We start from the raw sequence: 57,671 nt of genomic DNA on the forward strand, positions 1-57,671 counted from the left end.
TGACAATGGTGGCGACACTGCCATTACCTCTTTGCACTGTCATTATCAAGCTACTGGACTTCCGACAAGCCAGTCGATCAAGATCAAGTTAGCCTATCAACTTATACGCATAGCAAATGCCACAACAATTTCGGTGTCGAAGCGATCGGCGTTATACGTCGAGGCGGATTCCTCAGATATACCGTTATTCTAGCCACCACCCGATAAAGCCATGATCGCAGCCATTGTTATTCTTTACAATCCTGACAGTCAATTACTAGACCGGTTGATCGAAAGCCTTGCGGGCCAGGCTGATGCTATCTACCTGATAGACAATACACCTGACATTTGGGAACGCCCGACATATCAGGAGAACAGACTCCTCAAGTATCATCCCCTCGGCGAGAACGTTGGCATCGCCAAGGCTCAGAATATCGGCATGGAGCTTGCCGCCAAGGACGGTGCCAACTGGTTCCTGCTGCTGGATCAGGATAGCGCTTTGTCCGAGGGCATGGTGCAGGGGCTACAGGCGGCGAGCCTCCAGCTTGAACAGCGTGGCGTCAAGGTAGCGGCCGTTGGACCGCTTTTCCTTGACGAGAAATCGGGCGTGTATGCCGATGCTGTGCGCCATGGCGCTCTGGGCGTAAAGAAGATTCGCCTGAACCCATCCTTAGCCAAAGAAGTGGAGACAGACTACATCATTGCTTCGGGTTCATTGATTCGTGCCGAAGCGCTCGCGGGGATCGGCGGGATGATGGAAGAGCTTTTTATTGATTGGGTGGATATTGAATGGGGGCTTCGCGCCAAGGCGATGGGATATAAGAGCTACATTATCCCGTCAATCGTGATGCGTCATAGCATCGGCGATACATATATCCGAGTGCTTGGACGAGAGATCAATCTGCACAATCAGATCAGAAATTACTATATAGTAAGAAACGCCGCTTATCTTTTAAGAAAGGGATATATGGGCTGGCGCTGGCAGGTGGCAACCTGCTTAAGGTTGCCAAAATACGTCGTGGTTTATTCGTGTTTTTCACCAGCCCGCCTGCATAACTTCTTCAGTTTGCTGCGCGCATGTATTGATGGGCTCACCGGTCGACTGGGCCCAGTCAAGCTTTAAATGCTTCCATACTATTTTCTGTTCGCTACGAGCGTTCTTTTGATCTCGGCATCGGCGATACGGCCGGAGCGCGAGAGGGTGGGCATCGACCCTATACTCTGGCCGATCCTTCTTGTAGCCCTGGCACTATTCGCAGGGCTCAGGGGTGCGGGCATCGATCGAGACTATGACAACTATGCCTCATGGTTTGATAGCCTTAGGAACGGCGCAGATTGGCTTGACTATATTAAGGACCCGGCCTTCGTCCTGCTAGCCAGAGCAACTATAGTCACCGGCCTCCCGCCCAGCGTGTTATTCCTGATATTTGCGGTCTGCGCAGTCGCGTCCAAGTATGTCTTCGCCAAGGCTGCTGCACCGTCTACGACATGGCGGTGGCTATTCCTGCTGATTATTTGCCGCTTCTTTGTTGTCCACGACATGACGCAGATCCGGGCTGCGGTCGCCATCCCCCTAGCTTCCCTGGCCATCATCAAGATCAGGGAGGACCATACAAAGTCCGCAATTCTGCTAGTGATTGTCGCCACTATCTTCCACATCTCGGCTGGCCTCTATGCTCCTCTCCTCCTGCTCGTGAAGTGGAGACGATGGATACTTGGCCCAAGGCGATTATGGGTGATGGTACTATGCGGGCTTCTTGCATTTGCATTGCAGGGCGTAATAATGGGGCTGCTTAGCGTTGTAGCGCCGGAGCGGCTCGCGCCGTACTTCGATGGCTCCTACGGAACGGTTGCCGTTAGTTTTCTAAATATCAATTTTCTTTCCAAACTAGCTGTTTTTCTTTACCTGACAGGATTTGCCTGGCAGCGACTCAGTGAGTGGAATCGTGTCGTGCTGCTCATGGTCACCATTGGCATAACAATTCAGATTACGTTCCTCTGGAACGACGCAATCGCACTGAGAGGCGCGGAGCTATTCGGGTTGTTCGATATGGTGATGTACATGATTCCGATTACATTGCTGGCGCGGTCCGAAAAATATCTCTATGCCATGGCGATAGCCATGATGATGGGTATTTTCTACTTCTCCTCCCTTCGGCTAGTCGGTCCTTATTTCTAGATGAGACGCCAAGAAAAAATAGCCCTTGGAGGAAGGTGTCTGACAAACCTTCCATCCAAGGGCTGTTTTTACAGTCTTACAGGTTGCCAAGCCGCATCGCACTGATGCGACCGGCGGCGCCGGGACCCTGCTATTTCTATTTCTTGACGATCATCCAGCGCGGCGACTGGAAACGGACTATCCGCCAGTACAACCATACGTAAGACACGATAAAGACTGCCACGAAGCACAGCAGAATAATCTTATTGTTCCAGAACAGAGTTGCGGGCAATACGGCTAGCAGGCTAAGCATCCACAAGTAGGGAGATGTCATCGAATTGCGCCGCAAGCGATGGCGCGCGTCCTTGCTTCCTACGGCCCATCGCATGAGGCGCTTGTAGATAAGGGTATGCAGATGGACGCCATCGGGATAGCCCGCAGGCACCCCCTTTAAGACACGCCGCCGGTAGATAGAAAAGAGCGTTTCAAATATCGGATAGATCACCATCAGTACGGGATACCAAGCCGAAACTTGCGGATTTCTCAGTACAAGAAGGATGCCGCACTCCGCGAGCATGAAACCAATGAAATATGCGCCGCCGTCACCAAGGAAGATATGGCCTGCTGGAAAATTCCAAATGAAGAATCCAAGAATTGCCCCAACCATGGCAAACGCTACCGTCAAAATCAGGGTATCGCCGACTTGGAATGAAACATAAGCTAGCGAAACGAACATCATCATGGCGACCATTGAAGCCAGGCCGTTGAAACCATCAATGATATTGACCGCATTGGCCAGCCCTGCGACTGCCAGCGTGGTGATGATGGGGGAAACCAGCGGAATCGCCAGCGCCGCATCCGGCCAAGGTAGATCGATGCGGACGATCTTTGCATTGAGGAGATAAACCGCCAAGAGCGCGGATATCATCGTAGCGATGAGTCGTTCGCGCGGCGTCACACGCTTCGTGAGGTCCTCGACGAAGCCCGCAAGAAATGCTGGCAACGCACAACCCATCAAGATCAGGAACGGATAGCCAACCAGTCTGGGATCGCGAATCGACGCCAACAGCGCACCGCCCCACAGAGCGAGCACAATGCCCATTCCCCCGATCCTGGGCACCGGCCGGGCGTGAAATTTCTGTACCCCCTTCAAATCCCAGTCAGCGGTCAGATGCGAATGCAGGCTCGAATAGTGGATGACCAGCAGTGTGATGACGAACGACAACAAAAAAGCAACCGAAAGTGTGAGCATAGGATAAGACGATTCGTCGCCGTCCTCTATTTGTCGAGGAGATGCATGGTCAATCGTGACACGGTTGCGCGGTTCAAAGCCGCGCGCTCTCTATCGCAGAACCACCCAAAACGATTGAAATATAGAATAGCCGACCGTAGGTGCTCTTTTAGCAATCGGAACGAACGATACGAGCCTTGCCCATGCTCGTGTATCACCTCTGCACGTGGCTCCAATGTCAGGACGCCGACTTTCGCCGCGCGCCGGCAGATATCGACATCTTCCAGGTACATGAAGTAACGGGGATCGAAGCCTTTCAGCGCGAGGAATGTTTCACTTCGAAAGGCCAGGAATGCCCCAGAAAGGCTGTTAACTTCCAGCACCTTGTCATAGGAAAACTTGCGCAGTTCGTAGAGGGCATCGGCCCGGGCATACATGAAAGCAGGGGCAAACCGCCTGGCAAAGAGATTCCACGGAGTCGGCAACAGCTTGCAGGAATGGTAGAGGTCGCCTTCCGGAGAAACGATCCGCGGACCGGCCACGACGACGTCAGGCCGACCAAGGATAAAGCTGGCCAGCGTAGAGACACAGTCAGCTTTGGCGACAATATCGGGATTGACTACGAAATGGACAAGCGATCGGAGCGCTGCGATATGCGGCAGTGCCAAGTTGTGACCTCGCCCGAAACCGATGTTGTCGGGCGCATCAATGATTTGCACACTGTCAGACGCAAATTGCGCGTAACGCCCCTTCACTTCGGAATTATCGATCAGGAAAATTCGCATTGCCGCGTCCCTTTGCAGGGAACTGAGGCAAGCCCGTACCTGTTCGACGGGACTGTTGTACAGGACGATGGATGCGGAAATGGTCTGCATTGAATTCCAAGAATCTCGGATCAAGCCGTGGCTCGCTAAATCGAGCTGAGCGCTATGATGCATGCTCCGGACTCGCATACGAGTAACCGGACTTCGCCGACAAAGAATGCGTCGTACCAGTTGCCCCGTTACTTTACCTTAGCAGCACGTAACGAAAGGACTCTTAAGCACACCGATTTCGTCGGAGCAAGGGCTCTCTCATGACTCAGACCCACGGACGGGCTGACTCGCTCTATCGGGGCATGTAGGCGTCCAGCCTTGCCGCCTATGCCCGTAGCACGTTGAATTCGGTACGCTAGTCAAAGAGTTCCGCATCGGCAAGTTTGTTGGCGGCAGCATCCTTTGCTGCCAAGATAGGGGGGTCCTGAATTGGCCAGGCTATGCCAACATCGGCATCATTCCAGGTCAAGCTGCGCTCATGCGCTGGGTACCAGTAATCTGTCGTCTTGTAGAGAAATTCCGCGTACTCGGACAGGACAACGAATCCATGAGCGAACCCTTCCGGCACCCAGAACTGCCTCTTGTTCTCTGCCGACAGCGTTGCGCCAACCCATTTGCCGAAGGTTGGGGAACTCTTACGTAAATCCACGGCAACGTCGAACACCTCGCCAATCACCACGCGCACCAGCTTTCCCTGCGGATGCTGGATTTGGTAGTGCAGGCCTCGCAAAACATTGCGAGCGGAGCGCGAGTGGTTATCCTGCACGAACGTCCGCTTCACACCTGTCGAAGCCTCAAAGTGCTGAGCGTTGAAACTTTCGAAGAAAAACCCGCGGTCATCACCAAACACCTTGGGTTCGATGATCAACACTTCTGGAATATCTGTTTGAATGACGTTCAAGCTCATTTGATCGCTTCCGAAGTGATCTGCTGCAGGTATTTACCATAACCATTCTTGGACAGCGGCTTCGCCAATTCTGCCACCTGCTCGGCATTGATCCATTTGCTACGATACGCGATCTCTTCCGGGCAGGCCACCATCAGCCCCTGCCGGTTCTGTAGCGTGGCAATAAAGGCGGCTGCCTCGAGCAGCGAGTCATGTGTACCGGTATCAAGCCACGCATAACCACGCCCCATGATCTCCACGTCGAGCTGAGCCATCTCCAGATAGCGTTTGTTGACGTCGGTAATCTCGAGTTCGCCGCGGGCTGACGGCTTGATGTCTGCCGCAATATCGCAGACCTGTCGATCATAAAAATAAAGTCCGGTAACCGCGTAGTTCGAACGCGGCTTCAACGGTTTTTCGTCAAGCGACAGCGCCCGAAAATTTTCATCGAACTCCACCACTCCATAGCGCTCCGGATCCTGCACGTGATACGCGAATACCGTGGCGCCCTCCTGCTGACTCGCGGCGCGGCCTAGCTGTGCGACCAGATCGTGACCATGGAAAATGTTGTCGCCCAGGATCAAAGTGGACGGATCATTGCCGATAAAATCCCGGCCGATAATGAAAGCCTGCGCCAGGCCGTCCGGAGAAGGCTGCACGGCGTACTGCAGATTGATACCCCATTTGCTGCCGTCGCCGAGCATTTCAACGAAGCGCGGTGTATCTTCCGGGGTTGAGATGATCAGGATGTCCCGAATCCCTGCCAGCATCAGCGTCGACAAGGGATAGTAAATCATCGGCTTGTCATAAACCGGCAGCAGTTGCTTCGATACCGATCGGGTGATCGGATAGAGGCGAGTGCCGGAGCCTCCGGCAAGGATGATGCCTTTACGCATAGTGTCTAGCTCAGGAAAAGATCTGGTCCAGCAGGTGATGGATACCTTGCCGCCAGTCCGGCAGGTAAATGCCGAAGGTCTGACGCAGTTTGCTCGTGTCCAGGCGAGAGTTCGCAGGACGCGGCGCAGGCAGCGGGTATGCTGTAGCGGGAATTGCTTCGATGCGGGCCGGGTCCACCTTCAGCTCAATGCCTTTGGTGGCGGCATAGCGCAACACTTCGCTGGCATAGCCATGCCAAGTAGTCTCGCCGGCAGCGGCCAGATGGTAGGTGCCGGCCGCGAAGGCCCGCCGGTCGCCAGATAGCCAGTGCCGCGCAATAACCTGGGCGGTCACATCGGCAATCAATGCTGCCGTGGTCGGCGAACCAAACTGGTCCGCAATCACCCGCAGGCTGTTGCGTTCACGACCGAGCCTCAGCATGGTCTTGGCAAAATTGCCGCCATGCTCACCGGCTACCCAACACGTACGGAAGATAAGGTGCGGCCCGCCGACTGCCGCGATGGCTTGTTCGCCGGCAAGCTTGCTTTTGCCATACACCGATTGGGGGTTCACCGCATCGGTTTCGACATAGGCGACTGCCTTGGTGCCGTCAAAGACATAGTCGGTCGAGTAATGCACCAACAGGCTGCCGAGTGCCTTTGCTTCTTCCGCCAGGATGCGTGCAGCCGTGGCATTGATCGTGTATGCGAGTTCGGTTTCTGTCTCAGCCTTGTCGACCGCCGTATAAGCCGCTGGGTTGACAATGACATCAGGCCGGTACTCGCGCACCACGCGACGGATATCATCCGGGCGCGACAAATCACAGCTCGAACGATCGAGCGCTATGACGTTGCCGAGCGGTGCCAGGCTACGGCGCAACTCGAAGCCGACCTGGCCATTGCTGCCGGTAACGAGGAAGGTAGGAACGCCGGCGTCAGGCTGCATATTGCTTCGCCACCCAGTTCTGATACTCGCCAGACAGGACGTCCTGAACCCACGCCTGATGGTCGAGATACCACTGCACCGTTTTCCTCAATCCGGACTCGAAGGTCTCGGCCGGCTTCCAGCCCAGCTCTCGCTCCAGCTTGCGGGCGTCGATCGCATAGCGGCGGTCGTGGCCGGGGCGGTCCTTGACGAAGGTGATCTGGTCGCGGTACGAGCCGGTGGCCTTGGGGCGCAGTTCGTCCAGCAGGTCGCACAAGGTATGCACGACATCGACATTGGTCTTCTCGTTCCAGCCGCCAACGTTATAGGTCTCGCCGAGACGCCCCCGAGCCAGCACTTCCCGAATCGCCGAGCAGTGATCCCGCACGTACAGCCAGTCACGCACGTTCTGCCCGTCGCCATAGATCGGCAGCGGCTTGCCAGCCAGCGCGTTGGCGATGACCAGCGGAATCAGCTTTTCCGGGAAATGGTACGGACCGTAGTTGTTTGAACAGTTCGTCGTCAGGACCGGCAGGCCGTAGGTATGGTGGTAGGCCCGGACCAGGTGGTCGGAGGCGGCCTTGGATGCAGAGTATGGGCTGTTCGGCGCGTACGGCGTGGTTTCGGAGAATTGCGGATCGGTTTCGCTCAGCGAGCCGAACACTTCGTCCGTGGAAACGTGTAGAAAGCGGAATGCCGATTTGGCGGGCTCTTCCAGGCCACCCCAATACGCGCGGGCCGCTTCCAGCAGCGTGAAGGTGCCTACGATATTCGTCTCGATGAATTCAGCCGGACCGTGGATGGATCGATCCACGTGGCTTTCCGCGGCAAAGTGCACGACGGCGCGCGGTTTGTAGGTGGCGAAGAGCTTGTCCAGGGCGGCACGGTCGCAGATGTCTGTTTGCGAGAACACATGGCGCGGATCGTCTTCCACCGACGCTAGAGTCTTCCGATTGCCCGCATAGGTGAGCTTGTCGACGTTGACGACCCCATCCGCCGATTTATCACCCAGCCATGCCAGAACGAAATTGGCGCCAATGAATCCAGCGCCGCCAGTGACCAAAATATGCGACAAAACTTGCTCCTTGCCTCGATATGTTTCGATGGCCCGGCAAAAGCCGAGCGCCCACCTTGTCCTCTTTCTGGACGGCGGGGCGTTAAGTGCCTGCAGAAGTGGCGGTATTCTATCCGACGGATTGCTCTAGCCCACGTCCCCTCCCCCTCTTTTTGTAGCCTCATGTAACCATGCCACGGTATATCGGTCACAAAACTACAAATAGAAGCGAAATAGTTTTCCTCCGGTTCTGATGCCCAACAATAAAGTTACTTTTTCGACACTCCATGCCGTCGGCGACTTACAAGGTTGCGCGGCCTCGCTGGACACCCTACTGGGCGAATTGCCGGCACAGCCAGCGCTCCGCTTCGTCGGCGACCTGGTCAACCGCGGCCCAGCCTCCCTCCAAACCCTCCGCGGCATTCATGCCATGGGTAGCCGCACTGAAACCGTCCTCGGCAACCACGACATCCACCTCCTCGCAGTAGCCGCCGGCGTCCGCAAGAAGGGCAAATCCGACACCCTGGACGACATCCTCACCGCCCCCGACCGTGAGGACTTGCTAACCTGGCTCCGCCACCGCCCCCTCGCCCTGCTGGAAAACAACTTCCTCCTGGTCCACGCCGGCGTCCTCCCCCAATGGACCGCCACCCAGGTCATCGACCTCGCCCACGAAGTCGAAGACCAACTCCAGGGCCCCAACTGGCAAGCCTTCCTCGCCGACATCTTCGGCAACGCCGCCGACCGCTGGCACGACGGCCTGCGCGGCATCGAACGCCACCGGGTGGTGGTCAATGCCCTCACCCGGCTGCGCTACTGCACTGTCGATGGCGTGATGGACTTCAAGACCAAGGAAGGCCTGGGCCAGGCGCCGGATGGGTTCATGCCGTGGTTCGACGTGCCGGGGCGGCGTACCGAGGATGTGACGGTGGTATGCGGCCATTGGTCGACGCTGGGCCTGGTCATGCGGCCAAACCTGATGGCGCTGGATACGGGCTGCGTCTGGGGTGGCAAGCTGACGGCGGCCCGGATGGCACAGAATCCTGCCGAACGGACCGTCGTTCAGGTTGATTGCCCGCAATATTGTGACCCGCTCGCCTGACTGGCAATCCCGCGTTGGCAGGGACGACAGGATGGCTAGCTGATGGCAGCGGAGGCTGGCTCGGGCACGCCGCCGGGCTCGACGGGGTGATTCAGCCGTCGGGCCGCAGCGGCAGCGTGTTCCGGCGCGCCCTGGCTGAGGTGGGAGACCACCTCCCTGGCGGAGTTTGCCAGCTCGCGGCGGTCACCCGAGGCCGACGCCAGCGCGGGCCCGATCACCAGCCTGGCCTTGATCCGGGGTGCACGCAAGACCGCTTCCAGTGACTGCAGCAATGTGGTCTCGCCGATGTAGGCAGCGGCAAGCGTTGGTTGACCGGTAGCGGCATCGAGGTAGTTCAGCCCCAGGGGCTGCACGGGCAACCCGCCAGAAATCGGCGCCTGCATCAGGTTGGCGTGGAATGGCAGCACCTCGGCGCCGTCGGTCGTGGTGCCTTCCGGGAACACGCCGACCAGATCCCCTTGCAGCATCACATCCGTAATGTCATGCAGCACCCGATGCGCATCCCGCTTGCGCCCGCGCTCGATAAAGATGGTGCCGGTCTTCTCGCACAGCCAGCCGACCAGCGGCCAGCTGCGGATTTCCGATTTGGCGACAAAGCGCACCGGCTGCCAACTGTGGATGACATAAATATCCAGCCACGAGATATGGTTGGACACGACCAGCGCGCCATGGCGGCCGGCGCCGTGCGACGGGGCGCCGGTGGCGTCAACCACGTCCACGTCTACGCCGCAAATGCGCAACAGGCGCCGTGACCAGCGCCGGATATGCCATTCGCGCGTGCGCACGCCCAGCCACGGGAACAGCAAGGCGCAGGTCACCAGCCCGCGCAGCAGGTGCAATACCAGCGCGGTCTTGCGCAGCCAGATCATGCGTGGGCGTGGTTTCCGTACACGACTTGCCCGCCGACCAGGGTCATGCGGACCTTGCCTTCCATCTCGTAGCCGAGCCACGGCGAGTTCTTGCCCTGGCTCTTGATGGAGCGGCGGTCGACCTTCCAGACCTGTTTGGGATCGAACACGCACACGTCGGCGGCGCTGCCGACGGCCAGGTTGCCGGCCTTCAGGCCGATCACGCGGGCGGGCTCGGCGGTGATGCGGGCCAGTGCCTGGGCCAGCGGGACCTTGTGCTCGGCGGCCCAGCGCAGGGTCAGCGGCAGCAGCAGTTCCAGGCCGGTTGCGCCTGGCGATGCCTCGGCGAACGGCAGCAGCTTCTCGTCGTCGTCGACCGGGGTGTGGTCCGAGCACAGGGCGTCGATGGTGCCGTCGGCCAGCGCGGCGACGATGGCATCGCGGTCGCGCGGGCTGCGCAGCGGCGGCGAGAAGCGCATCTGCGAGTTGAAGTAGCCGATATCCATGTCGGTCAGCGAGACATGGTGGATATTGACGTCGCAGGTCACGGCCAGGCCTTCGCGCTTGGCCTGGCGCACCAGTTCCAGGCCGGCGGCGGACGACAGGCGGCACAGGTGCACGCGCGCGCCGGTGCTGCGCATCAGTTCAAAGATGGTGTGCAGGCGTACGGTCTCGGCGATCACGGAGACGCCGGACAGGCCCAGGCGCGAAGCCACGGCGCCGCTGGCGGCGACGCCGCCGCCCAGGAACGGGTCTTCCGGGCGCAGCCAGACGGTGAAGCCGAAGGTCTGTGCGTACTGCAGCGCGCGCAGCAGCACTTGGGTGTTCTGCACCGGAGCCTCGGCCTGGCTGAAGCCGACGCAGCCGGCTTCGGTCAGCTGGTTCATCTCGGTCAGGGTCTCGCCCTTGAGGCCCAGCGTCAGCGCGCCCAGCGGGTACACGTGGGTCTGGTTCAGGGTGCGGGCGCGGAACTTCAGCATTTCCACCAGGCCCGGCTCATCGAGTACCGGATCGGTATCGGGCGGGCACACCAGGCTGGTCACGCCGCCGGCAGTGGCGGCGGCCACTTCGGATTCGAGCGTGGCCTTGTATTCGTAGCCGGGCTCGCGCAGGCGCGCGGAGAGGTCGACCAGGCCGGGGCACACGATCAGGCCGCTGGCATCGATGGTCTTGTTGGCGGTGAAGTCCGCCGGGGCGCTGCCCACGCCGACGATCTTGCCGGCGGCGATGTAGAGGTCCTGCGCGGCGTCGGTGTTGCTGGCCGGGTCGATCAGGCGGCCGCCCTTGATGTGAATCTTCATAGCTTGGCTTGTCGTGTCGCTTGGCTGGTTCGGTGTGTTCTGGCTCGTGTCGCTCGGCCGCGTCATTCGTCGCTGTTCCCGGCCACGATGCCCATCACCGCCATGCGCACGGCGATGCCGAAGGTCACCTGGTTCAGGATCACGGACTGCGGGCCGTCGGCCACGGCGGAGTCGATCTCCACGCCGCGGTTCATGGGGCCCGGGTGCATCACGATGGCGTCGCGATTGGCCAGTGCCAGGCGCTCCGGCGTGAGGCCGTAGGCCTTGAAGTATTCCTGCGCCGACGGCAGCAGCGCGCCGCTCATGCGCTCGTTCTGCAGGCGCAGCATGATGACCACGTCCACGCCCTTCAGGCCCTCTTCCATGTTGTGGAAAACGCGCACGCCCATCTGCTCCAGCCCCGACGGCAGCAGCGTGCGCGGGCCGATGGCGCGCACTTCGGGCACGCCCAGCGTGGTCAGCGCGTGGATATCGGAGCGTGCCACGCGCGAGTGCAGGATGTCGCCGACGATGGCCACCGTCAGGTTGGTGAAGTCCTTCTTGAAGTGCCGGATCGTGTACATGTCCAGCAGGCCTTGCGTCGGGTGCGCATGGCGGCCGTCGCCGGCGTTGATCACGTGCACGTGCGGCGCGACATGTTCGGCGATCAGGTAAGGTGCGCCCGAGCTGGCATGGCGCACCACGAACATGTCGGCGGACATCGCCGACAGGTTGTTGATGGTGTCCAGCAGCGACTCGCCCTTGCTCGTCGACGAGGCGTTGATGTTCAGGTTCAGCACGTCCGCCGACAGCCGCTTGGCGGCGATCTCGAAGGTGGTGCGGGTGCGGGTGGAGTTCTCGAAGAACAGGTTGAACACGCTCTTGCCGCGCAGCAGCGGCACCTTCTTGACATCGCGGTCTGAGTCGGACAGCGATACGAACTGGCTGGCGGTGTCGAGGATGTGCGTGATCATGTCACGCGACAACCCCTCGATCGACAGCAGGTGCTTCAGTTCGCCGTTCTTGGTGAGCTGCGGGTTGCGGAACGTCTTGGTCATGGCTGGTCGGGCGCGGGCAAAAAACGGGGGTGGTCTGGTCTCGGAGCTGGGGGTCAGGCGCGCACGGCGCGCCTGGGGCATTCGGGCTGGTTCAGCCGGTGGCGGAATCGGTAGGTTCGGTCGAAAAGGCGAATTGTGCGCTGGCGCCCTCGCCCTGGCGCGACAGCACCAGCGTGGTGCCGGGCGGCAGCGCCATCTCGGCGGCAGTCAGGTCGGCGGCAATGGGCAGCTGGCGCCCGCCGCGGTCGACCAGCACGCCCAGCGCCACGCGCGCGGGGCGGCCGTAGTCGAACAGCTCGTTGACGGCGGCACGGATGGTGCGGCCCGTGGCCAGCACATCATCGATCAGCAGGATGTTGCGGTCCTCCACCGCAAACGGCAGCGTGGTCGGCTGGGCCTGGCTGTGCAGGCCCTTCTTGGCATAGTCGTCGCGATGGAAGGCAACGTTGATCACGCCATGCTCGGGCAGCTTCAGGTCAGCGGCCAGCCGCGCGGCGATCCACGCGCCGCCGGAATGGATGCCAGCCACCGACCAGAGCGCGCGCTCGGCCTCGGGGATCAACGCCCGGGCCTGGTCCAGCAGCTTGCGGTACAGCGACTCGGCGTCGGGAACGGAAATCTGCGTCATAGCGGGAATTGGTCGAAATACTGTTGCAGGATGATGCGGGCGGCCTCGGCATCGAGCTCGCCGCGGCGGGCGCCGGCCATCGACGCGGCGCGCGAGGTATAGCGCTCGTCCACCCACTCCACCGGCAGGCCGAAGCGGCCATTGAGCTGGTTGCCGAAGCGCCGCGCCAGCTTCATCGAGGGCTGCTCGCCCCCTTCGGGGTTGACCGGCATGCCGACGATCAGCTGCACCGGGTTCCACTCGTGGATGAGCGCCGCCACGGCCTCAAAGCGGCCTTCCACGGTGATATTGGGGAGGATGGTCAGCGCACGCGCCTCGCGCGTGATGAAGTTGCCCAGCGCGACGCCGATCTTTTTTTCGCCGTAGTCGAATGCCAGGACCGTGCCGTCGCGGGGCAGTTCACGCCCCACGGCATCAGGCATGCCCGGCCTCGCCCGACAGCATGGTGAAGTCAATGCCCAGCAGCCGGATGGCGGCGGCAAAGCGCTCGTCGGGCGGCACGCTGAAAATGATCTCGGGGTCGGCCTGGACCGTCAGCCAGCCGTTGCGGCTGAGTTCTTCCTCCAGTTGGCCGGCACCCCAGCCGGAGTAACCCAGCGTCAGCAGGAAGCGGTGCGGGCCGCTGCCGTTGGCCACGGCCTCCAGCACGTCCTTGGAGGTGGTCATCTCCAGCCCGCCCGGCACGGCCAGCGACGAGACATAGACGCCCACCGGGTCGTGCAGCACGAAGCCGCGCTCGGTCTGCACCGGGCCGCCGAAGTAGACCGGCTGGTGCGCGACTGGCTGGATTTCAAGCTTGAGGTCGATCTTGTCGAACAGCGTGGCCATGTCGATGTCGATGGGCCGGTTGATCACCAGCCCGAGCGCGCCACGCTCATTGTGTTCGCAGATATAGACGACGGAACCCGAAAAAGTCGGATCGGCCATGCCAGGCATGGCAATCAGGAACTGATTGGTCAGATTGATGGGTGCTTCGGGCTTCGCCATGCCTTGCATTTTATCAAATCGCCGGGGGTCTTCCGGAAAAGATTGGCGGGCGTTGCAGTGCAGCAATGAGCGCCCGGCCACGCTCTGGAGCTGTCATTTGGCTCAATCCTTGCCGGTCAGCGCGGCCAGCTCTTGCGCCGTCAGCCAGCGCCAATCGCCTTCGGCCAGGGCCGGATCGAGCTGCAGGCCGCCAATGGCGCTGCGATGCAGCGCGCTGACATGGTTGCCGGCAGCCGCCACCATGCGCTTGACCTGATGGTACTTGCCTTGCACCAGGCTCAGCCGCAGGCTGCGTTCGCCGGTGATCTCACAAGCTTCTGCCGCGATCGGTGCCGGTTCGTCGAGCAGCTGCACGCCACTGCACAGCGCTTCGGCCTGCTCCGGCGTGACCGGCTCGGCGGTCGTCACTTCATAGATCTTGGGTACCTTGCGCTTGGGCGAGGTCTGGGCATGGATGAACTGGCCATCGTCGGTCAGCAGCAGCAGCCCGGTGGTGTCGTGGTCCAGCCGCCCCACGGCCTGCACCTCGCGCTGGCGCAGCGGCACCGGCAGCAGGTTGTAGACGCTGGGATGATGGCGCGGGCGCTGCGAGCACTCGTAGCCGGTGGGCTTGTTCAGCATCAGGTAGGCCTTGGTGCAGGCCAGCCATTCCTCGCCGTCGACAGTGAGCTGTAGGCCGTCGACTTCAAACTGCGCGCGCGGGTCTTCGCACAGTTCGCCGTTGACCTCGACCAGCCCGGCGGCGATCAGGTCGCCGCAGTACCGGCGCGTCCCGAAGCCCTGGGATTGGAGGATGCGGTCGAGAGTCATGGATTGGAAAGTACGTAAGGATGGATGGTGGCTTGGGATGCCAGGCCCCACGGGGTTCTGGACAACCGTTTGTGTGCTCCCTCCCCCGCAAGCGGGAGAGGGAGCACACCGCCAGTGTGCGGGCTTTGTCAGCAGAGGATTCGCCAGCGCCTGAAAACCTCACGCCGCCAGCATCGCACTCTCGCGATAGTGCCGCTGCGCGTCGTCGAGGCGCTCGGTTTCCTCAAAGAGCCGCGCCAGCGCCAGGTGCGTGCGCACGCGCAGGCGGCGCTGCTGGTCGGGCTCGGCATATTTCAGCGCGCGCTCGAAGCTGGACTGGGCCTTGCCCCACAGCTTCTCGCCCAGGCACAGCACGCCCAGCGTGTAGTAAAGGTCGGCGTCGGCGGGATGCGCCGCCAGCCATTTCTCGGCCTGCTGGATCTGCGGCAGCGCGTGGCCGGGCACGGCGCAATCGGCATAGCGCAGCACCAGGCGGCTGTCCCAGTTGACCTTGAGCGCGTCTTCGATGATGCGGCGGGCCTCGTTCTGCCGGCCCAACGCCGCGAAGTAACGCGCCGCGGGTTCGGCGATGCGGGTCGCGCGGCGCTCATCGGTGGACAGCGAGCGCCAGAATTCGGTCAGCGCGTCGGCGTCATGGCGGCGTTCCTCCAGCATGGCTTCGACGGCCATCTGCTTGAGCCGCAGCGCCAGCACCGGATGCAGCGCGTTGCGCTTTTCCAGCGAGCGCGCCAGGCGCAGCACCTCGGTCCAGTTCTTCAGGTGCTGGTGCGCGCGCAGCGCGATGCGCTGCACGTGGATCTGGCGCGCACCCTGCGACTGCAGCTGGGCGATGGTTTCCAGCGCGCCGTCGGCGTCGCGGGCATCGACCAGCAACTCGGCCATCGACACCAGCCGCGCCTGCTCGCGCTCGGGGTCCGTGACCTGCGCCATCCAGGCGTCGCGCCGCTCGGTTTCCTGCATCCGGTGCGCGGCGCGGGCGCCGATCAGCGCGGCGGTCTGGGCCTGGTCGTCCCAGGACTGGGCTTCGCGCGCGGCGCGCTCGGCGCGGGCGAAGCGGCCGGCAAACAGGTTTTCGATCGACTCGCGCAGCGCCGCCTGTGCCTTGCTCATGCGGCTGCGCTCACGGTAGGCGGCGGCGCGGCGCGGCATGTCGGCCAGATGGCGGATGGTGGACATCACCGTCCACACCACAAAGAACAGCAACAGCAGCAAGGCCAGCGCCAAGTTCAGCGACAGCTCGACGCGATATGGCGGATAGAACAGCACCACATTGCTGTGGTTGAACTGCGTGAACAGGGCCAGCCCGACGGCGCCGCCAAACAGGACCGCAACCCAGAACAGAAGGCGCATGGGCTTACTCCTTCTTCAGGGCATGCAGCGCGCCCAGGCTCTCGGCCATGGTCGGCAACTGCACCGTGACCGCACCGGCCTGCGCCTGCCGCAGCAGCGTCAGCACCCCCTGCACCCGGCGCGACTTGGTATCGAAATAGCGGCTGATCATCGCCTGCGCGGCGGCCAGGTCATTGCGGAACACGGCTTCGTTGCGCGACAGCAATGCCAGGCGCGCATTGAGCAGGCGCAGCTTGACGTTCTCGCGCAGGAACCAGCCCTGGTCGCCAGACAGCAGCAGCGCCTCGGCATCATCGACCTTGCGGATGCGAACCACCTGCGCCAGTTCCTCGCGCAGGTAGTCCCACAGGCGCGTGAACCAGCCCGGGCCCGCGCCGTTGGCGGCGGCCGGCGCGCTGGCACCATTGCCGGCGGCACCCTTGCGGGCGTCGGCTTCGCTGCGCTCCAGCATGCGCTCGCTGGACAGCAGCGGCAGTGCGTCGACCTGGTTGATGGCCTCGTCCAGCTTGATTGCGGCGCCGGTCAGGTCGGTGTCGGGCACCGCCTTCATGCGCGCGACGTCGCGCGCAATCGCGCGGCGCAGCAGGTTGTATTGGGGCTTGTCGGCGCGCGCCAGGCGGGCGTCGGCGCTTTGCAGCGCGGCCAGCGCCACCTGCACGTTGCCGGTCAGCTGCAACTGCTGGCCGGCACTGGTCAGCAGCTGCTGGATCTCGGCGATTTCCCAGTCGTCGCGATTGCGCATCAGGTCCTGGTAAACCTGTTCCAGCGCCACCTGCTTGTCGCGGGTCTCGCCGACCTGGTTCTCCAGCGCACCGACCTTGGCCTGCAGTTCCTTGACCGTGTCCTGCGCGTTGCGGGTCAGCACGCGCGACTCCTGCACCAGCGCATCGTTGCTTTGCTGGCGGCGCGCCAGCTCGCCGGTCAGGTGGTCAACGCGCTGCTGCAGCCACCAGAAGCCGCCGGCCGTCGCCACCACCAGCACGGCGACAAGCACCCACAACGCAGCGGACCGCCGTGTGGCTGCACCGGGAGCACCGGGAGCACCGGGAGCACCGGGGGTAGCGGGGCCCGGCGCGGGCGCGGCTTGCGCCGATGCTGCGGAGGCCGCCGTGGGCGGCGGCGTAGCGGAGGAGGACGTGGTTTCTTGCGTCACGCGTTCGACCTTCGTTGACGTTGCGGGAACTGCTGCGTCCGGCACGGGGGCCGGCGGCGCTTCGGCTTTGGCGCTGGGCGGGCTGGCTTCGGTTGCCGCGCTGGCCATGCTTGCCGGCGCCGGACCGGCATGGGCATCGGCCCACTGCAGGCACGCCGCCAGCAGGCCGGCATCGCCCGGGGCGGCGCGCAGGACATGGGGAAAGCCCAGCGCCAGCGCCTGTTCGGCGATTCTCGCATGCGGCGCGATGCACTGCACCTGCCGCAGGGTAGCGTCTTCCTCAGGCGACAGATGCCGGCGTGCCAGCGCGTCAAGGTTGCGCACCGCTTCAGAACTGGTTAGGAGCCACGCATGCGGCGCCGCGCCGGGTCGCAGGTTGTCGCGCACGGCCTGCCACTGCATGGTGCTGGGTTCGGGCAGCGTGCGCTGGTAGGCCTCGACGGCCTCGACCTGGGCACCGGCCTCGCGCAGGCGCTCGCCCAGCCAGTCGCGCCCGCCGTTGCCGCGGATGATCAGGACCGGCTTGCCTGCCAGCGCGGCGGGATCGAGCCGGGCCCACAGGGCCTCGGAGTCAAAGCGCAGCGCTTCGGCCTCTGGTGCGGCGTCATCGGGGCACTGCCCGTTCGCGGCAGCGCCCGCGGGCGCGATCACCCGGTACGCGGGCGGCGCGATGCCGCGCTCGGCCAGGGCCGCGACGCTGGCCGGCCCGACCACCGCCACCGGCACCTGCGCCGGCCAATGGGCCACGGCCGCGCCCTGCACGCCGGCCAGCGCGTCGAGCGCGTAGGCAATGGCATTGGGACTGACAAAGACCACCAGCGCAAAAGTGTCCAGCCGCGCCAGCGCGGCGCGCAGCGGCGCGTCGTCGGCGGCCGGGCCGATGGCCAGCAAGGGAAAGCTGAGTACATCCAGGCCCGCGGCCTGCAGCGCCTCGGTCAGTTGCCGGGACTGCCCGGCGGGTCGTGTGACAACGACGGTCGGGCTGGGCATGGGGCAGCCTCAGGCAGGAGCTTGGGAGCCGGCGGGATCGCCAGAATCGGCCAGTGCCGCGAGGATGGCCTCCGCACCCTGTGCCAGCAGGTCGCGCGCGCAGGCCTGGCCTAGTGCTTCGGCGGCGGCCAGGTCAGCAGCCGGTCCGGACGCGGCAGCGCGGATGGCGCGCGTGCCATCGGGCAAGGCGACAAAGGCGTCCAGCTTCAGCTGATCGCCTTCCCAGCGCGCATGGGCGGCCAGCGGCACCTGGCATGAGCCGCCCAGCATGCGCGACACGGCGCGCTCGGCGGTCACGGCCAGCGCCGTCGGCTGGTGGTTCAGGGGCGCCAGCCATGGCGCCAGCTCAGGGCGGTTGGCCGGGATCTCGATGCCGAGGGCGCCCTGGCCCGCGGCCGGCAGCGACACCTCGATCGGGATCAGCGCGCGGATGCGCTCGCCCAGGCCCAGGCGCTTGAGGCCGGCGGCGGCCAGGATGATGGCGCCGTATTCGCCGCGATCGAGCTTGCCCAGCCGCGTGTCCAGGTTGCCGCGCAGCGGCCTGATCACCAGCTGCGGGTAGCGGCTGCGCAGCGCGGCTTCACGGCGCAGGCTGGAGGTGCCGACCACGGTGCCGGCCGGCATCTCGTCCAGCGAGGCATAAGCGGAAGACACCAGTGCGTCGCGCGGATCCTCGCGTTCCATCACCGCGGTCAGGGCGAAGCCTTCGGGCAACTCCATCGGCACATCCTTGAGCGAATGCACCGCCAGGTCCGCCCGGCCTTCGTCCATCGCGAACTCCAGTTCTTTGACAAACAAACCCTTGCCGCCGACTTTGGACAGCGTACGGTCTAGAATCTGGTCTCCGCGCGTTGTCATGCCAAGAATGGACACGTCGCACGCGGGATAGTATTGTTGCAACGCAGCACGCACATGTTCTGCCTGCCACAGGGCCAGACGGCTTTCTCGGGAGGCAATAACGAGCTTTTGCGGAAGATTGCGAGACACGACAGCGGTAGAGGAAGACAGGGTGGCAGACGACATGCATCAATGGTAGCACGCGACCCAATAGCCCCTCCGCATCAATAGATAAGCTTAGAGAAGCAGAACGAGGAGATTGCATGACGCAGCATGCTGCGCGCCCCAACGGCCGGCGGACCGCCCCGGCTGCGAAAGACCAAAGCCCTGCCCTCGGCGCCGGCCAAGGTGACGCAAGCGGCGCATCCGCCACCGAATCGAAACGCCGCGCCACCCGCAGCGGGACCAAACGTTCCGCCAAGCCCAAGCTTTCCATCGTGTCGAGCAACGGAACCACCATCGCCCCCAACGCCCGCCGCACCGCCGACAAGGACGTGCCGCTGCGCGAGGATATCCGCTTCCTGGGCCGCCTGCTGGGCGAATGCCTGCGCGAACAGGAAGGCGACGCCGCCTTCGAGGTGGTCGAGACCATCCGCCAGACCGCGGTACGCTTCCGCCGCGAGAACGACCGCGCCGCCGGCGCGGAGCTGGACCGCCTGCTCAAGCGCCTGTCGCGCGACCAGACCAACCAGGTCGTGCGCGCATTCAGTTATTTCTCGCACCTGGCCAATATCGCTGAGGACCAGCACCACAACCGCCGCCGCCGCGTGCACGCGCTGGCCGGCTCGCCGCCGCAGGCAGGCAGCCTGGCCCACGCACTGGAGGCGATCGATGCCGCCGGCGTGACCGGCAAGCAGTTGCGCAAGTTCCTGGACGAGGCCCTGATCGTGCCGGTGCTGACCGCGCACCCGACCGAAGTCCAGCGCAAGAGTATTCTCGACGCCGAGCGCGAGATCGCCCGTCTGCTGGCCGAGCGCGACCTGCCGATGACCGCGCGCGAGCGCGAGCACAACACCGCGCAGCTGCGCGCCAAGGTCACCACGCTGTGGCAGACCCGCATGCTGCGCGATGCGCGCCTGACGGTGGCCGACGAGATCGAAAATGCCCTGTCGTACTACCGCACCTGCTTCCTGCGCGGCATCCCGCAGTTGATGAGCGAACTGGAAGAAGACATCGCCGCGGTGTTCCCGGCCACGCGCAAGCGCAAGGGCACCCCGGGCGCCGCGGGCACGAAGGCCGCGCCGCTGGCCCCGTTCCTGCAGATGGGCTCCTGGATCGGCGGCGACCGCGACGGCAACCCCAACGTCACCGCCGAGACGCTGCAGCACGCCGCCAGCCAGCAGGGGCAGATGATCATCGACTGGTACCTGGATGAAGTCCATGCGCTGGGCGCGGAGCTGTCGATGTCGACGCTGATGGTCGACGCCAGCGCAGAACTGCTGGCGCTGGCCGAGCGTTCGCCCGACCACTCCGAGCATCGCGCCGACGAACCCTACCGCCGCGCGCTGATCGGCATCTACGCGCGCCTGGCCGCAACCAGCAAGACGCTGACCGGCCACGCCGTGCCGCGCCGCCCGGTGGCGCCGGCCGAGCCCTATGACAGCGCCGAGGCCTTTGCCGCCGACGTGCAGGTGGTGGTCGACTCGCTGCGCGACAACCATGGCCAGGCGCTGGCCAATGGCCGCATCGACGCGCTGGCGCGCGCCATCGGCGTGTTCGGCTTCCACCTGGCATCGGTCGACATGCGCCAGGTCTCGGACGTGCATGAGGCGGTCATCGCCGAGCTGTTCGCCGCCGCCGGCATCGCCCCCGACTATGCCGCCCTGCCCGAGGCGCGCAAGCTGGAACTGCTGCTGGCCGAGCTGCGCCAGCCGCGCCTGCTGACGCTCCCGTGGCATGAGTACTCGGAGCAGACCCGCAAGGAACTGGCGATCTTCGCCGCCGCGCGCGAGCTGCGCGCGCGCTATGGCAAGCGCATCGCGCGCAACTACATCATCTCTCACACCGAGACCCTGTCGGACCTGGTCGAGGTGATGCTGCTGCAGAAGGAATCCGGCATGCTGCAGGGCACGCTGGGCAGCAAGACCGACCCGGCGCGCATGGAGCTGATGGTGATCCCGCTGTTCGAGACCATCGAGGACTTGCGCAACGCCGCCGGCATCATGCAGTCGCTGCTGGACCTGCCGGGCTTCGATTCGGTGATCGCGCACCATGGCGTCGAGCAGGAAGTGATGCTTGGCTACTCGGACTCGAACAAGGACGGCGGCTTCCTGACTTCCACCTGGGAGCTGTACAAGGCCGAGCTGGCGCTGGTGCAGCTGTTTGAGCAGCGCCAGGTCAAGCTGCGCCTGTTCCACGGCCGCGGCGGCACTGTCGGCCGCGGCGGCGGCCCGACCTACCAGGCCATCCTGTCGCAGCCGCCGGGCACCGTGAACGGCCAGATCCGGCTGACCGAGCAGGGCGAGATCATCAACAGCAAGTTCGCCAACGCCGAGATCGGCCGGCGCAACCTGGAGACGGTGGTCGCGGCCACGCTGGAAGCCTCGCTGCTGCCGCAGCAGAATGCGCCCAGGGAGCTGGACACCTTCGAGGCCGTCATGCAGCAGCTGTCGGACCGCGCCTTCACCGCCTACCGCGACCTGGTCTACGAGACCCCGGGCTTCAAGGACTACTTCTTCGCCACCACGCCGATCACCGAGATCGCCGACCTGAACCTGGGTTCGCGCCCGGCCTCGCGCAAGCTGATGGACAAGAAGCACCGCCGCATCGAAGACCTGCGCGCCATCCCGTGGGGCTTCTCGTGGGGCCAGTGCCGGCTGCTGCTGCCGGGCTGGTACGGCTTCGGCAGCGCGGTCAAGTCGCTGCTGGACACTGCGCCGGACGACAAGGCGCGCAAGCTGGCCGTGACCATGCTGCGCCGCATGGTCAAGACCTGGCCGTTCTTCTCGACGCTGCTGTCCAACATGGACATGGTGCTGGCCAAGACCGACCTGGCCGTGGCCTCGCGCTACGCCCAGCTGTGCGACGACGCGGCCCTGCGCCGCACCGTGTTCAACCGCATCAGCAAGGAATGGCACCTGACCTGCGAGATGCTGACACTGGTCACCGGCCACCAGGAACGGCTGGCGGACAACCCGCTGCTGGCGCGCTCGATCAAGAACCGCTTTGCCTACCTCGACCCGCTGAACCACTTGCAGGTCGAGCTGCTCAAGCGTTTCCGCTCGGGCAAGGATGGCGATGATATCCGCGTACGGCGGGGTATCCACCTCACCATCAACGGGGTGGCGGCAGGCCTGCGCAATACGGGCTGATTGGCAATCGGTGCGCGCCTTGCGCACGACGTAGCCAACGCCGCCTGAACGGGGCTCCCCTCTCCCCCGGCCCCTCTCCCGCAGGCGGGAGAGGGGCGCACACAATTGGCAAGCCTCTGCATCCTCACCCCACAAACGCCCCCGGCACCGGATCTTCACCGAGCGCATGCAGCAGCACCGCCCAGTGCATCGCCTCGTCCCCGAGGATGCTGCCGGCGGCGCGGGTCAGCTCGCGGTTGTGGAAGTTCGGCAGCACGCCCAGGTAGGCGGCGGTGGCGCCCTTCTCCAGCCCCGCTGCAAAGCGCAGCACATCGGCCTGGGTCTTCAGCTTGTCAGTCGGGAAGGTGTATTCCGACGCCTTCTTCGCCACCACCGGCGTGCCGCCCAGCTTCGATACTGTCCCGGCCAGCACCTGCGCGTGCGCCTTGTGGTGGTCCTGGAACTTGACCGCGGTGGCAAGCACCGGCTTTTGCAGCAGGCCGCTTTCCGCGCCTACCTGATAGGCGGCGATCGCCTGGTATTCCAGTCCCAGCGCGGTGTTCAGGATATTGATGTCGTCCCTGGTGCTGCCCGACTGGGTCTGCGCCCAGGCTGGCATGGACTCGCCCAGGCTGATGACGGCCAGCGAGCCCAGCGCGAACAGCCCCGGTGCCTTGAGCAGCCCGCGGCGGCGTGCATCGGGCGCGGTCACAATGCGGTCACGGGAATCGGTCGGATCTGCCGTGGCGGCAGTCGTGCGCATGCGTTCCATGAAGTTCTCCTGTGTGGGATCAAAGGCGCCGCAGCCCGGGGCCGCCATCGTGCGCCTGCCATCTGATACGCACGCCGGGGCCAATCGGATGCAAGGTCGTGTGCCTATAATCCGGCAACACCCTTTCGCGAGACGCCCCGGTGCCCCCTTCTCCGGTGTCCCCTTCCGCCGAAACCTACGCCACGCCGCCCGGCGCCGAGCGCCTTGCGGCCCTGCTCCAGGCCGTGGCCATCGGCGACCGGCAGGCGCTGCGCGGCCTCTATGACCTCAGCGCGACGAAACTGTTTGGCCTTGCGCTGCGTATCACTGGCAGGCGCGATTGGGCGGAGGATGTCGTGCAGGAAAGCTTTGTCAGCATCTGGCACCACGCCGGCGACTACCGGCCGCACCTGGCCGCGCCGATGACCTGGATGACCGCGATCGTGCGCAACCGCGCGCTGGACTGCCTGCGCCGGGCGAGCGCGGCACACGTTGGGCAGACTGTCGAGCTTGACGAAGACCTGGGCGAATGGCTGGCCGACGACGCGGCCGGGCCCGCGGAACTGGCCGATGCCAGCCAGCAGGCACGCGCGCTCAACCGCTGCCTGCAGCGCCTGGATCAGCCGCAGCGCCAGGCCATCATGCTGGCCTACCTGCAGGACCTGAGCCACGCCGAGCTGGCCGCCCGGCTGCGCGCGCCGCTGGGGACGGTCAAGTCCTGGATCCGGCGCGGCCTGGAGCGGCTGCGCAGCTGCATGGAGGGCGCGGCATGAACCTGGCCAGCCATCCCGACCTGCTCGACCGCATCGCCGCGCAGTACGCGCTGGGGGTGCTGCACGGCGGCGCACGGCGCCGCCTGGAACAACTCGCACGCGAAGAGCCCGCGGTGCGCGCCGCGATCCACCGCTGGCAGGCGCGGCTGGCGGGCGTGGCCGAGCTGCAGGCGGCCGCCGAGCCGGTCGACAAGGTGTGGTGCGGGATCGAGGATCGCCTCGGCTGGAAGGTGGCCGATCCGGCCAGTCAGCCGGCCCGCCCGGCCCGTGACACCCGCCCCGCGGACGGCTGGTGGCAGCGGCTGTGGTCGGCCCCGGTTTTCTGGCGTGGCGCCGCGGCGGCAATGGCCACGGTGGCGGTGCTTGCCGTCGGCATCGGCATCCAGCTGGCCCGGCAGGATCAGACGGCACCGGCCGAGGTCGTCGCCGTGCTGAACGACGACCGTGCCCAGCCTGCGATGCTGGTGTCGTGGGATGCCGGCGCACGCAGCCTGATCGTGCGCCGCCTGGGTCACCTGGCCCTGAGCGACCAGCAGGTGTTGCAGCTGTGGGCGCTGCCTGCGGGCGGCAAGCCGCAGTCACTGGGCGTGATCGGCCGGGCACCTGAAGCCCGGCTGGCGCTGGCGCAGTTGCCCAAGGCGGTGCCCGCGCTGGCGGTCAGCATCGAGCCGCCGGGCGGCTCGCCCAATGCCGATGGGCCAAGCGGCCCGGTGGTGTTCAAGGGGCCTGTGATCCACAGCCGGCTCTGATGAACGGCGCTGCCGTGCCGGCCAGCGCCGCCAGCGGGCCGGCGGGCGATATAATCGCCGTTTCCCAATTTCTCGCGCCCGCCGCCGTCCACACGCCGGCGCCTGCCACGCGAGCCACTGCAGCTGACGTCCATGTCCACCTCCCAACTTGCCAAGAAAGGCGAAGCCTGGTCCGCCCGCTTCTCCGAACCGATGTCCGACCTGGTGAAGCGCTACACCGCCTCGGTGTTCTTCGACAAGCGCCTGGCCCTGTTCGACATCCAGGGCTCGCTGGCCCACGCAGCCATGCTGGCAAAGCAGGGCATCATCGCCGAGGCCGACCGCGCCGAGATCGAGCGCGGCATGACGCAGATCCTCGGCGAGATCGAGGCCGGCGGCTTTGAGTGGAAGCTGGACCTGGAAGACGTCCACCTGAATATCGAGGCGCGCCTGACCGCGCTGGTGGGCGATGCCGGCAAGCGCCTGCACACCGGCCGCTCGCGCAATGACCAGGTCGCCACTGATATCCGCCTGTGGCTGCGCAGCGAAATCGACAACATCATCACGCTGCTGGGCGCGCTGCGCACCTCGCTGCTGGACCTGGCCGACCAGAACGCCGACACCATCCTGCCGGGCTTCACCCACCTGCAGGTGGCACAGCCGGTGACCTTCGGCCACCACCTGCTGGCCTACAACGAGATGTTCACGCGCGACGCCGAGCGCATGGCCGACTGCCGCAAGCGCGTCAACCGCCTGCCGCTGGGCGCCGCCGCGCTGGCCGGCACCAGCTACCCGATCGACCGCGAGTTCGTGGCGCAGCAGCTGGGCTTCGACGGCGTGTGCCGCAACTCGCTGGACGCCGTGTCGGACCGCGACTTCGCCATTGAATTCTGTGCCGCCGCCGCGCTGGTGATGACGCACGTGTCGCGCTTCTCGGAAGAGCTGGTGCTGTGGATGAGCCCGCGCGTGGGCTTTATCGACATCGCCGACCGCTTCTGCACCGGCAGCTCGATCATGCCGCAGAAGAAGAACCCGGACGTGCCCGAGCTGGCGCGCGGCAAGACCGGCCGCGTCAACGGCCACCTGATCGGCCTGCTGACGCTGATGAAGGGCCAGCCGCTCGCCTACAACAAGGACAACCAGGAAGACAAGGAGCCGCTGTTCGACACGGTCGATACCGTCGTGGACACGCTGCGCATCTTTGCCGACATGGTGCCGGGCATCACCGTCAAGCCCGAAGCCATGCGCGCCGCCGCGCTGCAGGGCTACGCCACCGCCACCGACCTGGCCGACTACCTGGTCAAGAAGGGCCTGCCCTTCCGCGACGCCCATGAGGCCGTGGCCCACGCGGTGCGCGCCTGCGACAGCCGCCAGTGCGACCTGGCCGACCTGAGCGTGGCCGAGCTCCGCGAAGTCTCGGGCCTGGGCGACAAGGCCGCGCTGATCGGCGACGACGTGCACACGGTGCTGACGCTGGAAGGCTCGGTCGCCGCGCGCAACCATATCGGCGGCACCGCGCCGGACCAGGTGCGCGCGGCCATCGCCGCAGCACGCAAGACGCTGAACGTCTGACCCCACCTCAGGGGTAGCCCGGCAGGCCGGCAATGGGAGCGCGAGCTCCCCTTTTTCTTTTTTGTGCGCGGCACACCGGCAAGTGTTGTTTATTCCACGAAGCGGCCACGATCGCGCGGGAAATGCCAACACCAGAAAATATCGAATCTGAGGGAAATTCCACGCGATTAGCGCAGAATTGGTGCAAACTCACTCGAAAATGTGATGCACTGGGGATTCACCCTAAAGATGCAAGGCAAGCGACGCGCGTAGACTAACGCGCCACCCCTGTCTCCCCCAATCCCTAGGACGATCACATGTCTTCCCTTATGAGGATCTCGCGGCTTATCGACGCCGTGAATGCTTTCATCGGGCAGTGGGCGAAATGGCTGGTCCTGCTCGCCGTGCTGGTCTGCGCAGGCAATGCCATCATTCGCTACAGCTTCAGCGTCAGTTCCAACGCCTGGCTTGAACTGCAGTGGTACATGTTCGCCGGCGTGTTCCTGCTCGGCGCGCCCTACACCCTGCGCCGCGACGAGCATGTGCGCATCGACGTCATCGCTGGCCGTTTTTCGGAGCGCACCCAGGTCTGGATCGACATCTTCGGCATCATCTTCTTCCTGCTGCCGATTTCCCTGATCATCCTCTGGCTGTCGATTCCCTACTTCTGGTTGTCGTACGCCGGCCATGAAATGTCCGGCAATGCCGGCGGCCTGATCCGCTGGCCGGCCAAGTTCCTCATCGTGGCGGGCTTCTTCCTGATGATCCTGCAAGGCCTGTCCGAACTGATCAAGCGCTTCGCCTACCTGAAGGGCCTGCTGCCGTTCTCGGAGTTCCGCAAGCACGCGGTCGACCCCGCGCTGGAAATCGCCGCGATCGCCCAGGCCAACCAGTCCGGTCCGTCCGAAAAACAATAAGAGGCGCGCACGATGACGCAATTCCTGATCGCGAACATGGCCCCGGTCATGTTCGCCTCGCTGGTCGTATTCCTGCTGTCGGGCTTCCCGATCGCGTTTGCCCTGGCCGCCAACGGGCTGCTGTTCGCCTTTATCGGCATCGAGCTGGGGATGCTGCCGCCCGAGCTGCTTCAGGCGCTGCCCAGCCGGCTGTTCGGCATCATCGAGAACGACACGCTGCTGGCGATCCCGTTCTTCACCTTCATGGGCCTGATCCTGGAACGCTCGGGCATGGCCGAAGACCTGCTCGACACCATCGGCCAGCTGTTCGGCCCGATCCGCGGCGGCCTGGCCTACGCGGTGATCTTCGTCGGCGCGCTGCTGGCGGCGACCACCGGCGTGGTGGCGGCCTCGGTGATCTCGATGGGGTTGATCTCGCTGCCGCTGATGCTCAAGTACAAGTATGACAAGCGGCTGGCGTCGGGCGTGATCGCCGCGTCGGGCACGCTCGCGCAGATCATTCCGCCGTCGCTGGTGCTGATCGTGCTGGCCGACCAACTCGGCCGCTCGGTCGGCGACATGTACAAGGGCGCGTTCGTGCCTGGCCTGGTGCTGACCGGCATGTACATGGGTTACGTGTTGCTGATCACGCTGATCAAGCCCGCCGCCGCACCGGCCCTGCCGATCGAAGCGCGCACGTTCCGCGAATCCAGCGGCAAGACCGGCGCCACTTCGGTGCTGGTGCTGACCGCGATGGCGATCGCGGTGGGCGTGGCGGTGGACAAGCTGTACAAGCCGGAGGCGCCCCTGGATGAGCGCCTGGTGATCTCGGTGGGCGCGGCGATCCTGTTCGCCTTCGTGCTGGCGGTGATCAACAAGGCGCTGAAGCTTGGCCTGCTGTCACATATGGCGGAGAAGGTCACCTTTGTGCTGATCCCGCCGCTGGCGCTGATCTTCCTGGTGCTCGGCACGATCTTCGTCGGCGTGGCCACGCCGACCGAAGGCGGTGGCATGGGCGCGCTTGGCGCCCTGATCCTGGCAATCGTGAAACGCCGCCTGGACCTCAGTCTGACCCGGCAGGCGATGGAGGCGACGCTCAAGCTGTCGGCCTTCGTGATCTTTATCCTGATCGGCGCACGCGTGTTCTCGCTGACGTTCTATGGCGTGGACGGCCATATCTGGGTCGAGCACCTTCTGACCAACCTGCCCGGCGGCCAGACCGGCTTCCTGGTGGCGGTGAACGTGCTGTTCTTCCTGCTGGCGTTCTTCCTGGACTTCTTCGAGCTGGCCTTTATCCTGGTGCCGCTGGTGGGGCCGGTGGCGGACAAGCTCGGCATCGACCTGATCTGGTTTGGCGTGCTGCTGGCGGTGAACATGCAGACGTCGTTCATGCACCCGCCGTTCGGCTTCTCGCTGTTCTACCTGCGCTCGGTGGCGCCGCGCGCAGTGAAGACCTCGGACATCTACTGGGGTGCGGTGCCGTTCGTGGGCATCCAGCTGCTGATGGTAGCGCTGATCATCGTCTTCCCAGGCCTGGTCAGCACCGGCACGCACAAGGCGCAGGATCGCAGCATCACGCGCGACCTGACCCTCGACCTGGAAGGCAGCAGCCCCAAGCCGGCGGCGCCCGGCCTGTCGGTGCCGGCCCCCGGCTCCGCGCCGGCCGCGCCCGGCTCGCTGGAACTGCCGGCGCAGCCGCCAGCGGAAAGCGAATCGGCCGCGCCGCAGTTCGAGTTCGAAAAGAAGAAGAACTGAGCCTGATGTCAGACCCAGGGCCCCGCAGCAATGCGGGGCTTTTTCTTTGGCGCGAGCCCACCCCGGAGGCGGCTGGCGCCTGACATTGCATCAGGCAATCCGCCGTCGCCCGCACAGCGGGCAACTGCCCGCGCCGTGCCGGCACCGGTCAGCGTGAAGGTGCGCGAACTGCGGTAGAGCGCCCATTGAGCGCAATTGCGAATCGGCTCATCGACCGGCGCCCCGGCGTGGCCCAGACTGGCCCTGCGTTGCGCGAACTAACCCAGGAGAGCCACCATGCCAACCATCACTCCCTTGCACCAGACAGGCGCGGCAAACATGCACCGCCTGCCTTCCATACGTGACCGCCGCATCGATAACAATGCTATCATCCCTTCATCCGATGGTGAGGAGGTCAAGATGGCAACACTACTCGTTCGTGGCATCGATGAATCCCTGGTCCAGCGCCTGCGCGAGCGGGCCGTCGCCAACGGCCGCAGCGCCGAAGCCGAGCACCGCGCCATCCTGGCGCAGGCGCTGGGCGGCACGCGCCGGCGCAGCTTTGCCGAGGTGCTGGCCAGCATCCCGGACGTCGGGCAAGACGCGGACTTCGAGCGGACCCAGGATCCGGGCGAGGCGCCGCGTGTATTTGATTGATACCAACGTCATCAGCGAGACGCGCAAGCGCGAGCGCGCCAACCCCGGCGTGCGCGCGTTCTTCCGGCAGGCAGCGCGGGAAGGTGCCGCGCTCTACCTGTCGGCGCTGACCGTGGGCGAGCTCCAGCGCGGCGTTGCGCTGATCCGCCATCGCGGCGATACGGCGCAGGCCGCGGTGCTGGAGCAATGGCTGGCGACCGTGCTGGAGGACTTTGGCCGGCAGGTGTTGCCGGTCGATGCCGACGTCGCCCAGGTCTGGGGCCAGCTGCGCGCGCCGCGGCCTGAGCATGCACTGGACAAGTTCATTGCCGCCACCGCGCTGATCCACGACCTGACCATTGTCACGCGCAATGTGGAGGATTTTCGCGGCACGGGCGCGATGCTGCTGAATCCGTTCACCTAGCCCCAAAAGAAAGGGCCCCGCATAGCGGGGCCCTGCTCACATCAGCGGGACGCAGACTGGCGCTCAGCCGTCCTGCTTGACGCAGTCGACAAAGTACGCCTTCTTGCCGTCGACCTCGTCCTCGACCAGGCCGTGGATGTCGGTCTCGAAGCCCGGGAACAGCTTGTTGAACTCGCGCGCGAACTTCAGGTACTGCACGATGGTGCGGTTGAAGCGCTCGCCCGGAATCAGCAGCGGAATGCCCGGCGGGTACGGCGTCAGCAGGATGGCGGTGACGCGGCCCTCCAGGTCGTCGACCGGCACGCGCTCGATCTCGCGGTGCGCCATCATGGCCCAGGCGTCCGACGGCTTCATCGCCGGCTCCATGTCCGACAGGTACATCTCCGTCGTCACACGGGCCACGTCGTTGGCCTTGTACACGCTGTGGATCGCATCGCACAGGTCACGCAGTCCCATGCGCTCGTATTGCGGATGCTTGGCGACGAATTCCGGCAGCACGCGCCACAGCGGCTGGTTCTGGTCGTAGTCGTCCTTGAACTGCTGCAGCTCGGTCACAAGCGAGTTCCAGCGGCCCTTGGTGATGCCGATGGTGAACATGATGAAGAACGAATACAGCCCGGTCTTCTCGATGATGATGCCGTGCTCGGCCAGGTACTTGGTGACGATCGCCGCCGGGATGCCGCGTTCGCTGAACTCGCCGTCCACGTCCAGGCCCGGGGTGATGAGGGTGGCCTTGATCGGGTCGAGCAGGTTGAAGCCGTCGGCGAGGTCGCCGAAGCCGTGCCAGCGCTCGTTCGCCTTGAGCATCCACGCTTCGCGGTCGCCGATGCCGTCTTCGATCAGCGCGTCCGGGCCCCACACCTTGAACCACCAGTCGCCGTTGTTGCCGGCGTCGTACTCGCCCTCGACCTTGCGCATGGCACGGCGGAAGTCCATCGCCTCCTGGATGCTTTCTTCCACCAGCGCGGTGCCGCCCGGGGCTTCCATCATCGCCGCGGCCACGTCGCACGAGGCGATGATCGAGTACTGCGGGCTGGTCGAGGTGTGCATCAGGTACGCCTCGTTGAAGCGGTAGCGGTCCAGCTTGCGCGTCTCGGAATCCTGCACCAGGATCTGCGAGGCCTGCGACAGGCCGGCCAGCAGCTTGTGCGTGGACTGCGTGGCGAACACCAGCGCGTCCTTGCTGCGCGGGCGGTCCTTGCCGATCGCGTGCATGTTGCGATAGAAGTCGTGGAAGGCCGCATGCGGCAGCCAGGCTTCATCGAAGTGCAGCGTGTCGATCTCGGCGGCCAGCATTTCCTTGATCTGCTCGGCGTTGTACAGCACGCCGTCGTACGTACCCTGGGTGATGGTCAGGATGCGCGGCTTCTGGTTCTTGGCCTTGCTGGCGAACGGGTGGTTGGCGATCTTCTTCCTGATCGTTTCCGGGTCGAACTCGCTCTTCGGGATCGGGCCGATGATGCCGTAGTGGTTGCGCGTGGGCATCAGGAAGACCGGGATCGCGCCCGTCATCATGATCGCGTGCAGGATTGACTTGTGGCAGTTGCGGTCCACCACCACGATATCGCCCGGCGCCACGTTGGCATGCCACACCATCTTGTTCGAGGTGGAGGTGCCGTTGGTGACGAAGTACATGTGGTCGGAGTTGAAGATGCGCGCGGCATTGCGCTCCGACGCCGCCACCGGGCCGGTGTGGTCCAGCAGCTGGCCCAGCTCGTCGACCGCGTTGCAGACGTCGGCGCGCAGCATGTTCTCGCCGAAGAACTGGTGGAACACCTGGCCCACCGGGCTCTTCAGGAACGCCACGCCGCCCGAGTGGCCCGGGCAGTGCCACGAATACGAGCTGTCCTGCGCGTAGTCGATCAGCGCCTTGAAGAACGGCGGCGCCAGCGTGTCGAGGTAGACCTTGGCTTCACGGATGATGTGGCGCGCCACAAACTCCGGCGTGTCCTCGAACATGTGGATGAAGCCGTGCAGCTCGCGCAGGATATCGTTGGGGATATGGCGCGAAGTGCGGGTCTCGCCGTACAGGAAGATCGGCAGGTCCGAATTGCGGCGCCGCACTTCGGCGACGAAGGCGCGCAGCTTCTCGATCGCGGCGGCCTCCAGCTGGTCTTCGCCGTCGCGCGTGAACTCGTCGTCGTCGATCGACACGATAAAGGTCGATGCCCGGCTGGATTGCTGCGCAAACGACGTCAGGTCGCCGTAGCTGGTCAGCCCCATGACCTCCATGCCCTCTTTCTCGATCGCCTCGGCCAGCGCGCGGATGCCCGAGCCTGAGATGTTCTCGGAGCGGAAGTCTTCGTCAATGATGATGACGGGGAAGCGGAATTTCATGGGGCATCCTTGATGGAATAGCAGGACATAAAGGACTTGAGCCACATGGCCGGCGAGGGTTCCCCGCGACGGCGACATGTGGCTCTCACGTCAGGTTTGGCGGCCTTTCCGGGGGCCAGCCGTTCCGGCAAACGCCGGCATTGTAATGCGCTCAGGTCTTCGGCAGTGTGACACCGTGCTGGCCCTGGTACTTGCCGCCCCGGTCACGGTACGAGGTCTCGCAGACTTCGTCGCTCTCGAAGAACAGCACCTGGGCGCAACCCTCGCCGGCGTAGATCTTGGCGGGCAGCGGCGTGGTGTTGGAGAACTCCAGCGTCACATAGCCTTCCCATTCGGGCTCGAACGGCGTCACGTTGACGATGATGCCGCAGCGGGCATAGGTACTCTTGCCCAGGCAGATGGTCAGCACGCTGCGCGGGATCCGGAAGTATTCCATCGTGCGCGCCAGCGCAAACGAATTGGGCGGGATGATGCAGACATCACCCTTGAAATCCACGAACGACTTCTCGTCGAAATTCTTCGGATCGACGATGGTGCTGTTGATATTGGTGAAGATCTTGAATTCGTCGGCGCAGCGGATGTCGTAGCCGTAGCTCGAGGTGCCGTACGAAACGATCTTGCGCCCGTCCTGCTCCCGGACCTGGCCTGGCGCGAAGGGCTCGATCATGCCGTGCTGCTCCGCCATGCGGCGGATCCACTTGTCGGATTTGATGCTCATAAGGTTGGGAGGGTAAACACACTGGCTCGGAGTGCGCCGCATTGTACAACCAATCGGGGCCCGCCCCTGCAAGCAAACGCAAGCCAGCCAGGTGATGCTTACGCCACCGCATCTTCCGGCAGCCGGTGGCGGAAGCGCTCGCGCCCGGTGTAGAGCAGGAAGTGCTTGCCGGTGCAGCGCGCAAACAGCGTCAGGTTGACGCGCCGCGCCATCTGGTAGCCCATCTGCGTCACGCCCGAGCGCGACAGCAGGAACGGGATGCCCATCTGCGCGCCCTTGATCACCATCTCGGAGGTCAGGCGCCCGGTGGTGTAGAAGATCTTGTCGCCGCCGCCCATGCCCTCCAGCCACATGCGTCCGGCAATGGCGTCGACGGCGTTGTGGCGGCCCACGTCCTCGACGAACATCAGCAACTCTGTGCCCTGGAACAGCGCGCAGCCATGCACGGAGCCTGCCTGCTTGTAGACCGACTGCTGCAGCCGGATGGTGTCGATGATGCCGTACAGGGTGTCCTGGTCCAGCGTGGCGCCCACCGGCAGCCGGATGCTGTCGACCTCATCGAGCAGCGAGCCGAACACGGTGCCTTGCCCGCAGCCAGTGGTCACCACCCGGCGCGCGGTGCGTTCCTCGATGCGGTCCACGCCATTGCGCGTGGTCACGGCGGCCGACTCGGTTTCCCAGTCGACTTGCACCGCGGCGATGTCTTCGATCGATTCCACCAGCCGCTGGTTGCGCAGGTAGCCCAGCACCAGGTGCTCGGGCGCGCCGCCCAGGGTCATCAGCGTGACCAGCTCGCGCTTGTCGAGGTAGACCGTCAGCGGACGCTCGCCCGGCAGGTAGGCCGCGCGCACGCGGCCCTGCTCGTCGACGACTTCAACCTCTTCGATCAGGGGAACGGCTGCCTGGGTAAGCTCGGGACGCAGGGTCATGACGAGGGGCTCGGGACTGCTGGTGAGGGCCCCGCGCCGCGCGCGGCGTGCATGGGGCCGTGGTTACGGCGCCTTTGCAGGGGATTGTACCGCGCCAGCCGCGGCCGGTCTGGCGTCGGCCGCGGTGCTTGCCACGGCTGGCGCCGCGGCGGCAGGCGCAGCGGCGGTCGGCGCCACGAACGGGCCCGGATCGGCGCATGCGGCGGTCTGCGACGGCGCGCGGGCTTCCTGGCCATGGGCCTTGCGCTCGGCGAAGTAACGCGCCGCGGTCTGGTCCTGCGCGCGGCACAACTGGTAGGCGGCGACCTTGTCGGCCCAGGCGGCGCGCGCCTTGGTCTCGGCGGCCTTGGCCTGCTGGGCCTCGGTCGGCGGCGGCAGCTTGGCCAGCGCGCCGGTGGCAAAAGTGGCGCCCGCACACAGGGCAACCAGCGTCAGGGTGCGTGTCATCGTCATCGTGGGTTCCGCATGGTCTGGTTGGCGCCGGCCTCAGGCTTCGCCCGGGGTATGCCGGGTATTGCGCCCCGCGGCCGCTTCCGGGCTGGCCGAACGCTGGGCCGGGATCTTGCCGGACTTGATGTCGTCGTACCAGTGCTCGTGGTGCTCCCTGGCCCAGGCCTCGTCCACCCAGCCATCGCGCATGGCACGGTAGGCGCCCTCCATGCCGACAGTGCCCATGTAGATATGGCCGCACGCCATCGCGATCATCAGTACGGCCGAGATCCCGTGGATCACGTTGGCGATCTGCATGGTCGAGCGGTAGTAGTCCATGCCCGGCACGATCATGTCCAGCACCCAGCCCGACGCCGACAGCACCAGCCCGAACACGAACACGCCGATCCAGAACCACATCTTCTCGCCGGCATTGAAGCGCCCGCTCGGCACATGCTTGCCGGACGCCAGGCCGCCAAGGCTGGTCACCCAGCGCAAGTCGTCGCGGTTGGGCAGATTGTCGCGCACGAACACCACGAAGCCCACGATCACCGACAGCGTAAAGATGGGGCCGATCACGTTGTGCAGGTTCTTCAGCACGTAAGTCAGCCAGCCGAACAGCATGTGGCCCATCAGCGGCAGCAGGAAATGCTTGCCCAGCAGCAGCACGATGCCCGACACCGCCAGCACCACGAACGAGATCGCCATGGTCCAGTGGACAATGCGCTCAAGCGGCGTGAAGCGCTCGATCATGCGGCCGGTGCGCGGCGTGCGCAGCGCGATGGTGCCGCGCCAGAGGAAGAAGCCCAGGATGGCAAGCGGCACCACCAGCAGCAGCCAGCCGCCCCAGACGGTGATGACGCCATTGCGGAACAGGCGCCATTGCTGCCCGGTGCGCTGGATCAGCACGCCCGCTTCCTTGTCGGGCAGGCTGCTGTAGTGGCGCTGGTCGGAATTGACCTCGCGAAAGACCGGCGCATTGTTGCCGGGCTGCGTGACGGTGCGGTCTTTCTGCGATTGCGCCTCGGCGGCGATGTCGCGGCGTGGCACGTTAAAGATATTTTCCGACGCGATGCCGGCCAGAGGCTGGACCGGGTGCGTGGCCGGGTTATTGGTGTCGGCGTTGGCCTGTGCGGCGGCCGGTGCCGGCGGTGCCGAGGCCGGCGCCTGTGCGGCGGCGGTGCCGGCAAAGGCCGCCAGCGCCAGCGCGCCGGCGCTGAGCCAGCGCCGCCAGCCTGCGCGGCATGCATTCTGCGACGGCGTCATGTGCGCTCCTTCGGATCGTCGAGGACCAGCGCCCGGCTGCCGGGGCGGCCCAACTGCAGCGCCTTCATTGCGTGCGGTTGTACTCGTTCTGCAACTGGTTGCGCTGGCGGATCTGGTTGTTCCAGCTGGTCTTGTCGCCCGCGGTCCAGCCCTTGGCCACGAACGGATCGTCCGGGGCGCCCTGGTAGGCCTGGGCGTCAGCCTTGCGGTGCGACGGGCCGATGGTCTGCGGCTTCTCGCCGCACGCCGCCAGCAGCACGCCACACAGCGACAGCAATGCAACAACGCGGATGTGGTTCATGACGCTTGCCCTCCCGAGGCCGCAGGTGCAGCCGGCGCAGCGGGCGCCGGCTGTGCCGGTTGGGCCGGCTGGGCCGCGCCGCCCTTGGCGGTGCCATAGGCCGTACCCCAGCCGAACACGTCGCCGCCGGTGCCGCGCTTGATCACGCGGTTGCGCAGGATGTCGGCGATCACATCGCCGTCGCCACCCAGCAGCGCCTTGGTCGAGCACATCTCGGCGCACAGCGGCAGCTTGCCTTCGGCCAGGCGGTTGCGGCCGTATTTCTCGAACTCCGCTTCCGAGCCGTTCTTTTCCGGACCGCCCGCGCAAAAGGTGCACTTGTCCATCTTGCCGCGCACGCCGAAGGTGCCGGTCGACGGGAACTGCGGCGCGCCGAACGGGCAGGCGTAGGAACAATAGCCGCAGCCGATGCAGACGTCCTTGTCGTGCAGCACCACGCCGTCCTCGGTGCGGTAGAAGCAATCGACCGGGCAGACCGCCATGCAGGGCGCGTCCGAACAGTGCATGCAGGCCACCGAGATCGATTTCTCGGCGCCGACCATGCCGTCGTTGACGGTGACCACGCGGCGCCGGTTCACGCCCCAGGGCACCTCGTGCTCGTTTTTGCAGGCAGTGACGCAGCTGTTGCACTCAATGCAGCGCTCGGCGTCACAGAAAAATTTCATGCGTGCCATGGTGTCCCTCTGCGCTTATGCAAACCGCTCGATCTGGCAAACGGTGGTCTTGGTTTCCTGCATCATCGTGACCGCGTCGTAGCCGTAGGTGGTGGCCGTGTTGACCGCTTCGCCCCGCACCACCGGCATCGCGCCCTCGGGGTAGTAGTCCTTCAGGTCCTTGCCCTGCCACCAGCCCGAGAAGTGGAACGGGATAAACGCGGTATCGGGCCCCACCCGCTCGGTCACCAGTGCGCGCACCTTGATGCGGGCCCCGGTGGGCGTCTTCACCCAGCAGAAGTCACCGTTGCGGATGCCGCGGTCGGACGCCGCGCGCGGGTTGATCTCGACGAAGTTCTCCTGCTGCAGCTCGGCCAGCCACGGGTTGGAGCGGGTTTCCTCGCCGCCGCCCTCGTACTCGACCAGCCGCCCGGAGGTCAGGATGATCGGGAACTTCTCATAGACCTTGTTCTCGATATTGCGCTGCTGCACCGACTTGTATAGCGTGGGCAGCCGCCAGAACGCCATCTTGTCGTCGTGGGTCGGGTACTTGGCGACCATGTCCGGGCGCGTGGAGTACAACGGCTCACGGTGCTGCGGGATCGCGTCGGGGAAGTTCCACACCACGGCGCGCGCCTTGGCATTGCCGAACGGGTGGCAGCCATGGTTCTTCATCACCACGCGCTGGATGCCGCCGGAGAGGTCGGTCTTCCAGTTCTTGCCTTCGGCCTTGGCCTTCTCGGCGTCGGTCAGGTCGTCCCACCAGCCCAGCTTCTTCAGCAGCACATGGTCGAACTCCGGATAACCGGTGGTGATCTCCGCGCCCAGCGAATACGAGCCGTCCTCGGCCAGCAGGTTGACGCCGTCGCGCTCCACGCCGAAGTTGGCGCGGAAGTTGCCGCCGCCATCCATCACGTGCTTGCTGGTGTCATACAGGTTGGGCGAGCCCGGGTGCTTCAGTTCCGGCGTGCCGTAGCACGGCCACGGCAGCCCGAAGTAGTCGCCGGTCAGGTCGTAGCCGGTCACCGGGTCCTTGCCCGCCTTGCAGCGCAGCGTCTTGACGTCGAACATCTGCATATTGCGCATATGCGACTTCAACCGCTCCGGCGACTGGCCGGTGTAGCCGATGGTCCAGTTGCTGGCGTTGATCTCGCGCAGGATCGATTCCGGCTCCGGTTCCATCCAGGTGCGGCCGGCGCGCTTGACCTCGATCAGCTTCATGTTCTTCGACAGCTCCTTGCCAAAGCCAAGCTTGTCGGCGAACGCCTGCATGATGGTCTGGTCGGGCATCGACTCGAACAGCGGCTCGATCACCTTCTCACGCCATTGCAGCGAGCGGTTGGAGGCCGTGCACGTACCCGAGGTCTCGAACTGCGTGGCCGCCGGCAACAGGTACACGGCGCGGTTCGGATTGACCTTGTCGCCCTCGGCCGGCGGCATGTTGGCCATGGCCGCAGTCGCCGACGGGTACGGGTCGATCACCACCAGCAGGTCGAGCTTGTCCAGCGCCTTCTTCATCTCCAGGCCGCGCGTCTGCGAGTTCGGGGCATGGCCCCAGAAGAACACGCCGCGAACGTTGTTGTCCTGGTCGATCAGCTCATTCTTCTCGGTGACGATATCGATCCAGCGCGACACCGTGGTGCCGGACTTCTCCATCATCGCCTGCGAGACGAACTGCTTCTTGATCCATTCGTAGTCGACGCCCCACACCGCGGCGTAGTGCTTCCACGCGCCCGTGGCCAGGCCGTAGTAGCCCGGCAGCGAGTCCGGGTTGGGGCCCACGTCGGTCGCGCCCTGCACGTTGTCGTGGCCGCGGAAGATGTTGGCGCCGCCGCCCGACACGCCGATATTGCCCAGTGCCAGCTGCACGATGCACGAAGCGCGCACAATCGCGTTGCCGATGGTGTGCTGGGTCTGGCCCATGCACCACACCAGCGTGCTGGGACGGTTCTTGGCCATGATCTCGGCCACCATGTAGACCTGCGCCTCGGGCACGCCGCAGACTTCCTCGACCTTGTCGGGGGTCCACTTGGCCAGCACTTCTTCCTTCACCTTGTCCATGCCGTAGACGCGGTCATGGATGAACTTCTGGTCTTCCCAGCCGTTCTTGAAGATGTGGTACAGCATGCCAAACAGGAAGGCGATGTCGGTGCCCGAGCGGATGCGCACGTAGTGCTGGGCCTTGGCCGCGGTGCGCGTATAGCGCGGATCGACCACGATCACCTTGCAGCCGTTCTCCTTGGCGTGCAGCAGGTGCAGCATCGATACCGGGTGTGCCTCGGCGGCGTTGGAGCCGATATACAGAGCTGCCTTCGCGTTCTGCATATCGTTGTACGAGTTGGTCATCGCACCGTAGCCCCAGGTATTGGCCACGCCCGCCACCGTGGTGGAGTGGCAGATGCGCGCCTGGTGGTCGGTGTTGTTGGTGCCGAAGAACGACACCCACTTGCGCAGCAGGTAGGACTGCTCGTTGCTGTGCTTGGACGAGCCGACGAAGAACATCGAGTCCGGACCGGTCTTCTGACGGATCTCCTTCATCCTGGTGGTGATCTCGTCCAGCGCCTGGTCCCAGCCGATGCGCTGGTACTTGCCGTTGACCAGCTTCATCGGGTACTTGAGGCGGTATTCGCCGTGGCCATGCTCGCGCAGCGCGGCGCCTTTGGCGCAGTGCGCACCCATGTTGATGGGCGAATCGAATACCGGCTCCTGGCGGATCCACACGCCGTTCTGCACCACCGCGTCGACGGCGCAGCCGACCGAGCAGTGGCCACAGACAGTGCGCTTGACCACGATGCCGGTCTTGCCGTCGGCTGCCGCTTTCTTGTCGTCCGCGGCATCGGCCTTGCGGATCAGCGACAACTGCGAGGCCGCCAGGCCGGCGCCAACGCCAATGCCTGAACGCTTGAGGAAGCTGCGGCGGTCCATGGTCGGCATCGCGCCGGCCAGGCTGGCCGCGAGCCGGTGCGAGAGTCGGCCGGAGGCTGCGCCGGCATGTTCAGGCCGGTTGGCGAGGCCGTCAGCGAGGCGGGCGGATGCGCCCTGCGCCGCGCGTTTGCGGGTCAAGATCATGTCTCACCTCAGATGCGGACGCTGGTCGCGTCCGGTTGCAGGCGGCGCGGCAGACCACACCGCCCTGGCAGCTATACCAGCGTGGTCCGGTAGTACTTGCGGATGTGGTCAGAGACCCGGTAACCCTTGCTGTCCGACGGAGGATCGGTGGGTTCCAGCAGAGCTGCGGCCTGGCCCGGCATGGCCGGACCGCGCGCGGTCAGCGCTGCCGCACCCGTAGCGGCAGCCACAACTCCAGCGCCCGCGAGAAACGTGCGGCGCGCGACCCTGGTTTGCTTCTCTGTCATGTGGGGCTCCTCGGCTGTCAAAGCCCGATGGTTTTAGCCGTTATGCGTTGTTATGCATATTCTAGAATCAACTGGCAGGAAAGACCATGATATGCACGGGTTTTTCCCTACTTTCCAACCCATTTTCGTGTAAGTGGCTACCTTGGGCCCGCGGCGCTAAAGAAGCCTCGAAGCGCGCCGATGTTCAATGCCACTCGCTCAATGCATCTCGAGCGCCACGGCCTCCACGCCCGCAAACGCGCCCAGCAAGCCGGCCACGCCGCGATAGAAACGCGCCTGCGGGTGCGCCGTCACTGCATCGCACAATCGCTCCACCCAGGGCTGCAGGTGCTGCGCATAGAAGCGCTGCTGCTCGCCCGGGTTGGACACCGACAGGTCGTCGCCCGCCACCAGGAAGCGCATCACCTCGCACAGCGTGGCGATATGGTCCTCGGTTTCGCTGACATCTTCATGGCGCTCCAGGCCGTAGCGGGCCAGGTCTTCGCGCAGCGCCACCAGCGGGCGCTCGTTCAGGAAGCCAGTCATGTAGAAAGAGCCGTACAGGAACACATCCTGGCGGCCCACGCCCACGAACAGCTGCCGGTACTCCTCCTCGGCCTCCGCCGCGGTGGTCTCCGATGCTGCATCGCACAACGCGTTCCATGCCTTGCCGAGCACGGTGTTCGCGTCCTCGCCCACGGCGCGGTTGGCGGCGATGTGGTGCAGCAGCGTGGCGTCGGGCGCGTGGTAGAACAGCGTGGCGAGCAGGCCGTACAGGTCGGCGCGGGCGGTGTCTTCGGCATCGTCGGCGGGCGGGGCGGCGGTAAGCTGGATCGGCTGGAAATCTGTCATGTCGTGATGCTTTGTCCTGGGTGGCGTTGGCCGGCGTCTCAGCGCAGGGTAGCGCCGGTGATGGCGCCCGGATCGTGTTCCATCATGTCGACCACGCGGCAGTCGGGGCACATCTTGAGGCGTTCGGCCGCGGCGCCGGAGAAGGCCGGATGGCCGGCCAGGCGCACCAGCATGGACTCCACCATCTGCGCCGTGCCGAACGGCTTGGCGCAGCGGATGCAATGGAACGGCTGGGTCTCGTTGAGGGTCACCGGGCGGCGCGCCGCGTCGCCGGCCAGCAGGCGCGGCACCAGGCTGATGGCGTCTTCCGGGCAGGTCTTCTCGCACAGCCCGCACTGCACGCAGTTGCGCTCGATAAAGCTGAGCACCGGGCGCTCGGGGTTGTCGCGCAGCGCCTGCGACGGGCACGCGCCGACGCAGGCCATGCACATGGTGCACTTGCCCGTATCCACCGCGATCGCGCCGATCGGTGCGCCGGCCGGCAGCGGCACGCTTTGCGCGGGCACCGGCGCATGCCGCGCCAGATGGTCCAGCACAAAGTCCAGCATCTCGCGCTTGGCCGCGACGGGGCCGAACGGCGCCGGCGGCAGCGCCGGCAGCACGTCAGGGCCCGGGCGCAGCGCCGCCAGGCCGGCATCCAGCGCCGGGGTATCGGCGGCCTCGAGCAGCGACAGCACCTCGCCGTCATAGCCCAGGCCCGCCAGCATGGCGCGCCCGACCGCGATCTGCTCCAGCAGCGCGGTGCGGTACTGCGGTGCCTCGTCGCCGGTCAGCAGCACCGCTACGCGGCTGGCGCCCCAGCACAGCGCGGCGAGCCATAGCTCCAGCCCCGCCGAGGCCGGGTGGAACAGCGACAACGGCATCACATTGGCGGGCACGCCTTTGGCCTTGCCACCGCGGGCGGACCGGCCCAGTGCCAGCAGCACGGGCGTGCCGTATTCCTCGCCGTGCAGCAGCACCACCGGATCGCGCGCGCCGGCCTGGCGGTACGCCGACAGCAGCGTGCGCAGGCGCGCGCCCGTCACCTCCGGCCCCGGGTAGCCATAGCTGATGGCCCCGCTCGGGCAAACGGTGGTGCAGGCGCCGCAGCCCATGCACAGGTTGGGCGCGACCTCGATGCGTCCCTTGCCGTCATGCCAGCGCGAGCCGATGGCCTCGGTCGAGCAGATGTCGATGCAGGCGGTGCAGCCGGTGGTCTGGTTGCGGCCATGCGCGCACAGGTTTTCCTTGTAGCGGAAGAACCTGGGCTTCTCGAACTCGCCCACCAGGCCTGCCAGCATCAACGCCTGGGCCTGCTGGCGCGCGGCATCGGCGCCGGCGTGCAGGTAGCCCTGCGGCGGCTGGTGCATGGTGAAGGCGGGCGTGTCGCACAGGTCGAAGACCAGGTCGAAGCGTCCCTGCACAGTGCCCTGCGGGCGGTCGAAGTCGATCGCCGCGGCGGCGCCGCAGGCGCGCACGCAGTCGCGGTGCGAGCGGCAGCGCGACAGGTCGATCTGGTAGCTGAAGTCGATCGCATCCTCGGGACAGGCGTCGATGCAGGCGTTGCAGCGGGTGCACAGGTCCAGGTCGATCGGGTTGCTGCGGCCTGCGCCGGTCTCCCAGCTGGCTTCGAATGCGCCGAGCCAGCCCGTCAGCGAGGCCAGCCGGCCGCTGTGGACCGGATAGGCGCGGGCCGCCGGCTGGGCCGCGGTGCCTTCACGCTTGTCGCTGCCGGTCAGCAGCACCGTGACCTCCAGTTGCATCGCGGCCAGCCGCTCGGCCCACGGCAGCGCACGCTGGGCCGGGCCCAGCACCAGCACCGCGCCGTCGGAACGGTAATCCACCACCGGCACCGGGTCAGGTTCGGGCAGCGCGGCCACGGCCAGCAGCGCGGCGATCTTGGCATTGGCGGTCCTGGGGTCGCGCCGGGCGCCCTGTGACCAGCCGCCGGTCTCGCGGATATTGACGAAGCGCACCGGCGCGGTCACCACCGGGCGGCCATCGCTGCCCTGCGCGGCTTGCGCCGCGACTTCAGTAAATAGCTGGCGTTCCTGCGTGCAGGCGACGATGACGTCGTCGGTACCGTCGAGCGCGGCGGTGAAGTCGCCGATCTCTCGCCGGCACAGCAGGCGATGGACCTTCAAGGGGCCCTGGTTGGCGTCCTTGGTTGCTTCGGACAATGCCGCCCCGTCAAGCGGCATGGTGTCGTTGCAGTTGCAGATCAGCGTCGGCATGGCGAATGCGGCTGACCGGTCCGGACGTCCCTTCTTCGCGGGTGTCTGCGGGCCGGCGGATTGTGGGGATGCCTATTGTAGGCTGCGCTGCACCTGTGGGGCTACGCGCATTTATGCGGGTCTTGCGGGCCCTGTTCTGCGCTTTGACTTACCGTTTGCTGCGTCGTTTCGACTGGTGCGGGTATGTCCGTAGTGTTGGCGGCCTCGCCGGATTCGGCGAACTCGGCGGGCGCCGCCGGCGGTACATCCACAGGCCCCGCGGCGGCGGCCGCGGCCTGTGCCGCCGCGCGTTCCTCGTCGGTCGGCTCGAACAGGCCCAGCGTCTCGGCCTGGCGCAGCTGGCGCAGGATCTCCGGCGGGATCGGGTCGGGCTTGCTGTAGTCGCCGATATAGATGTCGAGCCCGTCCATGACATTGAAGTGCGGATCGGCGAACAGCGTCTTCAGTGCCGCGCGCTTGACCGACTCATCCACGCCGCGGGCCACAAACCGGGCGATCTCGTCGCCGGGACGCAGCGCCGCCACGTCCTCCAGCGTCGGCGCCGGTACCTGCGGCGCTTCGGGCGCGGCCCCGGTGGTCGCGGGGACGGCGTCGGCAACCACCGGTGGTGCCGGTTCGGCCGGCACGGGCATGCCCTCCCGCACCGCGGCCTTGCGGCGCGACCAGCGCGACAGGAAGGACGAATCGCTCATCGGCAGGGCAAGCTCAGGTTGTCAGGATCAGTAGCGGGCGCGGTCTTCCGGCGCCTTGAAGGATTCGGGCCGGCGCCGCTGCTTGGGCTCGGGCCGGTAGTGCTCGTCGACATAGGCCTGCAGCCACTCGCGCTGCTCGGGCGCCAGCGGCACGTTCTCGACGGTCTCGCCGGCATCGAGCCAGCGGCCGGCCTCGTTGTACGACAGCGTGACGGTCATCGGCACCGGATGGGCGTCTTCGCCATCGCCGTCATCCTCTGGCATGCGCCACAGCACGAACCAGCACGGCGTGGCCGAGGTCAGGTTCAGGTAATAGCCTTCGCCCTGGTCGCGGAACAGCGTCACCTCGAAACCCGGGTAGAGCCAGTGCGCGCCGTGGGCGTCGTGCTCCAGGCACACGGCCTGTGTGCCGAACTCGCCAAGGTCCGGCAGCACCGCGTCCAGTTCCCACTTCCATGGCTGCCAGCGGTTGGCCAGCGCGACCTTGCGCATCACCACCGCCATGGTGACGGCGGGGCGGGCTCCGGGTGCCGGCAGGTCGGGGGTGGGCTGGCTTTCCATGGTTGCTGCGCGCGGCGCGCCGCGCGCCCTCAGGTGTTTTGCACCACGATACTCGGAAACTTGCTGGTCATGTCGCGCGCCTTGTCGGCGACCTTGATCGCCACCTTGCGCGCAATGGCGCGGTACGTCTCGGCCACCGGGCTGTCGGGCTCGGCCACCACGGTCGGACGGCCGGAGTCGGCCTGCTCGCGGATCTGCAGGTTCAGCGGCAGGCTGCCGAGCAGGTCCACGCCGTAGTCGGCGCACATTTTCTCGCCGCCGCCCTGGCCGAAGATATGCTCGACATGGCCGCAGTTCGGGCAGCAGTAAACCGCCATGTTCTCGACGATGCCCAGGATGGGAATGCCCACCTTCTCGAACATCTTGAGGCCCTTCTTGGCGTCCAGCAGGGCAATATCCTGCGGCGTGGTGACGATCACCGCGCCGGTGACCGGCACCTTCTGCGACAGCGTCAGCTGGACGTCGCCGGTGCCCGGCGGCATGTCGACGATCAGGTAGTCCAGGTCGCGCCAGTTGGTCTGGCGCAGCAGCTGCTCCAGCGCCGAGGTGACCATCGGGCCGCGCCATACCATCGGGTTGTCCTGCTCGATCAGGAAGCCGATCGAGTTGGCCTGCAGGCCATGCCCTTCCAGCGGCTCCATGGTCTGGCCGTCGGCGGATTCCGGGCGGCCGTCGATGCCCAGCATCATCGGCAGGCTCGGGCCATAGATGTCTGCGTCGAGCATGCCGACGCGCGCGCCTTCGGCCGCCAGCGCCAGCGCCAGGTTCACGGCCGTGGTGGACTTGCCCACCCCGCCCTTGCCCGACGCCACCGCGATCACGTTCTTCACGCCCGGCAGCAGCTTGACCCCGCGCTGCACCGCGTGCGCGACGATCTTCATGGTCACGGCCACGCTGACATTGCTCACGCCCGGCACCTGCCGCACTGCAGCAACCACCAGTTTGCGGATCGGATCAAACTGGCTCTTCGCGGGGTAGCCGAGTTCGACTTCCAGCGATACATCGCCGCCGTCGACCCGGATATTCCTGGCCGAGCGGGTGGACACCAGGTCCTTGCCGGTATTGGGGTCGATGACGGTGCGCAGGGCTTCGGTGACCTGCTCAGTGCTGACGCTCAAGACAAACTCCGCTTCGATGATTGGGGGACTGGCGCATGGTGGCCTGCGCCTAATGTATCAAAGTATGCAGCACTGGCTATGAAGGCCGGAACTCCGCGCGCAATACCCTGCATGGGGTGTGGGATTACAGACATTTACAAATCTCACAAGCTTGCACTTGTGCGCGCACCGCCATATCCATATTGTAGTGCGGTTGGACGGCCCGACGCGTACAAAGGGTTACCTGCCGCTAGCCTTGGCGTTACCATCGCGATGCGGTACCAAGAACATTTTCGGGAACATCAGAAGGAGAAAGCATGAAGATAAAGCTCGTTACTGTCTCGCTCGCCGCTGCCACGCTGTTGGCCGCAGGTTGCGCCACTGAACAGCAGACCCATACGGCAGTCGGCACCGGCGTGGGCGCCGCGGTCGGCGCCGGGCTTGGCAACCTGATCGGCGGCAATACCACCGGCACGCTGGTGGGCGCGGCGGTGGGCGGTGCCGTCGGCGGCGCCACCGGCTACAACTGGAACGCCATCCGCGGCAAGCTGAACAAGGACACCGCGGGCACGGGCACCCAGATCTCCGAGCAGCCGGACGGCACGCTGAAGGTGAACATCCCCAGCCAGGTCACTTTCGATACCGACAGCGCCACGATCAAGCCGTCGTTCCGCTCGGTGCTAGACCAGGTCGCGCAGACCCTGGGCCAGCACCAGGACGTGAGCGCCAACGTGGTGGGGCATACCGACAGCACCGGCAACCCCAACTACAACATGCAGCTGTCGCAGCGCCGCGCCCAGAGCGTGGCTGGTTACCTGGGTGATCGCGGCGTCGCACGCAACCGCCTGAGCGCCGAAGGGCGCGGGCAATCCCAGCCGATTGCGGACAACGGCAGTGAGGCCGGACGGGCACAAAATCGCCGCGTCGAAATATTTTTGAAACCAATTCAAGGATGAGCTAGTCATAGAAACAGGTGCCGCTTGCCACCGTTGCTGGCTCGCGATGGGTGGCTGACCTCCCGGGCGGTACCTGATTTCTCCTCCTTTTCCGTTGTGGAAAGCTGCGCCGGCTCTGACCGGCGCTTTTTTTTGCCCGAACGGATCCGTGGGTTCCCCATTCCGCGATGCGGAACCGGCGCGCAGGTGCTGGCCAGTTGCTAAAATAGCCGCTTCCCGGCACGCGCCCTTCCCTCCTGGCTGGCGCCGTCCCCCCTGATATTTCCCCGCTCCTGACCGGCTCCTGTTTATGACCGCACGTCGCATCCTCGTCACATCCGCCCTGCCTTATGCCAACGGCCAGATCCATATCGGCCACCTGGTGGAATACATCCAGACCGATATCTGGGTGCGTTTCCAGCGCATGATGGGCAACGAGGTCTACTACGTCGGCGCTGACGACACCCATGGCACGCCGGTCATGCTGCGCGCCGAGAAGGAAGGCATCACGCCCAAGGAACTGATCGACCGCGTCTGGACCGAGCACAAGCGCGACTTCGACAGCTTCCTGGTGTCGTTCGACAACTACTACAGCACCGACGCGGAAGAAAACCGCGAGCTGTGCGAGAAGATCTACCTGGCGCTGAAGGCCGAGGACCTGATCGCCGAGCGCGAGGTCGAGCAGTTCTTCGACCCGGTCAAGAACATGTTCCTGCCGGACCGCTTCATCAAGGGCGAGTGCCCGAAGTGCGGCGCCAAGGACCAGTACGGCGATTCCTGCGAGGTATGCGGCACCACCTATGTGCCGACCGACCTGAAGAACCCGTATTCGGTGGTGTCCGGCGCGACCCCGGTGCGCAAGTCGTCGGCCCACTACTTCTTCAGGCTGTCCGATCCGCGCTGCGAGACCTTCCTGCGCGAATGGGTGGCCGACCTGGCCCAGCCCGAAGCCGCCAACAAGATGCAGGAATGGCTGGGCGCCGAGGGCGAGACCTCGACCCTGTCCGACTGGGACATCTCGCGCGATGCGCCCTACTTCGGCTTTGAGATCCCCGGCGCGCCCGGCAAGTATTTCTACGTGTGGCTGGACGCCCCGATCGGCTACTACGCCAGCTTCCAGAACCTGGCCGCGAAGAAGGGCATCGACTTCGACGCCTGGGTCGGCCCGCATTCCACCGCCGAGCAGTACCACTTCATCGGCAAGGACATCCTGTACTTCCACACGCTGTTCTGGCCGGCGATGCTGCGCTTCTCGGGCTACCGCACCCCGACCAACGTGTTCGCCCACGGCTTCCTGACCGTGGACGGCGCCAAGATGAGCAAGTCGCGCGGCACCTTCATCACCGCGCAGAGCTATATCGACACCGGCATGAACCCGGAATGGCTGCGCTATTACTTCGCCGCCAAGCTCAACGCGAGCATGGAAGACCTCGACCTGAACCTCGATGACTTCATCGCGCGCGTGAACAGCGACCTGATCGGCAAGTACGTCAATATCGCCAGCCGCGCCGCGGGCTTCCTGGTCAAGCGCTTCGAAGGCAAGGTCGACGAGGCCGCGCTGGCCCATCCGCTGCTCGAGCAGCTGCGCCAGGCCGCACCGCAGGTCGCCCACTTCTATGAAGGCCGCGAGTACAGCAAGGCGCTGCGCCTGGTGATGGAACTGACCGCCACGGTCAACGCCTTCGTCGACACCGAGAAGCCGTGGGAGCTGGCCAAGGACGACAGCAAGCGCGTGGCGCTGCACGCGGCCTGCTCGGTCTCGCTGGAAGCGTTCCGCCTGTTGACGGTCTACCTGAAGCCGGTGGTGCCGAACATGGCCGCGGGCGTCGAGCGTTTCCTCAATGTCGAGCCGCTGGACTGGCGCGCCATCGACAAGCAACTGTCGGCCGCCAGCCCGGTGCAGGCCTACCAGCACCTGATGACGCGGGTCGATGCCAAGCAGGTCGACGCGCTGCTGGCCGCCAACCGCGATTCGCTGCAAGCGACTGCAGTGCCGGCGGCCTCGGAGACCTCAGCAGCCTCGATCGAGCCGATCGCCGACACCATCACCATCGACGATTTCGCCAAGATCGACCTGCGCGTCGCGAAGATTGTCGAATGCCAGAAGGTGGAAGGTTCGAACAAGCTGCTGCAGCTGACGCTGGACCTGGGCGAAGGCCGCACCCGCAACGTGTTCTCCGGCATCCAGTCGGCCTACACGCCGGAGCAGCTGGTCGGCAAGCTGACCGTGGTGGTGGCCAACCTGGCCCCGCGCAAGATGAAGTTCGGCGTGTCCGAAGGCATGGTGCTGGCGGCATCGGCCGCGGATGAGAAGGCCGCGCCGGGCCTGTATATCCTGGAACCGCACAGCGGCGCGGTGCCGGGCATGCGCATCGGCTGAAGTTTCTCGTCGCGCCCCCTCTCCCGCCTCGGGAGAGGGCAGCAAACCCGCGGTGACGCAATGCTCCGCGGCTCCTGTCAGTAGTAGCGATCCACGGCCAGCCAGGCATCCTGATCCGCCCGCCACACCGCCCGAAATTCTGCAATGCAGAACAAGACGGGCAGCACCTCCCCTTCCCCTCGCTCCCGCGCTATGCACGCGCGGCATGTCATACATGGTTCCGGCGCATCGCGCTTGTGACCCCTGGACGAGCCGCGTAGATTCCACCTCGCAGAATCACAAACCACAGAAACAGAAGCCGGCCATGCAACCCTGGTTGCGCGAAGCCGCTTCGCACGGAAGGGGACATTTGTGAAGAAGCTCCTGATCGCCAATCGTGGCGAGATCGCGCTGCGCGTGCAGCGCGCCGCACGAGACCTTGGCATCGCCACCGTGGCCGTCTATGCCACCGACGACGATGCCAGCCGGCACCGCCTGCTGGCCGACGAAGCTGTCGCGCTGCAGGGCCAGGGGGCCGCCGCCTATCTGGACATCCCCGCCATCATCAGCGCAGCGCGCGCCACCGGCTGCGACGCCGTCCACCCTGGCTATGGCTTTCTCAGCGAGCGCGCCGACTTTGCCAGCGCCTGTGCCGCTGCCGGGATCGTCTTTGTCGGCCCCGAGCCCGAGCAACTGGCCCTGTTCGGCGACAAGGGCCGCGCGCTGGCGCTGGCCGCACGCTGCGGCGTACCGGTGATGCCAGCCACCGCGGGCGGCGCCACGCTCGATGCGGTGACCGCCTTCTTCGACGAGCAGGACGGCGCCGGCGTGGTGCTCAAGGCGGTGGGCGGCGGCGGCGGGCGCGGCATGCGCGTGGTGCGCGAGCGCGACACCCTGCCCGAAGCCTATGTGCGCTGCCGCTCCGAGGCGCGCTCGGCCTTCGGCATCGATGCCATCTACGCCGAGCGGCTGGTGGCCCGCGCGCGCCATATTGAAGTGCAGATCGCCGGCGACGGCCACCACGTGATCGCACTGGGCGAGCGTGACTGCACGCTGCAGCGCCGTTTCCAGAAAGTGGTCGAGATCGCGCCCAGCCCGGCGCTGGATCCGGCGCTGCGCCAGCGCATTGTCGATGCCGCCTGCACGCTGGCGCGCGAAGCGCGCTACCGCAGCCTGGGCACGTTTGAATTCCTGGTCGAAGAGCCCGAGAACAGCGCGCGCCGCGATGGCGCGGCCTTGCCCTTTGTCTTTATCGAAGCCAACCCGCGCCTGCAGGTCGAACACACTGTCACCGAGCAGGTCACCGGCGTGGACCTGGTGGCCGTGCAGCTGGGGCTGGCCGAAGGCCGGCGTCTGGCAGAACTGGGGCTGGACCCGCAACACCCGCCGCGCGTGCGCGGCTATGCCATCCAGGTGCGCGTGAATGCCGAGGCCACCGATGCGCAAGGGCTGGCACGGCCGGCACAAGGGCGGCTGGAGCGTTTTGATCCGCCCACCGGGCCGGACGTGCGCGTCGACACCCACGGCTATACCGGCTATGCACCGTCCGCGCATTACGACACGCTGCTGGCCAAGCTGATCGTCACCTCCGCCAGCGACAACTTCGCTGACGCGGTGCGGCGCCTGCAGCGCGCGCTGGCGGAATTCAATATCGGCGGCATCGCCACCAACCTCGACCTGCTGCGGGCGCTGGCCGAGCGCGAGGACTTTGCCAGCCAGCACGTGCATACGCGCTATGTCGAAGCGGCCCTGCCCGGACTGCTGGAACGCGCCGCGCAGATTGCCGCGCATGACGCAGCGCGGCAGGCCCTGGCGGGCGGCAGCGCCCACAACGTGGCGGCGCCCGCCAGCACGGCCAGCTTCGAGGAACTGCTGGGCGAAGGCCTGTGCGCGGTGCGCGCGCCGATGAACGGACGCGTGATCGAGCTGGCGCGCGAGAACGACCTGGTCAAGGCCGGCCAGGCCGTGGCCGTGCTCGATGCCATGAAGGTGGAGCACGCCATCGTGGCCGAGCGCGCCGGCCGCGTGATCGACCTGCGCGCCGCTTGCGGCGAGCAAGTCGCCGAGGGCCAGGTCATGCTGGTGCTGGAGCCGGCCGACGCCGGCGCACATGCCGCCGGCAAAGCCGAGCACGCCGACCCGGCCGCGATCCGCGCCGACCTGCAGCGCGTGCTCGACCGCCATGCCTTCCTGTACGACGCGGCCCGCCCCGAAGCCGTGGCACGCCGCCATGCGCGCGGCCAGCGCACCGCGCGCGAGAACGTCGACGACCTGTGCGATGCCGGCAGCTTCCGCGAGTACGGCGGCCTGGCGCTGGCGGCACAGGCCAGCCGGCGCAGCGAGGCCGACCTGATCGCCAACACCCCTGCCGACGGCCTGATCACCGGCACCGGCGCCGTCAACGGCAGCCTGTTCGCACCGGAGCGCGCGCGCTGCGCGGTGCTGGCCTACGACGCCACCGTGCTGGCCGGCACCCAGGGCAAGCGCAACCATATCAAGACCGACCGCATCCTGGAGGTGGCCCTGCAGAACCGGCTGCCGACGGTGATCTTTGCCGAAGGCGGCGGTGGCCGCCCGGGCGACATCGACTTCCCCACCGTGGCCGGCCTGTACCAGCCGTCGTTCGCCGCCTTCGCTGAGCTGAGCGGTGAAGTGCCGGTGGTGGGCATCGCCTCCGGGCGCTGCTTTGCGGGCAATGCCGCGCTGCTGGGCTGTTGCGACCTGATCATCGCCACGCGCAACGCCAATATCGGCATGGCCGGCCCGGCCATGATCGAAGGCGGCGGCCTGGGTGTGTTCCGGCCCGAGGATATCGGCCCGGCCACGGTGCAGTACCACAACGGCGTGGTTGACCTGCTGGTCGACGATGAGGCCGACGCCGTGGCCGCGGCCAGGCATTACCTGTCGATGTTCCAGGGCCCCGTCGACGACTGGCAGGCGCCTGACGCCCTGACGCTGCGCCAGGTCGTGCCAGAGAACCGCCTGCGCGTCTACGACACGCGCGCCGCCATCGCCGGCCTGGCCGACGCCGGCAGCGTGCTGGAACTGCGCGCAGGCTTCGGCACCGGCATCCACACCGCGCTGGCGCGCATCGAAGGCCGGCCCGTGGGCATTCTCGCCAACAACCCGCGCCACCTTGGCGGCGCCATCGATGCCGATGCCGCCGACAAGGCCGCGCGCTTCATGCAGGTGTGCAATGCGCACGGGCTGCCGATCGTATCGCTGATCGACACCCCGGGCTTCATGGTGGGCCCGGAGGTCGAGGCCCGCGCCCAGGTGCGCCATGTGTCGCGCATGTTCGTCGCCGGCGCCAAGCTGCGCGTGCCGTTCCTGGCGGTGGTGCTGCGCAAGGGCTACGGCCTGGGCGCGATGGCGATGGCCGCGGGCGGCTTCCGCGCGCCGACCTTCACGGTCTCGTGGCCCACCGGCGAATTCGGCGGCATGGGCCTGGAGGGCGCGGTGCGGCTGGGCTTCCGCAAGGAACTGGAAGCCCTGCCGGCCGGGCCCCAGCGCGATGCGCTGTACCAGCAGCTGGTGGCGCAGATGTACGAGCGCGGCCATGCCATCAACGCCGCGGCGGCGCTGGAGCTGGACGCCGTGATCGACCCCGCCGCGACCCGCCAGTGGGTGGTCAGCGGGCTCGAGGCTGGCGCCGCCAATCCCCAGCGTCCGATGCGCACCTTCGTCGACGCCTGGTAGGCACGGCGGCGGACAGAACCAGAGCGACAGCAAGAGGAGACAGCAGATGAACGAACAGGCGTTCTTCGAGGACCTGGAAGCCCGGCATCGCAGGATCTGGCCCGCCGGCCTGCCCGACGCACCGGTCTACCCCCATGGCGAGGCCCCGCTGGGCGACTACCTGCGCGCGTGGGCACGCAAGCGTCCGGACCATGCCGCGCTGGTCTGGTACGGCACCACCGTGACCTACGCCGAGCTCGACGACCTGTCCGAGCGCTGCGCCGCGCTGCTCAAGGGCAGCGGCGTCGGCGCGGGCGACCGGGTGGCGGTGATGATGGGCAACTGCCCGCAGTTCCACGTGGTCTTCTACGGCATCCTGAAGCTGGGCGCAGTGTATGTGCCGGTCAACCCGCTCTTCAAGGAGCAGGAGCTGGTCTATGAGCTGAACGATGCCGGCGCCACCACCGTCATCGTGCAGGACCAGCTGGCGCCGCTGCTGATGTCGGTGCGCGCGCAGACCCGGCTGCACACCGTGTACACCACCAGTGCCGGCGCGATGCTGCCGGCACTGCCCACCCTGCCGCTGCCAGCCGGCCTGGAAGCGCCTGCGCTGGCAGTGGAAGGCACCGTCGACCTGCTGCAGGCGCTGCGCGACACCGAACCGGTCGTACTGCCCCCGGTCGACATGGATGCGCTGGCCGCACTGAACTACACCGGCGGCACCACCGGCCTGCCCAAGGGCTGCATGCACACGCAGCGCGACATGGTCTACACCGCGGCGGCTTCCTACGCGCTCACCGGCGGTGTCGATGCGCAACGGCTGGCCGAAGGCTCCGACGACGTGATGCTGAACTTCCTGCCGATGTTCTGGATCGCGGGCGAGAACCTCGGGCTGATCTACCCGATCTTCAGCGGCGCGACCGTGGTGCTGCTGGCGCGCTGGGATCCGGTGGCGGTGATGGCCGCAATCGGGCGCTATCGCGTCAACCGCACCTTCGTGGTGGTCGACAACGCGGTCGAGCTGATGAACCACCCCGATTGCGGCCGCTACGACCTGCGCTCGCTCCAGCATACGCGCGCGGCCTCGTTCATCCGCAAGATCACGCCTGATATCCGCGAGCGCTGGCACGCGCTGACCGGCAGCATCATTGCCGAGGGCGCATGGGGCATGACCGAAACCCATACCAGCGACACCTTCACCACCGGCATGCAGGATGATGACATGGACCTGCGCGGCCGCCCGGTCTTTGTCGGGCTGCCGGTGCCAGGCACGCGCATCAAGATCTGCGACTTCGACACCGGCGCGGTGCTGCCGGTCGGCGAGGAAGGCGAGATCGTGGTCAGCACGCCATCGCTGTTCAAGGGCTACTGGGGCCGCCCCGGCGTGGATGCCGAGGTGTTCCGCGACGGCTGGTTCCGCACCGGCGATATCGGTGCCTATGACGAGGCGGGCTACCTGCATTTCCTGGGACGGCGCAAGGAGATGCTCAAGGTGCGCGGCATGAGCGTGTTCCCGTCCGAGCTGGAGGTGCTGCTGTCGCGCCATCCGGCGGTGCTGGGCTCGGCCGTGGTGGGCCGCCCCGACCCGGACAAGGGCCAGGTCCCGGTGGCCTTTATCCGCCTGCGCCCCGAGCACGCCGACGGCATCACTGCCGACACGCTGCATGCATGGTGCCGCGAGCAGATGGCGGTCTACAAGGTGCCCGAGATCCGCATCTTGCGCGAGTTCCCGCTGACCGCCACCGGCAAGGTGCGCAAGGTCGAGCTGCAGGCCTTGCTGGATACCGAGGCCGGCGGCTGAACGGGGATCGCTGCCGGGTAGTACCGCCGTACCGGACGAGGACGCCGCGCGCGCGTCCCGCACGCCTGCGCGTCGAGCAAGCGCGGCCGGCGTGCAACGGCACAACGAGGGAGCCATCGGCCATGCAGGATCGATCCACCGGCACCATCAAGGAAGACCGCCACTTCGTCACCGCGCTGGCGCGCGGGCTGGAAGTGCTGGCCTGCTTTCGCACCAGCGACCGCGTGCTGGGCAACCAGGAGATCGCCCGGCGCTGCGGGCTGCCCAAGTCGACCGTATCGCGCCTGACCTCCACCCTGACGCGGCTGGGCTACCTGGCGCAGGCCGAAGGCAGCCACAAGTACAGCCTGGGCACGGCCTGCCTGCGGCTGGGCAGCGCCATGCTGTCGCGGCTGGACATCCGCAAGGTGGCGCGACCGCTGATGCAGGAGCTGGCGGATTTTTCCGGCGGCACGGTGTCGCTGGGCACGCGCGACCGGTTCTCGATGATCTATGTCGAGCACTGCCGCAGCTGCGCCGCGATTGCGCTGACGCTCGATACCGGCTCGCGCATTCCCGTCGCCACCTCGGCCATCGGCCGCGCCTGGCTGGCGGTGGTGCCGCAGGAACAGCGGCAGGCCTTCATGGAACAGGTGCGCGACGTCGACGACATGGCGTGGCCGCGCCTGCGCCAGGGCATCGAACAGGGCCTGGCGGACCACCTCAGCCTGGGCGTGACCTGCTCCATGGGCGACTGGCAGCCGGACGTCAACGGCATTGCGCGCGGCTTCGAGCCCGGCCATGGCATGCCGCCCATGGCCATCAACGTGGGCGGGCCGTCATTCCGGCTGTCCCCGTCATTCCTGCTCGACGAAGTGCGCCCGCGCCTGCTGGAGGTGGTTCGCCAGCTGGAAGGCAGCTTTGCGCGCTGAGCGCATCCGTGGTTCACACCAACAGCGCCGCCCCCCAGACGGCGCAACAGGAGGAGCACCATGCAAGTGAAGTTGACCGACGCCGCCCGGCGCCGCCTGCTGGCCGGCATGCTGGCCGCCGCCACCATCCCCGCGGCCCACGCCGCACCCGCCGCCCCGGCCAGCGGCAGCCTCACCGTGGCCTTCGGCGCGGAGTCGACCACGCTCGATCCGGTCAAGATCTCGGCCGGCGTCGACCATTACTTTGTCGGCCAGATCTTCGAGATGCTGGTGCGCCGCAATGCCGCGCTCAAGGATGAGAACTGGCTGGCGGAGAACTGGAAGCTGGAAACCGGCAAGGACGGCAAGCCCGTGCTTGACGTGCAGCTGCGCAAGGGCGTGCGCTTCCACAACGGCGACCCGCTGACGTCCGAGGACCTCGAGTTTTCCTGGCAACGCCAGCGCGACCCCAAGAGCAGCTTCTTCTCGCACTATGTCTCGTCAGTCGAGCGTTTCGAGATCGTGGATGCGCACCGTTTCAAGCTGCATTTCAAGGAGCCGGATGCGCAGTTCATCGTCGGCAACATGCAGCTGTGGGCCATGCCCAAGAAGTACATCCAGAAGGTCGGCGAAGAAGAGTTCGCCCGCAAGCCGGTCGGCACCGGGCCGTGGAAGTTTGTCTCGCGCACGGTCAAGGACGACCTGAAGCTGGAAGCCTTTGGCGGCTACTGGAACAAGGAGAAGCGCCCGGGCATCAAGGACCTGACCATCAAGGTGATTCCGGAGGACCTGACCCGGGTGGCGGCCTTCAAGACCGGCAAGGTCGATTTCATCGACAACGTGCCGCCGTCGATGGTCGAAGAGTTCAAGAAGATGCCGGGGGTGAAGACCGTCACGCTGGTGAGCGGCAACAACCTCTTTCTCAATTTCAACACGCAGATGCCGAAGTCGCCGTTCAACGATGTGCGCGTGCGGCAGGCGGCCGCGCATGCCATCGATGTCGACGCCATCATCAAGCGCGTGCTGTTCGGCCAGGGCGAGCGCTATGCGCAGGTGGGCAAGGAGTCGAATGGCTACGACCCCGAACTCAAGCCCTACGCCTTCGACCAGAAGCGTGCGCGTGAATTGCTCAGGCAGGCCGGCTATCCCAATGGCTTCGACACCCCCTGCTACAACCTCACCACGCCGCGCGAACCGGGCGTGAAGGAAGTGGGCGAAGCCATGTATGCCTACCTGAGTTCCGTGGGCATCCGCTGCCAGGTGCGCAACCTGGAATACGGCGCCTGGATCAGCCTGGGCAAGCGCGGCCGCCCGGGCCCGCCGGAGATGGATGGCGTGCTGAGCTGGATGTGGTCGCAGGGCCTGCCCGGCGACCCGGGACTGGCCTGGTCCGGCCACCTGCACAGCTACCAGGGCGGCGGCGGCTGGGGCACCTACTCCTACACCAGCGACCCCGAGGTCGACGCGCTGCTGGAGAAGCAGCGCCAGACCATGGACCCCGCGGCGCGCACCGCGCTGCTGCGCCAGATCGCGCGGCTCAAGCAGGAGCGCGTGCTGGGCGGCCTGCCGACCTACCGGCCGCTGGTGACCTTTGCCTGGCGCGACAACAAGATCAACTACGTGCCCTGGCCCATCCGCGACTACTGGCGCTCATTCCAGGAAGTCAGCTGGAAGCAGCGCTGATCCGCCGCCGCGCCCGGCCCTGCGCGCCGGACGCGGCATCCCCGCTGACGAATCTCCGACGGAGCCTGTCATGCCTATTGCAAAACGCCTGCTGCACGGCCTGATCAGCATCCTTGGCGCGAGCGTGATCATCTTCCTGATCTCGCGCCTGTCCGGCGACCCGCTTTCCCTGTTGCTGCCGGCCGACGCGCCGCCGCAGGTGATCGAGGCAACGCGCCGCCATCTCGGCCTGGACCAGCCGCTGGTGGCGCAGTACCTGGTCTTCCTCGGCCATGCCGTCACCGGCGACTTCGGCAACTCCTACCGCTGGCAGGAACCGGCACTGGGGCTGATCCTGGAGCGGCTGCCGGCCACGGTGGAACTGGCGCTGGCCGCACTGGGCTTCTCGATTGCCATGGCGGTGCCGTTCGGCGTGCTGTCGGCGGTCTACCGCGGCTCCTGGTTCGACCGCTTTGCCAAGGTGTTCGCCATGCTTGGCCAGGCCATGCCCAACTTCTGGGTCGGGCTGCTGCTGATCCTGTTCTTCGCGGTGCAGTTGAACTGGCTGCCCGCATTCGGGCGCGATTCGTGGAGCAGCCTGGTGCTGCCCGCGATTGCGCTGGGCTGGTATCCGGTGGCCGCGCAGACCCGCGTGGTGCGCTCGGCCATGCTGGATGTGCTGGACAGCGACTACATCCGCATGGGCCGCGCCATGGGCCTGCCCGAGGGCGTGCTGATCTGGAAATACGCGCTGCGCAACGCGGCCATTCCGCTGGTGACCATCCTCGGCGTGTACTTCGCGGCGATGCTGGGCGGCGCCTTCGTGGTCGAAGTCATCTTTGCCTGGCCAGGGGTCGGCCGCACCGTGGTCGAGGCCGTGTTCGCGCGCGATTTTCCCGTGGTGCAGGCGGGCGTGATGCTCACCTCCGTGCTGTTCGTGCTGTCCAACCTGTTGGTCGACCTGAGCTACGGCCTGATCGACCCGAGGATCCGCCATGCCTGAGATCGCCGTTCCTCCTGCCAGCGCCCCGGCGGCGCCGGCCCGCAAGCGCCAGCGGCGTGACCTGGGTGGCCTGCCCTGGTTTGCGCTGGCAATCTTCCCGGTGCTGCTGGTCTGCGCCGCCGGCGGCGAGGCGCTGCTGCCGCACGACCCCAACGGCCTCGACCTCGGCCTGGCCTTCCAGCCGCCGGCCTGGCTGGCGGGCGGCAGCTGG

The 57,671-nt window shown here is 65.9% G+C and carries 51 protein-coding genes (2 of these 51 running past the window's edge); 20 read left to right on the forward strand and 31 right to left on the reverse strand.

Annotated features, from left to right (window positions below; translation table 11 throughout):
- The 3 genes from A3A5_RS0114295 to A3A5_RS0114305 form a co-directional block, all read left to right on the forward strand.
- Positions 1-92 carry the 3' portion of a glycosyltransferase family 2 protein gene (locus A3A5_RS0114295; protein WP_018311247.1) on the forward strand. 865 nt of this gene lie to the left of the window's left edge, so only the last 92 of its 957 coding nucleotides appear in the window; its start codon lies beyond the left edge, outside the window; its stop codon occupies positions 90-92.
- A gap of 119 nt (positions 93-211) precedes the next feature.
- Positions 212-1,102, forward strand: coding sequence for a glycosyltransferase family 2 protein (locus A3A5_RS0114300; RefSeq protein ID WP_018311248.1), 891 nt, complete (start codon positions 212-214; stop codon positions 1,100-1,102).
- Complete coding sequence (locus tag A3A5_RS0114305) at positions 1,103-2,158, forward strand: EpsG family protein (RefSeq protein ID WP_018311249.1); 1,056 nt, start codon at positions 1,103-1,105, stop codon at positions 2,156-2,158. It begins immediately after the preceding gene.
- A gap of 136 nt (positions 2,159-2,294) precedes the next feature.
- Here the strand turns inward: A3A5_RS0114305 and A3A5_RS0114310 are convergent, their stop codons facing one another.
- The 6 genes from A3A5_RS0114310 to rfbB form a co-directional block, all read right to left on the reverse strand.
- Positions 2,295-3,389 (reverse strand): glycosyltransferase, encoded by a 1,095-nt coding sequence (locus A3A5_RS0114310; RefSeq protein WP_018311250.1) that lies wholly within the window; start codon positions 3,387-3,389, stop codon positions 2,295-2,297.
- A gap of 26 nt (positions 3,390-3,415) precedes the next feature.
- The gene (locus A3A5_RS0114315; protein ID WP_018311251.1) at positions 3,416-4,243 is read right to left on the reverse strand and encodes a glycosyltransferase family 2 protein; all 828 of its coding nucleotides are present in this window, start codon (positions 4,241-4,243) and stop codon (positions 3,416-3,418) included.
- A 295-nt stretch (positions 4,244-4,538) separates the two neighbouring features.
- On the reverse strand, positions 4,539-5,090 hold the full coding sequence (gene rfbC / locus A3A5_RS0114320; RefSeq protein ID WP_018311252.1) for a dTDP-4-dehydrorhamnose 3,5-epimerase: 552 nt from the start codon (positions 5,088-5,090) through the stop codon (positions 4,539-4,541).
- Positions 5,087-5,965 carry a glucose-1-phosphate thymidylyltransferase RfbA gene (gene rfbA / locus A3A5_RS0114325; protein ID WP_018311253.1) on the reverse strand — a complete coding sequence of 293 codons (879 nt, stop codon included), beginning with the start codon at positions 5,963-5,965 and terminating at the stop codon, positions 5,087-5,089. Before rfbA ends, rfbC begins: the two co-directional genes overlap by 4 nt.
- Positions 5,966-5,975: 10 nt before the next feature.
- The gene (gene rfbD / locus A3A5_RS0114330; RefSeq protein ID WP_018311254.1) at positions 5,976-6,890 is read right to left on the reverse strand and encodes a dTDP-4-dehydrorhamnose reductase; all 915 of its coding nucleotides are present in this window, start codon (positions 6,888-6,890) and stop codon (positions 5,976-5,978) included.
- On the reverse strand, positions 6,880-7,944 hold the full coding sequence (gene rfbB, locus A3A5_RS0114335) for a dTDP-glucose 4,6-dehydratase (protein ID WP_018311255.1): 1,065 nt from the start codon (positions 7,942-7,944) through the stop codon (positions 6,880-6,882). The genes rfbD and rfbB overlap by 11 nt, the downstream gene beginning before the upstream one ends.
- A gap of 232 nt (positions 7,945-8,176) precedes the next feature.
- Between rfbB and A3A5_RS0114340 the strand changes: the two genes are divergently transcribed.
- Positions 8,177-9,025, forward strand: a complete 849-nt coding sequence (locus tag A3A5_RS0114340; RefSeq protein WP_026200781.1) for a symmetrical bis(5'-nucleosyl)-tetraphosphatase — start codon at positions 8,177-8,179, stop codon at positions 9,023-9,025.
- Between the two features lie 35 nt (positions 9,026-9,060).
- On the opposite strand, the gene A3A5_RS0114345 is transcribed toward A3A5_RS0114340, so the two are convergent.
- From A3A5_RS0114345 to hemC, 10 genes are all read right to left on the reverse strand, one after another.
- Positions 9,061-9,894 carry a 1-acyl-sn-glycerol-3-phosphate acyltransferase gene (locus tag A3A5_RS0114345; RefSeq protein WP_018311258.1) on the reverse strand — a complete coding sequence of 278 codons (834 nt, stop codon included), beginning with the start codon at positions 9,892-9,894 and terminating at the stop codon, positions 9,061-9,063.
- Positions 9,891-11,174 carry a dihydroorotase gene (locus A3A5_RS0114350; RefSeq protein WP_018311259.1) on the reverse strand — a complete coding sequence of 428 codons (1,284 nt, stop codon included), beginning with the start codon at positions 11,172-11,174 and terminating at the stop codon, positions 9,891-9,893. The genes A3A5_RS0114345 and A3A5_RS0114350 overlap by 4 nt, the downstream gene beginning before the upstream one ends.
- Before the next feature lie 62 nt (positions 11,175-11,236).
- On the reverse strand, positions 11,237-12,211 hold the full coding sequence (locus A3A5_RS0114355; RefSeq protein WP_013957750.1) for an aspartate carbamoyltransferase catalytic subunit: 975 nt from the start codon (positions 12,209-12,211) through the stop codon (positions 11,237-11,239).
- Positions 12,212-12,302: 91 nt separating this feature from the next.
- The gene (gene pyrR / locus A3A5_RS0114360) at positions 12,303-12,839 is read right to left on the reverse strand and encodes a bifunctional pyr operon transcriptional regulator/uracil phosphoribosyltransferase PyrR (RefSeq protein WP_018311260.1); all 537 of its coding nucleotides are present in this window, start codon (positions 12,837-12,839) and stop codon (positions 12,303-12,305) included.
- On the reverse strand, positions 12,836-13,261 hold the full coding sequence (ruvX, locus tag A3A5_RS0114365) for a Holliday junction resolvase RuvX (protein ID WP_018311261.1): 426 nt from the start codon (positions 13,259-13,261) through the stop codon (positions 12,836-12,838). The genes pyrR and ruvX overlap by 4 nt, the downstream gene beginning before the upstream one ends.
- Entirely contained in the window at positions 13,254-13,826 is a 573-nt protein-coding gene (locus A3A5_RS0114370) for a YqgE/AlgH family protein (protein WP_025583981.1), read from the reverse strand. The genes ruvX and A3A5_RS0114370 overlap by 8 nt, the downstream gene beginning before the upstream one ends.
- A 102-nt stretch (positions 13,827-13,928) precedes the next feature.
- A complete protein-coding gene (locus tag A3A5_RS0114375) occupies positions 13,929-14,636 on the reverse strand; it encodes a pseudouridine synthase (RefSeq protein ID WP_018311262.1) in 708 nt (235 codons plus the stop codon).
- 159 nt (positions 14,637-14,795) lie between these two features.
- On the reverse strand, positions 14,796-15,986 hold the full coding sequence (locus A3A5_RS0114380; RefSeq protein WP_018311263.1) for a heme biosynthesis protein HemY: 1,191 nt from the start codon (positions 15,984-15,986) through the stop codon (positions 14,796-14,798).
- Between the two features lie 4 nt (positions 15,987-15,990).
- Positions 15,991-18,129: a fused uroporphyrinogen-III synthase HemD/membrane protein HemX gene (hemDX, locus tag A3A5_RS0114385; protein ID WP_018311264.1), complete on the reverse strand. Its 2,139-nt coding sequence runs from the start codon at positions 18,127-18,129 to the stop codon at positions 15,991-15,993.
- Between the two features lie 9 nt (positions 18,130-18,138).
- Complete coding sequence (gene hemC, locus A3A5_RS0114390; RefSeq protein ID WP_026200783.1) at positions 18,139-19,152, reverse strand: hydroxymethylbilane synthase; 1,014 nt, start codon at positions 19,150-19,152, stop codon at positions 18,139-18,141.
- 77 nt (positions 19,153-19,229) lie between these two features.
- Between hemC and ppc the strand changes: the two genes are divergently transcribed.
- Positions 19,230-22,277 carry a phosphoenolpyruvate carboxylase gene (gene ppc, locus A3A5_RS0114395; RefSeq protein ID WP_018311266.1) on the forward strand — a complete coding sequence of 1,016 codons (3,048 nt, stop codon included), beginning with the start codon at positions 19,230-19,232 and terminating at the stop codon, positions 22,275-22,277.
- Positions 22,278-22,401: 124 nt separating this feature from the next.
- On the opposite strand, the gene A3A5_RS0114400 is transcribed toward ppc, so the two are convergent.
- The gene (locus tag A3A5_RS0114400) at positions 22,402-23,028 is read right to left on the reverse strand and encodes a ferritin-like domain-containing protein (RefSeq protein WP_018311267.1); all 627 of its coding nucleotides are present in this window, start codon (positions 23,026-23,028) and stop codon (positions 22,402-22,404) included.
- Between the two features lie 155 nt (positions 23,029-23,183).
- On the opposite strand from A3A5_RS0114400, the gene A3A5_RS0114405 reads away from it, so the two are divergent.
- From A3A5_RS0114405 to A3A5_RS0114435, 7 genes are all read left to right on the forward strand, one after another.
- Entirely contained in the window at positions 23,184-23,780 is a 597-nt protein-coding gene (locus tag A3A5_RS0114405) for a sigma-70 family RNA polymerase sigma factor (protein ID WP_018311268.1), read from the forward strand.
- The gene (locus tag A3A5_RS0114410; RefSeq protein ID WP_018311269.1) at positions 23,777-24,529 is read left to right on the forward strand and encodes an anti-sigma factor domain-containing protein; all 753 of its coding nucleotides are present in this window, start codon (positions 23,777-23,779) and stop codon (positions 24,527-24,529) included. The genes A3A5_RS0114405 and A3A5_RS0114410 overlap by 4 nt, the downstream gene beginning before the upstream one ends.
- 132 nt (positions 24,530-24,661) lie before the next feature.
- Positions 24,662-26,080, forward strand: coding sequence for an argininosuccinate lyase (gene argH, locus A3A5_RS0114415; protein WP_018311270.1), 1,419 nt, complete (start codon positions 24,662-24,664; stop codon positions 26,078-26,080).
- Between the two features lie 296 nt (positions 26,081-26,376).
- Positions 26,377-26,976, forward strand: a complete 600-nt coding sequence (locus A3A5_RS0114420) for a TRAP transporter small permease subunit (RefSeq protein WP_026200784.1) — start codon at positions 26,377-26,379, stop codon at positions 26,974-26,976.
- 12 nt (positions 26,977-26,988) lie between these two features.
- Positions 26,989-28,710: a TRAP transporter large permease subunit gene (locus A3A5_RS0114425; RefSeq protein ID WP_018311272.1), complete on the forward strand. Its 1,722-nt coding sequence runs from the start codon at positions 26,989-26,991 to the stop codon at positions 28,708-28,710.
- A gap of 399 nt (positions 28,711-29,109) precedes the next feature.
- Positions 29,110-29,346, forward strand: a complete 237-nt coding sequence (locus tag A3A5_RS0114430) for a DNA-binding protein (RefSeq protein ID WP_026200785.1) — start codon at positions 29,110-29,112, stop codon at positions 29,344-29,346.
- Entirely contained in the window at positions 29,333-29,749 is a 417-nt protein-coding gene (locus A3A5_RS0114435) for a type II toxin-antitoxin system VapC family toxin (protein WP_026200786.1), read from the forward strand. The genes A3A5_RS0114430 and A3A5_RS0114435 overlap by 14 nt, the downstream gene beginning before the upstream one ends.
- 63 nt (positions 29,750-29,812) lie before the next feature.
- On the opposite strand, the gene A3A5_RS0114440 is transcribed toward A3A5_RS0114435, so the two are convergent.
- The 14 genes from A3A5_RS0114440 to apbC form a co-directional block, all read right to left on the reverse strand.
- Positions 29,813-32,086, reverse strand: coding sequence for an arginine/lysine/ornithine decarboxylase (locus tag A3A5_RS0114440; RefSeq protein WP_018311275.1), 2,274 nt, complete (start codon positions 32,084-32,086; stop codon positions 29,813-29,815).
- A 151-nt stretch (positions 32,087-32,237) separates the two neighbouring features.
- The gene (gene dcd, locus A3A5_RS0114445; RefSeq protein ID WP_010813843.1) at positions 32,238-32,804 is read right to left on the reverse strand and encodes a dCTP deaminase; all 567 of its coding nucleotides are present in this window, start codon (positions 32,802-32,804) and stop codon (positions 32,238-32,240) included.
- A 98-nt stretch (positions 32,805-32,902) separates the two neighbouring features.
- Positions 32,903-33,733 (reverse strand): formate dehydrogenase accessory sulfurtransferase FdhD, encoded by an 831-nt coding sequence (locus A3A5_RS0114450; protein ID WP_018311276.1) that lies wholly within the window; start codon positions 33,731-33,733, stop codon positions 32,903-32,905.
- 63 nt (positions 33,734-33,796) lie between these two features.
- Positions 33,797-34,186, reverse strand: a complete 390-nt coding sequence (locus tag A3A5_RS0114455; RefSeq protein WP_018311277.1) for a hypothetical protein — start codon at positions 34,184-34,186, stop codon at positions 33,797-33,799.
- 33 nt (positions 34,187-34,219) lie between these two features.
- The gene (locus A3A5_RS0114460) at positions 34,220-35,428 is read right to left on the reverse strand and encodes a formate dehydrogenase subunit gamma (protein ID WP_018311278.1); all 1,209 of its coding nucleotides are present in this window, start codon (positions 35,426-35,428) and stop codon (positions 34,220-34,222) included.
- A 64-nt stretch (positions 35,429-35,492) separates the two neighbouring features.
- On the reverse strand, positions 35,493-35,729 hold the full coding sequence (locus tag A3A5_RS0114465) for a hypothetical protein (RefSeq protein WP_018311279.1): 237 nt from the start codon (positions 35,727-35,729) through the stop codon (positions 35,493-35,495).
- Positions 35,726-36,403, reverse strand: a complete 678-nt coding sequence (gene fdh3B, locus A3A5_RS0114470) for a formate dehydrogenase FDH3 subunit beta (protein WP_018311280.1) — start codon at positions 36,401-36,403, stop codon at positions 35,726-35,728. The genes A3A5_RS0114465 and fdh3B overlap by 4 nt, the downstream gene beginning before the upstream one ends.
- 15 nt (positions 36,404-36,418) lie before the next feature.
- On the reverse strand, positions 36,419-39,451 hold the full coding sequence (locus A3A5_RS0114475) for a molybdopterin-dependent oxidoreductase (protein ID WP_018311281.1): 3,033 nt from the start codon (positions 39,449-39,451) through the stop codon (positions 36,419-36,421).
- A 71-nt stretch (positions 39,452-39,522) separates the two neighbouring features.
- Complete coding sequence (locus tag A3A5_RS0114480; RefSeq protein WP_018311282.1) at positions 39,523-39,738, reverse strand: hypothetical protein; 216 nt, start codon at positions 39,736-39,738, stop codon at positions 39,523-39,525.
- 198 nt (positions 39,739-39,936) lie between these two features.
- Entirely contained in the window at positions 39,937-40,569 is a 633-nt protein-coding gene (locus A3A5_RS0114485; RefSeq protein ID WP_018311283.1) for a molecular chaperone, read from the reverse strand.
- A gap of 38 nt (positions 40,570-40,607) precedes the next feature.
- Positions 40,608-42,782 carry a 4Fe-4S binding protein gene (locus A3A5_RS0114490; RefSeq protein ID WP_018311284.1) on the reverse strand — a complete coding sequence of 725 codons (2,175 nt, stop codon included), beginning with the start codon at positions 42,780-42,782 and terminating at the stop codon, positions 40,608-40,610.
- A 101-nt stretch (positions 42,783-42,883) separates the two neighbouring features.
- On the reverse strand, positions 42,884-43,474 hold the full coding sequence (locus A3A5_RS0114495) for a DUF3306 domain-containing protein (RefSeq protein ID WP_018311285.1): 591 nt from the start codon (positions 43,472-43,474) through the stop codon (positions 42,884-42,886).
- A 27-nt stretch (positions 43,475-43,501) separates the two neighbouring features.
- Positions 43,502-44,035 (reverse strand): DUF3305 domain-containing protein, encoded by a 534-nt coding sequence (locus A3A5_RS0114500; protein ID WP_018311286.1) that lies wholly within the window; start codon positions 44,033-44,035, stop codon positions 43,502-43,504.
- Positions 44,036-44,064: 29 nt separating this feature from the next.
- Positions 44,065-45,153, reverse strand: a complete 1,089-nt coding sequence (gene apbC / locus A3A5_RS0114505) for an iron-sulfur cluster carrier protein ApbC (protein ID WP_018311287.1) — start codon at positions 45,151-45,153, stop codon at positions 44,065-44,067.
- 296 nt (positions 45,154-45,449) lie between these two features.
- On the opposite strand from apbC, the gene A3A5_RS0114510 reads away from it, so the two are divergent.
- From A3A5_RS0114510 to A3A5_RS0114550, 8 genes are all read left to right on the forward strand, one after another.
- Complete coding sequence (locus A3A5_RS0114510; RefSeq protein WP_018311288.1) at positions 45,450-46,088, forward strand: OmpA family protein; 639 nt, start codon at positions 45,450-45,452, stop codon at positions 46,086-46,088.
- Between the two features lie 289 nt (positions 46,089-46,377).
- On the forward strand, positions 46,378-48,447 hold the full coding sequence (gene metG, locus A3A5_RS0114515; RefSeq protein WP_018311289.1) for a methionine--tRNA ligase: 2,070 nt from the start codon (positions 46,378-46,380) through the stop codon (positions 48,445-48,447).
- Positions 48,448-48,798: 351 nt separating this feature from the next.
- Positions 48,799-52,125, forward strand: coding sequence for a carboxyl transferase domain-containing protein (locus A3A5_RS0114525; protein ID WP_018311291.1), 3,327 nt, complete (start codon positions 48,799-48,801; stop codon positions 52,123-52,125).
- Positions 52,126-52,171: 46 nt separating this feature from the next.
- Positions 52,172-53,905: an AMP-binding protein gene (locus tag A3A5_RS0114530; RefSeq protein ID WP_018311292.1), complete on the forward strand. Its 1,734-nt coding sequence runs from the start codon at positions 52,172-52,174 to the stop codon at positions 53,903-53,905.
- A gap of 122 nt (positions 53,906-54,027) precedes the next feature.
- Positions 54,028-54,816, forward strand: coding sequence for an IclR family transcriptional regulator (locus A3A5_RS0114535; RefSeq protein WP_018311293.1), 789 nt, complete (start codon positions 54,028-54,030; stop codon positions 54,814-54,816).
- A 60-nt stretch (positions 54,817-54,876) separates the two neighbouring features.
- Entirely contained in the window at positions 54,877-56,478 is a 1,602-nt protein-coding gene (locus A3A5_RS0114540; protein WP_018311294.1) for an ABC transporter substrate-binding protein, read from the forward strand.
- A 70-nt stretch (positions 56,479-56,548) separates the two neighbouring features.
- On the forward strand, positions 56,549-57,460 hold the full coding sequence (locus A3A5_RS0114545; protein ID WP_018311295.1) for an ABC transporter permease: 912 nt from the start codon (positions 56,549-56,551) through the stop codon (positions 57,458-57,460).
- Positions 57,453-57,671, forward strand: the beginning of a protein-coding gene (locus A3A5_RS0114550; protein WP_018311296.1) for an ABC transporter permease. The gene runs 675 nt beyond the window's last position; 219 of the gene's 894 nt are visible here — the first part of the coding sequence; it begins with the start codon at positions 57,453-57,455; the stop codon falls past the right edge of the window. The genes A3A5_RS0114545 and A3A5_RS0114550 overlap by 8 nt, the downstream gene beginning before the upstream one ends.

It is taken from the genome of Cupriavidus sp. UYPR2.512 (assembly GCF_000379565.1).
Classification (GTDB): Bacteria; Pseudomonadota; Gammaproteobacteria; order Burkholderiales; family Burkholderiaceae; genus Cupriavidus.

Coding starts and splice junctions, on each gene's coding strand:
- A3A5_RS0114300 (WP_018311248.1), top strand. CDS start 212: ATGATCGCAGCCATTGTTATTCTTTACAATCCTGACAGTCAATTACTA.
- A3A5_RS0114305 (WP_018311249.1), top strand. CDS start 1,103: ATGCTTCCATACTATTTTCTGTTCGCTACGAGCGTTCTTTTGATCTCG.
- A3A5_RS0114310 (WP_018311250.1), bottom strand. CDS start 3,389: ATGCTCACACTTTCGGTTGCTTTTTTGTTGTCGTTCGTCATCACACTG.
- A3A5_RS0114315 (WP_018311251.1), bottom strand. CDS start 4,243: ATGCAGACCATTTCCGCATCCATCGTCCTGTACAACAGTCCCGTCGAA.
- rfbC (WP_018311252.1), bottom strand. CDS start 5,090: ATGAGCTTGAACGTCATTCAAACAGATATTCCAGAAGTGTTGATCATC.
- rfbA (WP_018311253.1), bottom strand. CDS start 5,965: ATGCGTAAAGGCATCATCCTTGCCGGAGGCTCCGGCACTCGCCTCTAT.
- rfbD (WP_018311254.1), bottom strand. CDS start 6,890: ATGCAGCCTGACGCCGGCGTTCCTACCTTCCTCGTTACCGGCAGCAAT.
- A3A5_RS0114340 (WP_026200781.1), top strand. CDS start 8,177: ATGCCCAACAATAAAGTTACTTTTTCGACACTCCATGCCGTCGGCGAC.
- A3A5_RS0114345 (WP_018311258.1), bottom strand. CDS start 9,894: ATGATCTGGCTGCGCAAGACCGCGCTGGTATTGCACCTGCTGCGCGGG.
- A3A5_RS0114350 (WP_018311259.1), bottom strand. CDS start 11,174: ATGAAGATTCACATCAAGGGCGGCCGCCTGATCGACCCGGCCAGCAAC.
- A3A5_RS0114355 (WP_013957750.1), bottom strand. CDS start 12,211: ATGACCAAGACGTTCCGCAACCCGCAGCTCACCAAGAACGGCGAACTG.
- pyrR (WP_018311260.1), bottom strand. CDS start 12,839: ATGACGCAGATTTCCGTTCCCGACGCCGAGTCGCTGTACCGCAAGCTG.
- ruvX (WP_018311261.1), bottom strand. CDS start 13,261: ATGCCTGATGCCGTGGGGCGTGAACTGCCCCGCGACGGCACGGTCCTG.
- A3A5_RS0114370 (WP_025583981.1), bottom strand. CDS start 13,826: ATGGCGAAGCCCGAAGCACCCATCAATCTGACCAATCAGTTCCTGATT.
- A3A5_RS0114375 (WP_018311262.1), bottom strand. CDS start 14,636: ATGACTCTCGACCGCATCCTCCAATCCCAGGGCTTCGGGACGCGCCGG.
- A3A5_RS0114380 (WP_018311263.1), bottom strand. CDS start 15,986: ATGCGCCTTCTGTTCTGGGTTGCGGTCCTGTTTGGCGGCGCCGTCGGG.
- hemDX (WP_018311264.1), bottom strand. CDS start 18,129: ATGCCCAGCCCGACCGTCGTTGTCACACGACCCGCCGGGCAGTCCCGG.
- hemC (WP_026200783.1), bottom strand. CDS start 19,152: ATGTCGTCTGCCACCCTGTCTTCCTCTACCGCTGTCGTGTCTCGCAAT.
- ppc (WP_018311266.1), top strand. CDS start 19,230: ATGACGCAGCATGCTGCGCGCCCCAACGGCCGGCGGACCGCCCCGGCT.
- A3A5_RS0114400 (WP_018311267.1), bottom strand. CDS start 23,028: ATGGAACGCATGCGCACGACTGCCGCCACGGCAGATCCGACCGATTCC.
- A3A5_RS0114410 (WP_018311269.1), top strand. CDS start 23,777: ATGAACCTGGCCAGCCATCCCGACCTGCTCGACCGCATCGCCGCGCAG.
- argH (WP_018311270.1), top strand. CDS start 24,662: ATGTCCACCTCCCAACTTGCCAAGAAAGGCGAAGCCTGGTCCGCCCGC.
- A3A5_RS0114420 (WP_026200784.1), top strand. CDS start 26,377: ATGTCTTCCCTTATGAGGATCTCGCGGCTTATCGACGCCGTGAATGCT.
- A3A5_RS0114425 (WP_018311272.1), top strand. CDS start 26,989: ATGACGCAATTCCTGATCGCGAACATGGCCCCGGTCATGTTCGCCTCG.
- A3A5_RS0114430 (WP_026200785.1), top strand. CDS start 29,110: ATGGCAACACTACTCGTTCGTGGCATCGATGAATCCCTGGTCCAGCGC.
- A3A5_RS0114440 (WP_018311275.1), bottom strand. CDS start 32,086: ATGAAATTCCGCTTCCCCGTCATCATCATTGACGAAGACTTCCGCTCC.
- dcd (WP_010813843.1), bottom strand. CDS start 32,804: ATGAGCATCAAATCCGACAAGTGGATCCGCCGCATGGCGGAGCAGCAC.
- A3A5_RS0114450 (WP_018311276.1), bottom strand. CDS start 33,733: ATGACCCTGCGTCCCGAGCTTACCCAGGCAGCCGTTCCCCTGATCGAA.
- A3A5_RS0114455 (WP_018311277.1), bottom strand. CDS start 34,186: ATGACGATGACACGCACCCTGACGCTGGTTGCCCTGTGTGCGGGCGCC.
- A3A5_RS0114460 (WP_018311278.1), bottom strand. CDS start 35,428: ATGACGCCGTCGCAGAATGCATGCCGCGCAGGCTGGCGGCGCTGGCTC.
- A3A5_RS0114465 (WP_018311279.1), bottom strand. CDS start 35,729: ATGAACCACATCCGCGTTGTTGCATTGCTGTCGCTGTGTGGCGTGCTG.
- fdh3B (WP_018311280.1), bottom strand. CDS start 36,403: ATGGCACGCATGAAATTTTTCTGTGACGCCGAGCGCTGCATTGAGTGC.
- A3A5_RS0114475 (WP_018311281.1), bottom strand. CDS start 39,451: ATGATCTTGACCCGCAAACGCGCGGCGCAGGGCGCATCCGCCCGCCTC.
- A3A5_RS0114480 (WP_018311282.1), bottom strand. CDS start 39,738: ATGACAGAGAAGCAAACCAGGGTCGCGCGCCGCACGTTTCTCGCGGGC.
- A3A5_RS0114485 (WP_018311283.1), bottom strand. CDS start 40,569: ATGACAGATTTCCAGCCGATCCAGCTTACCGCCGCCCCGCCCGCCGAC.
- A3A5_RS0114490 (WP_018311284.1), bottom strand. CDS start 42,782: ATGCCGACGCTGATCTGCAACTGCAACGACACCATGCCGCTTGACGGG.
- A3A5_RS0114495 (WP_018311285.1), bottom strand. CDS start 43,474: ATGAGCGATTCGTCCTTCCTGTCGCGCTGGTCGCGCCGCAAGGCCGCG.
- A3A5_RS0114500 (WP_018311286.1), bottom strand. CDS start 44,035: ATGGAAAGCCAGCCCACCCCCGACCTGCCGGCACCCGGAGCCCGCCCC.
- A3A5_RS0114510 (WP_018311288.1), top strand. CDS start 45,450: ATGAAGATAAAGCTCGTTACTGTCTCGCTCGCCGCTGCCACGCTGTTG.
- metG (WP_018311289.1), top strand. CDS start 46,378: ATGACCGCACGTCGCATCCTCGTCACATCCGCCCTGCCTTATGCCAAC.
- A3A5_RS0114530 (WP_018311292.1), top strand. CDS start 52,172: ATGAACGAACAGGCGTTCTTCGAGGACCTGGAAGCCCGGCATCGCAGG.
- A3A5_RS0114535 (WP_018311293.1), top strand. CDS start 54,028: ATGCAGGATCGATCCACCGGCACCATCAAGGAAGACCGCCACTTCGTC.
- A3A5_RS0114540 (WP_018311294.1), top strand. CDS start 54,877: ATGCAAGTGAAGTTGACCGACGCCGCCCGGCGCCGCCTGCTGGCCGGC.
- A3A5_RS0114545 (WP_018311295.1), top strand. CDS start 56,549: ATGCCTATTGCAAAACGCCTGCTGCACGGCCTGATCAGCATCCTTGGC.